60 protein-coding genes and 1 tRNA gene (1 of these 61 cut by a window edge) are annotated in these 53185 nt (G+C 28.9%); 45 read left to right on the top strand and 16 right to left on the bottom strand.

Translation table 11 applies throughout. The annotated features are described in order from the left end of the window. From CXF68_RS20430 to CXF68_RS20420, 3 genes are all read left to right on the top strand, one after another. The coding region (locus tag CXF68_RS20430) for a gliding motility-associated C-terminal domain-containing protein (protein ID WP_198553870.1) at positions 1-880 on the top strand (880 nt) is incomplete at its 5' end. 9 nt (positions 881-889) lie between these two features. Then, a complete protein-coding gene (locus CXF68_RS20425; protein ID WP_101047264.1) occupies positions 890-1804 on the top strand; it encodes a type IX secretion system membrane protein PorP/SprF in 915 nt (304 codons plus the stop codon). 19 nt (positions 1805-1823) lie between these two features. Further along, positions 1824-3761, top strand: a complete 1938-nt coding sequence (locus tag CXF68_RS20420; protein ID WP_101047262.1) for an OmpA family protein — start codon at positions 1824-1826, stop codon at positions 3759-3761. A gap of 663 nt (positions 3762-4424) precedes the next feature. Here CXF68_RS20420 and CXF68_RS20415 read toward each other — a convergent pair. Further along, on the bottom strand, positions 4425-4970 hold the full coding sequence (locus CXF68_RS20415; protein WP_101047260.1) for a cupin domain-containing protein: 546 nt from the start codon (positions 4968-4970) through the stop codon (positions 4425-4427). Between the two features lie 51 nt (positions 4971-5021). Next, positions 5022-7208 (bottom strand): ankyrin repeat domain-containing protein, encoded by a 2187-nt coding sequence (locus tag CXF68_RS20410; RefSeq protein ID WP_101047258.1) that lies wholly within the window; start codon positions 7206-7208, stop codon positions 5022-5024. A 289-nt stretch (positions 7209-7497) separates the two neighbouring features. On the opposite strand from CXF68_RS20410, the gene CXF68_RS20405 reads away from it, so the two are divergent. Next, complete coding sequence (locus tag CXF68_RS20405) at positions 7498-7839, top strand: hypothetical protein (RefSeq protein ID WP_101047256.1); 342 nt, start codon at positions 7498-7500, stop codon at positions 7837-7839. 381 nt (positions 7840-8220) lie between these two features. Here the strand turns inward: CXF68_RS20405 and CXF68_RS20400 are convergent, their stop codons facing one another. After that, on the bottom strand, positions 8221-8733 hold the full coding sequence (locus tag CXF68_RS20400) for a hypothetical protein (protein WP_101047254.1): 513 nt from the start codon (positions 8731-8733) through the stop codon (positions 8221-8223). Between the two features lie 125 nt (positions 8734-8858). Next, a complete protein-coding gene (locus CXF68_RS21250; protein WP_369800555.1) occupies positions 8859-9299 on the bottom strand; it encodes a GtrA family protein in 441 nt (146 codons plus the stop codon). A gap of 892 nt (positions 9300-10191) precedes the next feature. Between CXF68_RS21250 and CXF68_RS20390 the strand changes: the two genes are divergently transcribed. From CXF68_RS20390 to CXF68_RS20305, 18 genes are all read left to right on the top strand, one after another. Continuing rightward, positions 10192-10767 (top strand): hypothetical protein, encoded by a 576-nt coding sequence (locus CXF68_RS20390; RefSeq protein ID WP_101047250.1) that lies wholly within the window; start codon positions 10192-10194, stop codon positions 10765-10767. A 125-nt stretch (positions 10768-10892) separates the two neighbouring features. Continuing rightward, positions 10893-11426 carry a hypothetical protein gene (locus tag CXF68_RS20385; protein WP_101047248.1) on the top strand — a complete coding sequence of 178 codons (534 nt, stop codon included), beginning with the start codon at positions 10893-10895 and terminating at the stop codon, positions 11424-11426. 139 nt (positions 11427-11565) lie between these two features. Then, positions 11566-12534, top strand: a complete 969-nt coding sequence (locus CXF68_RS20380) for a hypothetical protein (RefSeq protein WP_157822029.1) — start codon at positions 11566-11568, stop codon at positions 12532-12534. A 348-nt stretch (positions 12535-12882) separates the two neighbouring features. Continuing rightward, a complete protein-coding gene (locus CXF68_RS20375; protein WP_101047244.1) occupies positions 12883-13425 on the top strand; it encodes a DUF6090 family protein in 543 nt (180 codons plus the stop codon). A 540-nt stretch (positions 13426-13965) separates the two neighbouring features. Continuing rightward, positions 13966-14862, top strand: a complete 897-nt coding sequence (locus CXF68_RS20370; protein WP_101047242.1) for a hypothetical protein — start codon at positions 13966-13968, stop codon at positions 14860-14862. 219 nt (positions 14863-15081) lie between these two features. Beyond that, complete coding sequence (locus tag CXF68_RS20365; protein ID WP_101047240.1) at positions 15082-15732, top strand: hypothetical protein; 651 nt, start codon at positions 15082-15084, stop codon at positions 15730-15732. 202 nt (positions 15733-15934) lie between these two features. Further along, positions 15935-16516, top strand: a complete 582-nt coding sequence (locus CXF68_RS20360; RefSeq protein WP_101047238.1) for a YgcG family protein — start codon at positions 15935-15937, stop codon at positions 16514-16516. A 314-nt stretch (positions 16517-16830) separates the two neighbouring features. Further along, on the top strand, positions 16831-17478 hold the full coding sequence (locus tag CXF68_RS20355; protein ID WP_101047236.1) for a response regulator transcription factor: 648 nt from the start codon (positions 16831-16833) through the stop codon (positions 17476-17478). 67 nt (positions 17479-17545) lie between these two features. Beyond that, on the top strand, positions 17546-17737 hold the full coding sequence (locus CXF68_RS20350) for a hypothetical protein (RefSeq protein WP_101047234.1): 192 nt from the start codon (positions 17546-17548) through the stop codon (positions 17735-17737). After that, entirely contained in the window at positions 17646-18407 is a 762-nt protein-coding gene (locus CXF68_RS20345) for a hypothetical protein (RefSeq protein ID WP_198553869.1), read from the top strand. Before CXF68_RS20350 ends, CXF68_RS20345 begins: the two co-directional genes overlap by 92 nt. 2 nt (positions 18408-18409) lie before the next feature. Then, positions 18410-18589, top strand: coding sequence for a hypothetical protein (locus tag CXF68_RS20340; RefSeq protein ID WP_101047230.1), 180 nt, complete (start codon positions 18410-18412; stop codon positions 18587-18589). Between the two features lie 142 nt (positions 18590-18731). Continuing rightward, entirely contained in the window at positions 18732-19370 is a 639-nt protein-coding gene (locus CXF68_RS20335) for a hypothetical protein (protein WP_101047228.1), read from the top strand. Between the two features lie 68 nt (positions 19371-19438). Beyond that, positions 19439-19930: a hypothetical protein gene (locus CXF68_RS20330; protein ID WP_101047226.1), complete on the top strand. Its 492-nt coding sequence runs from the start codon at positions 19439-19441 to the stop codon at positions 19928-19930. A gap of 205 nt (positions 19931-20135) precedes the next feature. Next, positions 20136-20750, top strand: a complete 615-nt coding sequence (locus CXF68_RS20325) for a hypothetical protein (protein ID WP_101047224.1) — start codon at positions 20136-20138, stop codon at positions 20748-20750. A gap of 247 nt (positions 20751-20997) precedes the next feature. Further along, the gene (locus CXF68_RS20320) at positions 20998-21237 is read left to right on the top strand and encodes a hypothetical protein (RefSeq protein WP_101047222.1); all 240 of its coding nucleotides are present in this window, start codon (positions 20998-21000) and stop codon (positions 21235-21237) included. After that, positions 21238-21999 carry a hypothetical protein gene (locus CXF68_RS20315; protein ID WP_101047219.1) on the top strand — a complete coding sequence of 254 codons (762 nt, stop codon included), beginning with the start codon at positions 21238-21240 and terminating at the stop codon, positions 21997-21999. It begins immediately after the preceding gene. A 222-nt stretch (positions 22000-22221) separates the two neighbouring features. Continuing rightward, positions 22222-22545 carry a hypothetical protein gene (locus CXF68_RS20310; protein ID WP_101047217.1) on the top strand — a complete coding sequence of 108 codons (324 nt, stop codon included), beginning with the start codon at positions 22222-22224 and terminating at the stop codon, positions 22543-22545. A 174-nt stretch (positions 22546-22719) separates the two neighbouring features. Further along, positions 22720-23004, top strand: coding sequence for a hypothetical protein (locus CXF68_RS20305; protein ID WP_101047215.1), 285 nt, complete (start codon positions 22720-22722; stop codon positions 23002-23004). Between the two features lie 233 nt (positions 23005-23237). Here the strand turns inward: CXF68_RS20305 and CXF68_RS20300 are convergent, their stop codons facing one another. Then, positions 23238-23612, bottom strand: a complete 375-nt coding sequence (locus CXF68_RS20300) for a hypothetical protein (RefSeq protein ID WP_101047213.1) — start codon at positions 23610-23612, stop codon at positions 23238-23240. Positions 23613-23707: 95 nt separating this feature from the next. On the opposite strand from CXF68_RS20300, the gene CXF68_RS20295 reads away from it, so the two are divergent. The 14 genes from CXF68_RS20295 (at position 23708) to CXF68_RS20760 (ending at position 33825) form a co-directional block, all read left to right on the top strand. Then, on the top strand, positions 23708-23938 hold the full coding sequence (locus tag CXF68_RS20295) for a hypothetical protein (RefSeq protein ID WP_101047211.1): 231 nt from the start codon (positions 23708-23710) through the stop codon (positions 23936-23938). 26 nt (positions 23939-23964) lie between these two features. Next, the gene (locus tag CXF68_RS20290; RefSeq protein WP_101047208.1) at positions 23965-26826 is read left to right on the top strand and encodes a hypothetical protein; all 2862 of its coding nucleotides are present in this window, start codon (positions 23965-23967) and stop codon (positions 26824-26826) included. After that, on the top strand, positions 26810-27025 hold the full coding sequence (locus CXF68_RS20285; protein ID WP_101047206.1) for a hypothetical protein: 216 nt from the start codon (positions 26810-26812) through the stop codon (positions 27023-27025). The genes CXF68_RS20290 and CXF68_RS20285 overlap by 17 nt, the downstream gene beginning before the upstream one ends. Continuing rightward, positions 27000-27182: a hypothetical protein gene (locus CXF68_RS20770; RefSeq protein WP_157822027.1), complete on the top strand. Its 183-nt coding sequence runs from the start codon at positions 27000-27002 to the stop codon at positions 27180-27182. The genes CXF68_RS20285 and CXF68_RS20770 overlap by 26 nt, the downstream gene beginning before the upstream one ends. 165 nt (positions 27183-27347) lie before the next feature. Continuing rightward, positions 27348-27500, top strand: coding sequence for a hypothetical protein (locus CXF68_RS20765; RefSeq protein WP_157822026.1), 153 nt, complete (start codon positions 27348-27350; stop codon positions 27498-27500). A gap of 2 nt (positions 27501-27502) precedes the next feature. Further along, positions 27503-27721: a hypothetical protein gene (locus CXF68_RS20280; RefSeq protein WP_101047204.1), complete on the top strand. Its 219-nt coding sequence runs from the start codon at positions 27503-27505 to the stop codon at positions 27719-27721. Positions 27722-27750: 29 nt separating this feature from the next. Beyond that, positions 27751-28146, top strand: coding sequence for a hypothetical protein (locus CXF68_RS20275; protein ID WP_101046445.1), 396 nt, complete (start codon positions 27751-27753; stop codon positions 28144-28146). 190 nt (positions 28147-28336) lie between these two features. Beyond that, positions 28337-28993 carry a hypothetical protein gene (locus CXF68_RS20270; protein WP_198553867.1) on the top strand — a complete coding sequence of 219 codons (657 nt, stop codon included), beginning with the start codon at positions 28337-28339 and terminating at the stop codon, positions 28991-28993. Positions 28994-29216: 223 nt separating this feature from the next. After that, entirely contained in the window at positions 29217-29699 is a 483-nt protein-coding gene (locus tag CXF68_RS20265; RefSeq protein WP_101047202.1) for a hypothetical protein, read from the top strand. Between the two features lie 245 nt (positions 29700-29944). Further along, entirely contained in the window at positions 29945-30589 is a 645-nt protein-coding gene (locus tag CXF68_RS20260; protein ID WP_101047200.1) for a DUF2306 domain-containing protein, read from the top strand. Between the two features lie 187 nt (positions 30590-30776). Next, the gene (locus CXF68_RS20255; protein ID WP_101047197.1) at positions 30777-31595 is read left to right on the top strand and encodes a hypothetical protein; all 819 of its coding nucleotides are present in this window, start codon (positions 30777-30779) and stop codon (positions 31593-31595) included. A gap of 215 nt (positions 31596-31810) precedes the next feature. Further along, positions 31811-32857: a hypothetical protein gene (locus CXF68_RS20250; RefSeq protein WP_101047195.1), complete on the top strand. Its 1047-nt coding sequence runs from the start codon at positions 31811-31813 to the stop codon at positions 32855-32857. A gap of 360 nt (positions 32858-33217) precedes the next feature. Continuing rightward, on the top strand, positions 33218-33505 hold the full coding sequence (locus tag CXF68_RS20245; protein ID WP_101047192.1) for a hypothetical protein: 288 nt from the start codon (positions 33218-33220) through the stop codon (positions 33503-33505). Positions 33506-33678: 173 nt separating this feature from the next. Next, positions 33679-33825 (top strand): hypothetical protein, encoded by a 147-nt coding sequence (locus CXF68_RS20760; RefSeq protein ID WP_157822025.1) that lies wholly within the window; start codon positions 33679-33681, stop codon positions 33823-33825. A gap of 7 nt (positions 33826-33832) precedes the next feature. On the opposite strand, the gene CXF68_RS20240 is transcribed toward CXF68_RS20760, so the two are convergent. Further along, positions 33833-34036, bottom strand: a complete 204-nt coding sequence (locus tag CXF68_RS20240; protein WP_101047190.1) for a hypothetical protein — start codon at positions 34034-34036, stop codon at positions 33833-33835. Positions 34037-34510: 474 nt separating this feature from the next. On the opposite strand from CXF68_RS20240, the gene CXF68_RS20235 reads away from it, so the two are divergent. From CXF68_RS20235 to CXF68_RS20225, 3 genes are all read left to right on the top strand, one after another. Next, positions 34511-34888 (top strand): VOC family protein, encoded by a 378-nt coding sequence (locus CXF68_RS20235; protein ID WP_101047187.1) that lies wholly within the window; start codon positions 34511-34513, stop codon positions 34886-34888. Positions 34889-35633: 745 nt separating this feature from the next. Then, entirely contained in the window at positions 35634-35843 is a 210-nt protein-coding gene (locus CXF68_RS20230; RefSeq protein WP_157822024.1) for a hypothetical protein, read from the top strand. 51 nt (positions 35844-35894) lie between these two features. Then, positions 35895-36413: a hypothetical protein gene (locus CXF68_RS20225; RefSeq protein ID WP_101047183.1), complete on the top strand. Its 519-nt coding sequence runs from the start codon at positions 35895-35897 to the stop codon at positions 36411-36413. Positions 36414-36763: 350 nt separating this feature from the next. Here the strand turns inward: CXF68_RS20225 and CXF68_RS20220 are convergent, their stop codons facing one another. Then, positions 36764-37075, bottom strand: a complete 312-nt coding sequence (locus tag CXF68_RS20220) for a hypothetical protein (protein ID WP_101047181.1) — start codon at positions 37073-37075, stop codon at positions 36764-36766. A gap of 668 nt (positions 37076-37743) precedes the next feature. On the opposite strand from CXF68_RS20220, the gene CXF68_RS20215 reads away from it, so the two are divergent. Further along, on the top strand, positions 37744-38538 hold the full coding sequence (locus CXF68_RS20215; protein WP_101047179.1) for a cation transporter: 795 nt from the start codon (positions 37744-37746) through the stop codon (positions 38536-38538). Between the two features lie 342 nt (positions 38539-38880). Here the strand turns inward: CXF68_RS20215 and CXF68_RS20210 are convergent, their stop codons facing one another. The 5 genes from CXF68_RS20210 to CXF68_RS20190 all read right to left on the bottom strand — a co-directional run bounded on the left by CXF68_RS20210 (position 38881) and on the right by CXF68_RS20190 (position 42151). Beyond that, the gene (locus tag CXF68_RS20210; protein WP_157822023.1) at positions 38881-40113 is read right to left on the bottom strand and encodes a site-specific integrase; all 1233 of its coding nucleotides are present in this window, start codon (positions 40111-40113) and stop codon (positions 38881-38883) included. A gap of 59 nt (positions 40114-40172) precedes the next feature. Further along, a tRNA-Arg gene (locus tag CXF68_RS20205) sits at positions 40173-40246 on the bottom strand. 77 nt (positions 40247-40323) lie between these two features. Beyond that, positions 40324-40551 carry a putative signal transducing protein gene (locus CXF68_RS20200; RefSeq protein ID WP_101047175.1) on the bottom strand — a complete coding sequence of 76 codons (228 nt, stop codon included), beginning with the start codon at positions 40549-40551 and terminating at the stop codon, positions 40324-40326. 12 nt (positions 40552-40563) lie between these two features. After that, positions 40564-40716 (bottom strand): hypothetical protein, encoded by a 153-nt coding sequence (locus CXF68_RS20195; protein ID WP_028887580.1) that lies wholly within the window; start codon positions 40714-40716, stop codon positions 40564-40566. Between the two features lie 97 nt (positions 40717-40813). After that, positions 40814-42151, bottom strand: a complete 1338-nt coding sequence (locus CXF68_RS20190) for an SPFH domain-containing protein (RefSeq protein ID WP_101047171.1) — start codon at positions 42149-42151, stop codon at positions 40814-40816. A gap of 518 nt (positions 42152-42669) precedes the next feature. Between CXF68_RS20190 and CXF68_RS20185 the strand changes: the two genes are divergently transcribed. Further along, entirely contained in the window at positions 42670-43611 is a 942-nt protein-coding gene (locus tag CXF68_RS20185; RefSeq protein ID WP_101047169.1) for a calcium/sodium antiporter, read from the top strand. Between the two features lie 84 nt (positions 43612-43695). Here CXF68_RS20185 and CXF68_RS20180 read toward each other — a convergent pair whose 3' ends face one another. Continuing rightward, entirely contained in the window at positions 43696-44718 is a 1023-nt protein-coding gene (locus tag CXF68_RS20180) for a glutamine synthetase beta-grasp domain-containing protein (protein WP_101047167.1), read from the bottom strand. Between the two features lie 189 nt (positions 44719-44907). Here CXF68_RS20180 and CXF68_RS20175 point away from each other — a divergent pair, with 189 nt between their 5' ends. The 4 genes from CXF68_RS20175 to CXF68_RS20160 all read left to right on the top strand — a co-directional run bounded on the left by CXF68_RS20175 (position 44908) and on the right by CXF68_RS20160 (position 49733). Beyond that, complete coding sequence (locus CXF68_RS20175; RefSeq protein WP_101047165.1) at positions 44908-47091, top strand: glutamine synthetase III; 2184 nt, start codon at positions 44908-44910, stop codon at positions 47089-47091. A gap of 37 nt (positions 47092-47128) precedes the next feature. Then, a complete protein-coding gene (locus tag CXF68_RS20170) occupies positions 47129-47623 on the top strand; it encodes a GNAT family N-acetyltransferase (protein WP_101047163.1) in 495 nt (164 codons plus the stop codon). A gap of 61 nt (positions 47624-47684) precedes the next feature. Then, on the top strand, positions 47685-48863 hold the full coding sequence (locus CXF68_RS20165; RefSeq protein ID WP_101047161.1) for an AIR synthase related protein: 1179 nt from the start codon (positions 47685-47687) through the stop codon (positions 48861-48863). Between the two features lie 273 nt (positions 48864-49136). After that, positions 49137-49733 carry a class I SAM-dependent methyltransferase gene (locus CXF68_RS20160; RefSeq protein ID WP_101047159.1) on the top strand — a complete coding sequence of 199 codons (597 nt, stop codon included), beginning with the start codon at positions 49137-49139 and terminating at the stop codon, positions 49731-49733. A gap of 46 nt (positions 49734-49779) precedes the next feature. On the opposite strand, the gene CXF68_RS20155 is transcribed toward CXF68_RS20160, so the two are convergent. The 3 genes in view from CXF68_RS20155 to CXF68_RS20145 are tightly spaced (at most 19 nt apart) and all read right to left on the bottom strand, a layout consistent with a single transcriptional unit that may run on beyond the window. Continuing rightward, positions 49780-51129 carry an MATE family efflux transporter gene (locus CXF68_RS20155; protein WP_101047157.1) on the bottom strand — a complete coding sequence of 450 codons (1350 nt, stop codon included), beginning with the start codon at positions 51127-51129 and terminating at the stop codon, positions 49780-49782. 19 nt (positions 51130-51148) lie between these two features. Then, positions 51149-52591, bottom strand: a complete 1443-nt coding sequence (locus CXF68_RS20150) for a DUF3526 domain-containing protein (RefSeq protein WP_101047155.1) — start codon at positions 52589-52591, stop codon at positions 51149-51151. Beyond that, positions 52588-53185: the final stretch of a DUF3526 domain-containing protein gene (locus CXF68_RS20145; protein ID WP_101047153.1), read on the bottom strand. 833 nt of this gene lie beyond the right edge of the window; only the last 598 of its 1431 coding nucleotides appear in the window; the start codon falls outside the window, past its right edge; it ends in the stop codon at positions 52588-52590. The genes CXF68_RS20150 and CXF68_RS20145 overlap by 4 nt, the downstream gene beginning before the upstream one ends.

The raw sequence follows: 53185 nt of genomic DNA, 5'->3' as shown, positions 1-53185 counted from the left end.
TAATCCAGATTTACCAGGAGGTTTAGATACTGATGGCGATGGATCGATTGATGACAATACAGATAGTGATGGCGATGGAATTGCGGATTCAGTAGATGGCTTAGATGGTTTTGGGGATTCAGAGCAAATAGATACTGATGGAGATGGAATCCCAGATATTTATGATTTAGATGATGATAACGATGGTATATTAGATACAGATGAAGGAGATGGTGGAGTTGATACCGATGAAGATGGTATACCTGATAGTTTAGATTCTGATAGTGATAATGATGGAGTGCCAGATGTGATAGAAGGAAATGATGAAAATGGAGATGGTATTCCTGATAGTTCTCCATCTGGATTAGATACTGACAATGATGGATTAGATGATGCCTTTGATTCTGATAATGGAGGAACTTCTGTAAGTATTCCTGATACAGATGAAGACGGTATTCCAGACTTTCAAGATACTGACGATGATAATGACGGTATTGATACTATAAATGAAGGACCAGGTGATGGTGATCCAACAACAAATGATGCATTAGATACTAACGATAATGGTATTCCAGATTATTTAGATATAGATCAAAATTTATGTGGCACTCCTTATAATATTATGACACCAGATGATGACGGAGAGAATGATACGTTCTTTATTTCATGCATTGACAGGCCAGAATACAGCAAGAATACTGTAGAAGTGTTTAATAGATGGGGTAATACAGTTTATAAAGCTTCAGGATACAATAACGAAAGTGTTGCTTTTAGAGGACTTTCAAATGGTAGAGCAACAATTAGTGTTGATGAAAAACTGCCACCAGGAACATATTATTATGTTATAGATTTAGGAGATGGTTCAAAGCCAAAGGTAGGTTGGTTATATATTAATAGATAAGAAAGAGATATGAAAATTAGATATACAATAGTATTAATTCTATGTATTATTAGCGGAATTAATGCGCAGCAAGACCCACAGTATACACAATATATGTTTAATACAATGAGTGTAAACCCTGCTTATGCAGGATCAAATGGACATAGTATTATAAATTTATTAGGAAGAACCCAATGGGTTGGAGTAGATGGAGCACCAAATACCCAAACATTAAGTTACGACACTCCGTTAGGTTATAGCGGAGTCGGGTTAGGAGTAAATTTAACCAATGATAGAATTGGACCTGCAAGTGAAATATTTTTAGATATTAATGGATCATATACAATACGTACTAGTGATGAAGGTAATTTAGCCTTTGGTTTAAAATTAGGAGGTCGTCATTTGAATGTAGATTGGAGTAAAGGACGTGTTCGTAATAGGGAGGATAAAAAGTTGGAAGGTAACATAAATAAATTTTTACCAACGATAGGAGCAGGGATGTATTATTATACTAATAAATGGTATTTAGGTGCTGCTATACCTAATTTAATTAGTACTGATCATTATGAGGATTCTAATAATGGAGGAGATGTAGCTCAAGAACGTTTACATTTATTTTTAATAGGAGGTTATGTTTTTGATTTAAATGAAAGTATAAAGTTTAAGCCAGCCGTTTTAGTCAAGGTTGTAAATGGAGCGCCTTTATCTATAGATGTTTCTGCAAATTTTTTGTTTAATGAGAAGTTTACAGCAGGTCTTGCTTGGAGGTGGGATGATTCTATTAGTGCTTTACTAGGTTTTCAAGCAACTAAAAACTTAAACATAGGCTTCGCTTATGATCTAACTACATCTAATTATAGTAATTATAATTCAGGAACTTATGAGTTGATGCTTCGTTATGAGATGTTTAAAGAACAAACAATGAAGTCACCAAGATTTTTTTAACGAAAAAACAAGAATAAAGATGAGAAAAAACATATACATACTACTCTTGCTAATAACCACTATTAGTTTTGGGCAACGAAAATATGCTGCAGATAGATATTTCAAAGAATTTGCTTATAAAAAAGCAGCAGAACTTTATCAGTCAATTCATAAAAAAGGGGATGACTCTTATTTGGTTTTAAGTAGATTAGCCGATGCTCATTATTTTAATTTTGAATTTGTAAAAGCAGCAGGGAATTATGAAAAATTAATGAACTTATATGAAGGAATTGCTTCTCCAAAACATTTGTTTAGATATGCACAAGTTTTAAAAACTAACGGTAAGATTATTGAATCAGACAAATGGTTATTAAAATTGAGTGGTAAAAACGGTAGTGACAGTAGGGCAAAAGCTTTAGAGAAAAATAAAAATTATTTTTCAGAATATTCAAGTAGAGAAAAAACATATATTAATATTCATAATTTATCTAGTAACACATCTTATTCAGATTTTGGTGGATTTATTTATGATAATAACTTGTATTTTGCTTCAACAAACCCTAAAACAAAAAAAGATAACAAATTATATAAATGGAATAAGCAGCCATATCTAAACATATACAAAGCACAACAAAAAAACATTAAGACTAAAAAGATATTAGATGTTGAGGAGTCAACAATTGTAAGTGATTTAAGTTCAAAATATCATGAATCTAATATTGTAATTGCTAAAAATGGAAAGAAAGCTTATTTTACAAGAGATAATTTTGATGGAAAGAAGCTAAAAGGAGATGAAAATGAAGTAGCGCATCTTAAAGTTTATAGTGCGGATAGGATAGGAGATTTTTGGGGAAATGTTAAAGAGTTATCTTTTAATAGTAATGCCTTTTCTTGTGGTCACCCAGCTTTAAGTACAGATGAAAAAAGTTTATATTTTGTATCTGATATGCCAAATGGTTTTGGTGGAACGGATATTTATAAAGTAGCTATTTTAGATAATGACACGTTTAGTAGACCAGAGAATCTTGGAGAAAAAATTAATACAGAAGGAAGAGAAATGTTTCCTTTTGTAGGTAATGACAATGTATTGTATTTTGCTTCAGATGGTCATTTAGGATTAGGAGCTTTAGATATATTTGAATCTAAGCTTAAAAATGGAAATTATTCAGATCCTGTAAATTTAGGAAGTCCTGTAAACGGAGCTTTTGATGATTTTGCTTTTGTTATAGATAATAACCATGAATACGGATTCTTTTCATCTAATAGAAAGGGTGGTGTAGGAGATGATGATATTTATAGTTTTAATATTTACAACTGTAAAGAAGATATTAAAGGTGTTATAACAGATTCTAATACAGGTGAACCGATTAAGAATGCTATTGTGCAATTAATGAATGAAGAAGGAGAGCCTATTTCTGAGCAAAAAACAGGAAGATCAGGTACGTATTTGTTTGAAAAAATGGATTGTGAGAAAAATTTTATTGTAATAGCTTCAAAAGAGAATTATAGGAATAAGAAAAAGGATACACAGACACTTGATGTAAATAAAAAGGCTGTAACTGAGGATTTGAATTTAGAATCTTTAATAGTCGCAGATCAAATAATAATAAACCCTATTTATTTCAATTTCAACTTATCTAGTATTAGAGAAGATGCTGAGTATGAATTAGAGCATGTTGTATCTGTAATGAAGAGTAACTCTAATATGATTATTAAAATAGAGTCACATACAGATAGTAGAGGAACCAAAGATTATAATAAACGTTTATCAACTAATAGAGCAATATCAACGAGAGATTATATTATTTCTAGAGGTATTTCATCAGATAGGATAGAAAGTGCTTTAGGTTTTGGAGAGAGTCAACTCTTAAATAATTGTGATGATGCTAGTAAATGTTCAGAAGAAGAACATCAAAAAAATAGACGTTCTTATTTTTATATTGTAAACGATACTGTTAATATAAAAGCAAGTAATTAGATAGTAGTTTTTCAAATGAAAAGACTCAAGATATTTTTTATTTTGAGTCTTTTTTTTGTTTAATTATTAAGAAGGTTAATGTGTTTTTTTATTACCTGTTCGAATCGAGAACTATTAGCTTGTTAAAATAGGTTTTGATTGCGTCTAACCAAACATTTCCTAGGTATTTCAATTAAAATATAAGTAACTATTTACTAATCTCTTTATTTATTTTGCTTAACCCTTGTTTCATTTTTGTTTCAAGGTCGGTATTTTGGATGCTTTATAAGACCAATTTTAAAGTGTTTAATCGCATTGTTATAATCTTTATGTTTTAAATAAAACTGCCCGAAACGGTTTTGTTAATAAGCTGAAGTATAGCTATTTGGTAAGTACACCTGTATTTCTTTATTTTGATTCAAAATTTTTGAAGAAATAGAGTAGTTCGTTTTAATAGTGATTGGAGTTCCTTTTTTTTTGAGAAAAAATTGAATATGCCATTAAAAAAACAACATATAAAAAATACTATTTTCATTTTTACTTTAAGTCCTAAAGTATAAATTAACAGGCTGATTTTTAGTTAACGTAATTTTTTTGCTATTGTATTCTTTTTGGAATTAAAAACTAATTGATTTCTATAGTTTAGAGTTAATGAATATCTTGTAAGAAGACTTGTGTTAATAATTATTTTTTTACAAATGAGACTCCATATTTATTAGCAATGGAATCAATTTTGTGCTTAGTAAGTCTATTTGCTTCAGATTCTTTTGATATTTCACTGAAAAAGTTTTCAAAACCACCAGGAGTAATTGTATTCATTGTAAGACCTACAATACTGTCGGTATTTACAAAACGATGTGGTATACCTCTAGGTAATTTAATAAAATCACCTTGTTTGGCTTTAATTTTTTTATTACCAAAATGAAATACATAATTACCTTTTAAAATATAAAAAAGTTCATCTTCATGTTTATGAACATGAAGTGGTGGGCCTTGATTTGGAGGTGTTTCAGAAATAATTACGGAGTACTTATTGTTTGTTTGCGTACTTAAAATTTTCCCAACAATTTTTACACCCAAAACATTCCATTTTTTACCTTCATCAGATTTTACATGTAATAAGTTTTTTGAGGTTTCGTTGTTTTTTTGTGAATTTTCTTTGCAACCATAACTAAATATACTTAAGGTTATTAGTATTAATATTTTTAAATTTCGGAGGACGATTTGCATAATTGTATTTAGTGTTTTTGTATTATTTTATTGTTTTTGTTTTAAATAAATTTAACCTACTTTATAAATAAGAATAGGATCTTCATCATGTGCTCTACCAAAAATTAGTAGAGAGGTTGTGTTTTTAAGTATACTAAATTTTTTAGCTTCTTCAAGTTTATTAAAAATAGCATGAAGTTGCATGAAAGCATGGTTTCTATAATAGTTTTGTATTTCCTTACTTTGGTTAGGAAATTTGTTCGTTAAATTGTCTATGCCATCAAAATAGTAGTTGAGGCTCAGCGTTTTTTCTTCCAGAGTATTTACAGGTTGGGTTAAGTTATATGTTTTGTCTCCGTCATTAGATTTTGAGTATTTCTCATATCCATAAAACGTAGCTTCTCCGTCAAAAGGATCTGTGATATTTCCTTGATATTCTAAAACAATTACTTGTGGTGCAGTAAGATTATCAAACATGAATGAAAGAGCCCAATTAGCGATGTTTTTTTCCATTTCAGTATACAGTGTATCTGAGAGTTGTTTTGATGAAATGTTGTCAATTTCAGAAAGATGCATTAGTAATTCGGAATTTTCAACAGATATTTTTGATTTAGTTATAGCTTGTAATTCTTTTAGTTGCTTAAAAGTTGGATTGTCAAAATTGGTGAAGTAAGTATCAATTCCATTTTGTTTACTGGTGTATTCTGTACCTAGTTTTTCTTTTAATAATTCTTGAATTTCAGGGTTTTCAGCGATGCCTAATACACTCTTTATTTTATGAACTTTTTCTAGATCATATATAGTGAGTAGATATTCAATGATTTTTTTTTGTTCACTTCTAAGACCATAATGAAAAGCCGTTTTACCTTCTGTATCGGTAGCGTATAAATCTATTTTGTATTTTAAAAAGGCTTCAAATAATTGTTTGTTTCCCCAAAGAATAGAATCCATTAAATATGTTGATTGTTCAGAGCCGTTTAATTCAATAGGGTCAAAGCCTAATTTAGCAAGTAAGTGGATCATTTCGGCTGATTGTGCTTGTGAAAACACCTCTTTTTCGGTTTTTAAAAGAGTTGACCCTTTTTTTAAAAATAATTCAACGAGCTCTTTAAAATTGTTTTGAATGCCTGAATAAAAAGGTTCGGAATTATTTACGTCAGCTCCTTTAGATATTAAGTATTCTGCTGTCGAAAGTCCTGGTATGGGATTGTTACTTTCTTTTTTGTACTTACAGCGATATGCTTCTGAACAACTTTTTAATGCAGGAGGGGTATTTATATTGGTACCTTTTTCTACTAACAATTTAACGATATTTATATGATCTTTTTCTATTGCGTTACAAAGTGCATCTTCATAACCATTTACCGCACCATTAGTAATTAAAAAATTTAGATCTTCAATATCTCCACCTAAAGCAGCTTCTTCAATTAAATAACCATATTGAAACTTTCTGTTTACATCTACACCCCAATTAAATAGAAGAGTCATCATGTTTCTCCTATTTGTATCGTTTGATATGTTTTGAGCTAATACAATGGCTGGTTTAGATGTCCAGTCTTTAGGATTGTAATAATTTACATCAGCTCCTTCTGATAAAATATTTTCGACAATTTTCTGATTAAAAGGTTCTTTTCCGTATTTTAATTTTTCGACAAAAGAAATTAGTTCTTTTGTTTTACTTAGTTCTTCAAGAGATAAATTGTCTGATTTTAAATACTCTTGAGTCGGAACTGTTTTAACGCAAGCGAGTTTCTTTTCTATTAGAAATGAATTTAGCTTATCGCTTATAATAATGAGTTTTGGGTTTTCGGCTATTCTAAATATATGTAGGTTATTGGTTTTATAGGTATCAATTTTAAATCGCTCTGGACCTGCTATTGGAGGATTTTTTATATTATATTCTTTTATGCGCTGTAGTGGACCTAAAATATTAAGCATGTAATGATCATAGTCTATAATTTCATTATTCTCTTCAATCAAATCTACACGTTGACACTGTATATTATCGATTCCAAATTCATTTAAATAGTTAATAAAATCTTTGTGAAAGAAAGGGAATTTACTAAGAGGTATGTCTCCCCAATGATCACCATTGGTACATTTTCTAGTGATTTGGATATTTTTATCTTTTGTTATAGCTATTTGTTTACCTGATATCCAATCATTCAGTATAATGTGTTCAGGAATATTGCTTAGAGTAAGTAAATCTTTAACGGTGTTATCTGCATATAATACCCAGTACTTATTTGTGTTTTCCATTTTTACTTAGAATGATTTTTTATCGAATTAAAAATAGTGAATAAATTTAAGAGGAGGGGGTAAATGTAAAATTTTTGAATTCTACTTTGAATCTATATTATTCTTAGTGGTTTGTATAGTTTGAGATAAAGGCACTATTATGAGTAAGCTACTGTTTGTTAATATAATTTTTTACATTTCATAGACATATTAAATATTGGACTGGCTATGTATTAGAAGAAATATTAAATATCTTATTATGAAAAATATTTTATACCATTTGTAGTATTGCTAATGATCATTGTAGCTAGTGGATATAATAAAAAAATCAAATTTTCAAAAAAGAGGAAATACCCTTTTACTTGAAAACAAACAAAACCAAATAATTAACTTATTTGTAATATATGAGGATTGTAGTGTGTTTTTTAGTGGTATTGTTAATAATTTGAAAGTAGTTGCATCTTTAAGAGAAAATTTAGGGAACCCTTTAGGAAATGTGAATATTTCATTTAAAATAGACCCTAATACATTAAATGTATTTGCGGGAGAGGAGTTAACAGGAAAAATTAAAACACCAGGTTTATTTATAGGAACTGATGATGAAAAAAATACATTAAGGTCAATTAATTTTATACAATTGGTATTAAATTAATGGTAAACTATCAATAAAGGGAATTGAAAAATAAGTTACGTTTTTTGCAATAGGAAATAAAAAGAGTCAATGTCAAGTCCACATGTTTTACAGGGGCAAATGAATTTGCTAGACTGAGAAATTGATTATGATAAAATTATTAATAGTATCCCTAGAAAATGGATGTATATTAATATGAAAATAGATTTGTCTTATATTTAATTTTTTAGAGATAAGTAAATAGTTACTTATGTTTTAATTGAAATACCTTTAAAGTATTTGGTAGAGGGCAGTCGAAACCTATTTTTAGCAAGTTAATACTTTTTGAAACTTCGTTTGCTACTTTCAATAAAATAGTCATTTGATTTCAGTAATACTAGAATAGACAGTAAAATTATATTATTAATCACTGATTTTTTTGAACTTCAACCACATTTTATCTGTGTGTAATAATTTGAAATAGTTATCGTTTATTCTTATAATTTTAAATTCAACTTTATTCTGTTTTTTATTAATAACAATTATATTTTCTTTCAAATTATTATCTAATTTGAAAAAAGTCATTTTATTTAAGTTTTTATCAAAAATGGAATTGTGTGATACTTCCATAATTTTGTCATCATTAATTTTACAAAAATTATTGAATTTTTCAGTTATTTCTTCTTGATTATTTTTATTACTACTTAAATTTTTTGAAAGATATTTCTCAAAGTGTTCACAATCTATTTCTATACCATCAACAAAAAGGTGTACTAATTTCCAATTTCCTTGTATTGATTTTAGTAAGTTATAATTTTTTACAAAGCCTTGCTCTTGTTTATTATCAATTTCTTGACAGAAAGTATTAAGTATGATTATGTTGAAAAAAGTAAAAATAATTATTTTTTTAAATTCCATTTTTTTGATTTTTTTCATTGTATATTTTTTTCTTTTATAAATGCTAAATTTTATATTTAGCGGACTTTATTGATGTACAGAGAGTTTTCGGTTTAGCGCAAGTGCTCTATGCTTTTTATAGAGTGTTGTAATACGTTTTCCTGTCATTTGATAATTATTTTATTCGTTTGTGATTCAATCTTAAAGCTAAATTTGTTTTGCATTATATAACTAAATAAGACAGTTGTGATAATTGTTAAAAGTTGAGATGGTGTTGGATAAAAAAGGAATATATCGACAAGCAACTTCATTGAAAGGTAGCTAATTAACAAGGCTATTATTCCAGTAGTTAAATATCTTAAAAACTGCGTTTTCATTGATGATTTTGATTCAGGAAATACTATAAACCTGTTTAATAAGAATCCGATAAAAAAAGTTACAGGAAATACAAAAAACAAAGAAGCAATGTGTGGACTCAAAACGAGAATAAATAAATCTAAATTTTCTTTATCGAAAATGAAATGAAAACAGATAAAATATAAAGTAGTATCTAAAACTAAATTGCTTCCGCCACAAACTGCATATCTATATGTTTTGAGAGGAATGATTCTTTTGAAAATAAAATAGCAAGAATCTATTATTTTGAGCAGTTTTTTTTCATAATTTACTTCCTCGAATCGTGTCTTTTAAATCTATTACAGCAAATATATATAGTTAATGGTGAAAATAATTATACTTTTTAGACAAAGTAGGTAAGATTTTCTTTCGTATAGCCTGTAAGGGGTTTTACTTATTTATTAAAATAGAGTATTTGTAAAGCTTGTAATTAAACTCTTTTGTTACTCGTGTAGGTTTATTTTGTATGTGAAACTTACCTCTTATATTCTTTGGGTAGTTTGTAGGACGTGTGATTTGTTTTTTTCGCTATAAAAAGGAGATTTTTATAATGAAAAAAAACCACATAAATTAATATGTGGTTTTTAATTGTGACCTCGGCTGGATTATTTCACTACTCATAACTTGTTGTTTTTTAGGTATTTGCGTTTGGTGTAGGGACGTGGTTGGGACGTTTGTGAAAAATAGCTTCTTTAATGCTACTTACCCTATTCTTACTTTTATTATCTACTCTATTATATATAATTTTTGTACTCTTTGTACTCAATAAGTAATAAGAGTAATACAAGTACTATAAATAAAGAGAAAACCACGAGTACAAAAACGAGTACAAAAAAGAGTACACTTTTTTTGAGTACTATTTTGATTTTACATATTAGCAATATATATGTATGTTACAAATATAGCTTATAAAAATGTATTTGTAAAACAGTAGTTATTAGCACTACTAAAAAGCAAAAAAGTTCATTGACATAATTGTGGTAAGTAAAAAAAGATGTAATTTTAAGCACCTTTAGTACGCATATACCTCCATTTGGTTTGTATATAAGTACTAAAGGTGCTTATATAAACAAGTTACCAGCAATTAGAGTAAGACAATAAATGAACAGACACCAATATAAAAGCTTGATAATTGAAGTACTTGATGAACCGACTTACACATTTGGTTCGGCAGACAATAATTTCATATACTCAAAGCATAACTTTGGTGAAGGAGCAACAGAATATCCGACATCGAAACATGGGATAAAAATTTATCGAGACGACCAAATTATTAACAGCTGTATTGTTATCGGTTCGGGCGGTGCGACAGGTATTCATCAAAATTCATCGCTTGTCGACAATGACCAATTATTAATTTGTTGTTGCGACACAATATTCAGCTATACACTACCAGATCTTGAATTAAAATGGAAAACTCAAGCTGACCAGGCGACTTGCTTTCAAATTTTCAAGCAGCAGGACGATTATATTATACATGGTGAGCTTCAAGTAACAAAACTTGACAAAGACGGAAATAAAAAATGGGAATTTGGTGGTGCCGACATTTTTGTATCAATAGACAATGAAGAGGAATTCAAAATTGATAGTGAAGGGATTTTATTAACGGACTTTGCTAAGACAAAATATAAGATAGATTTTGACGGAAAACTGATTTGGGACACCTTAAAAAAATAAAAAAGCAGGTAACAAAACCTATACGCAATGCCCTTCGGGACACTGCGCATAGCCAAAACGTTGTGTGTAATTTACAAATAATACTCTGCTTCGGATTTGAGAATACACTTTAAAATAAAAAAATTATGGCTATCTATTTCGATATAATAATAAGTCTTGAGGATTTTTTTGCTAAGTTAATTGATTTGAAAATTAACGAAAATATTGAAATCTATGTTGAATATTTTAATTCCGAAAAGAAGACTTATTATAAAAAAATTGACGTTAAAAACTATAACCCTACGGATTTTAACCATACCGATTATAAAGGATTTTTTATGATTTCTAAAAATATTAAACTTACAGATTTAAAAAGTCCGTATGATGACTTAATATTCCCATATGCGATTGAATTTAAAGGAGGAAGAGAAACAGAGTCAGAAATAGAGAAAATAAAATGTCGACAAATTTCTAAAACCCCAAATAAAGCTATAGATAAGGAATATCAGAAATTGCAACGTCATTTAAAAAAAATGCCAAATATTGAAAAAGGAGTAAATTGGGGAAAACATTTTTATAAAAACATTTATTATGATACAAGATTGAATAAAACCATTTGGGGAGATTTCAACAGAAAAGAAAATCCAATTGAAATAAAAACTACACACAACACCGTATAAAAATAATTGCGGTTTAGTGCTTAATCAAAGGTAGTTGTGTGTTTGTAACGTCTGATTTTCCTTCGGAAAATCCTCGCATACAAACCCGCAACTATTCTTATACAACAACGTTATCTTCAATTACAAACCTTGAACATAAATGAAAAAAATAATACTAGGAATAATAGTCAGTTTGATTTTCTCTTGCAAATCAAAAGGAATGAGTCAAAATAAAGTTACACATATAACTCCCTCAAGTATAATTGATAGCTTATTTATATCAATAAAAGATAATAATTATGAAAAGTTTAGTAGACAGTTTTTTTCTGTTGAAAACAGTATAAAAAGCAGAGGCAAATTATTTCAGTCATTTACTAAAGGTTACCAAGATACTTTAAAAACTGAATATAAAGAACATATAAAAAAGACAATATCTGAAAGCTACAAATCCTTAAAAGACACAATAAATAAGTATAAATTAGATTTAAAAGATCAACTTTTTAATGAATTTCGCTTTTTCACGGTCAATGATAAGAATGATTCAATTTATTTTATAAAATCAGATAGAAATATTTTCACCTTTTTAAAAGACTCAACAATAATCGACATTTATGTAGATGACCTTTATTATTTCAATAATAAGTGGAAGTCTGAATATAAAATACGCTTAACAACGGCAAAATTAAATAAAGAACATTATAACCTTAAACATAAACCCTTTTTAATCAATACAACCCCTGAAGATTTTCTTGATTATTCTAAAAGAATATTCTTTTTAATAAAACATAAAAAAATAGCAGAACTCGAAAAAGAATTCCCAACTCCAAATCAATTAAAAAGTTTTAGAAACTTTTCAGAGAGTAGTTTTAAAATAGCACTTGAGAGTTTAAATGATAGTAAAAAAAGATTAAAAAAAGAATTTTGGAAATACAATGAAATAATTGATTTCATACCAGAAAAAACTTACATTTCTTGGTTTAAGAGGAAACATCAATTAGAACCTAAACTATTTATAATATTAAAGGTTAAAACTGACGAGGGAATTAAAAAGCTAATAATGAGATGTATCGTAACAAAACGAAAAATATTTTTAATTGATATTGAGACGGAATTAACTTTAATGAAGTAAAGAAGATAACAATGGCTATAATTAATACGGGTTTTGGTGCATAACACAAAGTTTTGTACTTTAAACTAAGTTCGCCAAATCTTTTTGATTTTGCTTTAGAACAAAAAAGATAAAACAAAATAAAAAATTTTGGCTAAGTGCCAGTACGAAAGTTCAGTTATCTGAATTTCCGTACTAACCATAGGGTTTCACTCTATGAAACGACATCAATTATATTGTATCTAGCCTAAACTCTAAATCCCTAATATTTATAACCCTTTATTTATATAAATTGATTACTTTCAATCTAAAGAACAAACATACGAGCCTAGACGTTGGCAACAAACTCAAAAAATACATATAGATTGAATGAGAAAATATATCAAAGCATTCTTTAAAGAAATAGTTCCAATAATAATTGGTATTCTAATAGCTCTTTACATAAACAATTGGAATGAAAATAAAAAAGACGAAAAGTATATTAATCAAATACTTTCTTCAATGGATAAGGAATTGAAAGAAAGCAATGACGATATCAAAAAAAAAATACCTCAACAACAAACACTTATCGATACATTAAATTTTTACAAAAAGAATGATTCAATTTCTCTTTTCGATGTAATGATGAAAGTCAATGGAATTCAGATACCTAAAATTAGAATTAGTTCTTGGAAAGCTATTTCTAACTCAAAAATTGAATTGCTTGAGTACGATAGAGTTTCCGCATTGGCAAATATTGAAGAGCAGAAAGAGCTATTGTTATCAAAAACTCAATATTTAATGAATTTCCTTTACCCAAATATAAAAGATACCAGCATCGACAAAAAAGAACTTATTATGTTAATGATGCAGGATATTATAGTTTCGGAAAGAGATTTACAAAAGGAAATCGAGGGAATTATTCAAAATTAATTGAATGCTTATTTAAAAAATAATTATTGAATTTCATAAATCAAGTAAAAGCAGAACGCAAAAGTCAGTTGCCAACAAAACCTATAAACAATAAGAGCTTTGGGCTTAATCGCAGGGTTTGCGTATTTTTATGAAGTCCGAAAAATCTTTGAGATTTTGCTTTAAACAAAAAAAATAAAAAAAGATTTTGCTATGTGCATGGCGGAAAGCAAATGCTAGTTTTCTCCCGTACTGTTCATAGCTAAACCGTTAGAAATAGCAAAAAGAATATTACTTACCACAGAACAACACTCACAAGGTGTTGTTTTTTTATGTCTAAAATTTAAGTAACAAATATTAAAATAACAGTAGTTATTAGCACTACAAAAAAGCAAAAAAGTTCATTGACATAATTGTGGTAAGTAAAAAAAGATGTAATTTTAAGCACCTTTAGTACGCATATACCTCCATTTGGTTTGTCTATAAGTACTAAAGGTGCTTATATAAACAAGTTGTGCGTAATTTAAGAGAACTCGAAATAAAACGAAGGTTATAATCAAAATGAATAGTATTCACGAATTTGAAACAATTGAGGAATTAAAAGAGTTTTTAGAATCGGATTCTTCTGACGAATTAAGAACCAACTTACTGAAAGAGTTTGACGGGCTTGTGAATTACAAAAACATCAAGGAGTGGAATAAACTTGTTCGTATTTGCGAATCTTTGTCAATAATTGGTTGGGGAAAAAGAGAAGCTTTTGAAGCGACTGCTGATAAATGGATTAATGGTTCATATTACACAGAAATAAGGAATAAGCTCTTTGAGCAAAAATTAGAATGGAGCAAAGGTTGGAGTAAACAAAAGAATACGTTTGTAATTTATGAAAATGAATCAGATAAAACGAATTATGAAATTTCAATATTTGCCTCACAGAGAAACAAATTACCTAAAAGTCCGATACGTTGGTCAAGGTCTGGGAATTATCAAAAATCTTTACAGCCATTAATTGATAGTTTAGAAGTATTAAGAAACAAAGTTATTAGAGAAACAAGACCAGAGCTTTATGGAAATTCTTTTTCATATATCGGGTTGAATCTTTATTTCAGCAATCACGACAGTGGAGATTTAACGGTGCGGAGTGAATATTTTCATAAAGAAGAAGATATACCAACCAATTTAAAAGGTAAAAAAAATGAAGGCGATATGCCTGCTTATTATATTCGCCCAAAATTTAAAATTGGTAGATTATCAACAAAAAAGGACGAATTAAAACTTGTAGTTACTCGTCATTTTACAAGGGAATTTGGTGAGTTTGATTTGATTAAGCAAAAGGAAATTTTAAAAATTGATTTTATTGAAATTATCGATACACTTTCTGATAAATTAAAGAAAAAAAAAGTTGATTACAATACAGAACTTTTAAAACTAGATACAATTAAAATATTTTCGAAATGGTAAAAAAACTACGCACAACAATGTATAAAAATAATAAGGGTTAAGTGGCAAACCCAAAGTTGGTACATATAAACAAAGCTCGCCAAATTTACAATTTGACGGTTAAAAGAAAAATAATGGTAAAATTGTAAATTTGGCTAAGTGCTAAACCGAAAAGTAAGTGCATTTTTAACCCCTTACTATTCTTATACAAACCGTTAGCCACAAGTTGAATAAACTGCAATGAAAGAAACATTCATCGGACATAAATTTAAACTACTGAATTCTGAAGAAACAGGAATTACTCTTGAACTGAATAGTTGGAGTTCTAAAAATATGGTGGAAAAATATTCCGTGAGTTTTGATAAGGAGAACTTAATTGAACGAATAACTAAAGACAAAATTTCTTTTGGAGAAAAAGTCTCAAAAACTGATTTTTTCAAACGGTTAATAAGAGATATACAATCCTCAGGAGAAAAAACAAGAGAATTTGCATCTGCAATTCTTTGTGACTTTCTTGAATTTGATATCGCAGACTTTGACTTAAACGTGTTAAAAATCGGAATTGAAAAAGTAATTGAGCAAATAATAGTCGAAAAGAACATAAATGCAGAACATAAACTTGTAGAAGGATTATTCGAATTTGTTTGGTATAAAAGAATATCAAAGAAAGCTGAAATTGAGTTATTAGAAAGATTAACTGAAATTGACAAATACTATGTCTGGAGTTATTTAGGAGATGAAATAAAGGAGGATCTTGAAAGCTATAATTCTGAAAAATTAAGTCAATACTATTCCAATAATATAGAAAAATGGAAAGAGAAAGACATTCAAATGTATGGAAAGGAGAAGATGGAAAAATATTACGCTAAATTAAATAAAACCAGTGGCTAACAATGGCTATAATTAATACGGGTTTTGGTGCTTAATCCAAAGTCACTGTATTTTTATAAAGTCCGCCAAATCTTTTGATTTGGGTTTAAAATGAAAAGATAAAACAAAATAAAAAGTTTTGGCTAAGTGCTTAATCCGAAAATTAATTACTTTTAATTCCCGTACTAACCATAGCCTAACCATTGTACACAATACAAAAAAAATGAAGAAAGCATTAATAATTATAGGTTCAATCGGAATTTTATTAATTTTTATTTTATATGCTTTTCCGAAAATAATTGGAATTCCAATTGCTTATTATAATTCAAACCAAGCTTTGAATGAAAACGGAAAACCTGCAACTGAATTGACAGTTGGAATTGACTCAATAACGAATTTTCCGAAACCAATTGGATATGTTAATGATTTTGAAAATATTTTCACAAATGACGAAAGAATTAAATTAGACAAAACAATTGGAGCTTATCAAATTGAATCCACAAATGAAATTGCTATAGTTACAATCTCGTCAATTGAACCTTATGAAAATATAAAGAAATACGCGACTGAATTATCAAACGAATGGGGAATTGGAAAAGCCGAAAAAAATAATGGACTCTTAATACTATTTAGTCAATCGTTAGGAAAAATTCAAATTTCAACAGGAACAGGGACTGAAAAAATATTAACTGATGAAATTTGCAAAAAAGTAATTGATCAAATTATAATTCCTGAATTCAAAAAAGGAGACTTTCATAGCGGAATTAAAAAAGGATTAGAAGAACTAATTATTAAATGGAAATAAAGTACTGTGTACAACACGGTATAAACTTTATTGCTGGTTTTGGCTCACTTTGGAAATTCCTTCGGAATTTCGCCGTTCGTGTTTTATTTAGTGAATTCACTACTTAAACCACGCAACAAAGCTTATACATCAACGTTAGCAAAAAGAATATTACTTACCACAGAACAACACTCACAAGGTGTTGTTTTTTTATGTCTAAAATTTAAGTAACAAATATTAAAATAACAGTAGTATTTGTTAAATTATTATAGCTCTTACTACGAATTAGGGAAACGTCCACCGTGTTTTTTAATTAAACAATATACATTTGTAACATGAAAAGAATAAAGGTGCATGTTGCCGATAATCATAGTTTAATATTCGATGGTATTAAATCTTTGCTTAAAAATAGCAACATAGATATTGTAGGCTATTCTAAAAACGGTTTAGAACTTATAGAATGGTGTAAGCTTAATAATTGCGATGTTATTGTTTTAGACCTCTCTATGGATGTTATGAATGGCATTGAAGTTTTAAAATATTTTAAGCAAAACGCAATTTCGAAAAAAATTGTTGTGTTTTCATCATACTTAGATATTCTATTTATAGAAGAAACTATAAAAATGGGCGCAAAATCATACTTATTAAAAGATGATAATCCCGAAAACTTAGTAAAAGCAATTAATAATGCGAATCTTGGTAAAACATTTTATTCAACCAAAGTAAAAAAATACTTAGTAGAAGAACATGTTACCTCTAAAGGAGTAAAAGGAAATTTAAAAATATTAAAAGAGCTTTTATCAGATAAAGAATTAAAAATTGTAAAATTATTAGTTAACGACCATAATACGGTGCAAATAGGTGAAGAAATGAATATAACACCCAGTACAGTTAGGTCGGTAACATCTAAACTAAGAGAACGTTTTAAAACAACAACAACTGTAGGTTTAGCTTTGCGTTTTGCATTTTTACATGACGATTAAGGAACTTAATTAAGCAAACTATGTAATGCTTATTTTTGTAGATTTAACACAATTTAAATCTATAATTATGAAAAATATTTTAAAAGCATTTGCATTAGTTGCTGTTTTATTTCTTACATCTTGTACTGATAATGAAATAGTACCAACAGCTAAAGAACAAAAACTAAATGAAAAAGAATTATTCGGAACAAGAAAAGACCTGTCAAGCAACCCAAACAACAATGGTGGGGAAGACCCAGACGATTCAGAAGTTAACTAAAAACATAATAACATATCTCGTTGCAATACTCTTTGTAACTTCTTTTTTCTCATTTGAGTTTTTAAAAAACTTTAGTGATAGCTACTATACTGCCCAAACTGAATATAAAAACGAAATTAAAAAGGTTAAAACTGAACTAGAAAAAGTTAAAGAATTAACCAAAAATACTCCTGAATATGCAGCTTATAAATTAGCCGATTCAAAAAAAAATATTGCCAAGAAAGAATATTTTAGAATTAAAAAATCAGAAAGTTTCTTTGGCTTTAAATCTTTTCAATTATTTGTTGGCGAATTTGCTCCTTGGCTGACTATACTTATTTACGTTATTTATATGTTGGTTAAAGATTTTTACTCGCATGAAAAAAAATCAGGAACTATTATACTTCATTTTGCAGTTCTTACTGGGCCCCTATTTTATCTTTATTGGATTCTTCAGCCTTTTCAAGACTTAAGTAAATTCTCTTACTACCTCATTACAGCATTATCATCATTGCTAATAGTCTTTTCGGTTTACTTATTCTCTAGATATAAGAAAACTAAAATACAAAAACTAGAAGCGCAAAAAGCGCAATTACAAACGCAAAAAAAAGAAATTGCAAAATTTGCCTATCTAAATATACCTGAAGATAAGAATGATGAAATGGTTGATGTACTAGATAAAAATTTATAAGAATGAATAATAAGCTAGAAGAAGTAAAAAAAGAAATTGCAAGAATTAAAAACAACAACAATTTAAGTAAAACAACCAAATATTTTCATTTTGTAGCTCTCAACAATAAATTAGATAAACTGCTAGACAACCAAATAAATACTAAAGAAGTTTTTAGAGATTCTATTTTTCATCTTAATTAATATTTTACACCTTGTAAAAAGTTAATGTGCAGTTACGCTTAAAGTTAATTAAAAATTATTTAGATTTGGTAAAAAAATGTAATGGATATATATGTACCAGTACATATATATATATACCCTGTTGTTGGCAAAAAATTGAACAATGAAAATAATTATAACTTTATTAATGGTATCTTTTTATAGTCTTCTATCATTTGGACAGAAAAAAGAACTTTACGTAAATGATAATTTTGACCATATATCGAAAGCAGAATTTAACAAAAAATACTCAGAGTCTCTTTATTATAATCTAAGAATTAAATCGGACTCTTCTTACTTAAATGTAAAAGTATCTAGAAGCAAAAAAGGGAGAATCGAATTAAAAATTCTTTTTTCTATAAAAAACATATTTTATAACAATAAAAGTGAAGAGTTTAGCGAAAAAAACTTATTCCTTATAAACTATTATCCAGGAAAAGATAATTGTAGCACTAATGGATATAAATTAAATTTCAAAACAAAACACAACCAATATCGTAACAAATTTGAAAAGGTAGAAAATTTAAAACAACTTTTCATTTATAAGACAAACCGTGGATTAAGAGGTTTTGGAAATGAAATGGATTGGCAGCCTGATATTAATAATTTAATTGAAAGCACGTTTTTCCCTATTCATTACCCTTGTGGAGGTTTTGTAGTAATTGACAATAAAGGAAATTACATATCTGGAAGAGGAGAGTATTGCTATTGGGAAGGCTTATTAAATGGAATAAAAACTTTTGCCAACAATGGCTATAAGTAATTGCAAGTTAAGCACTAAACCACGCAACTACTCATAGCCGAGACATTAGGCTTAATTAAAATTATACATTGAAGAATAAGCAGATAAAGAAAAAAGAAGTTTTACGGGATTACTTACTAAAGAAACTCGAGAACTATCGTAATAAAAAAGAAATTCACTTTTTTGATAAATCAGCTTATGATTTAAGTAACTATGTATATACAATTCCTGAGAACGATATAGAGGCTTTCCTAATTAAACTTGACAAGTATAAAAAAATACTTGTCACAACTCAGAGTTTTTATATAATTGATAAATCTACTATCACAAAAATTCATATCAATGAAATTGAAGACTATGATTATATTCCTTTTGACAATTTAGAGACTATACAAAATGCACCTTTATTAAAGAGAGTTTTCAATAAATATCAATTATTAATGCACATTGGTGATATTAGAATCAGAAAAAAAGATGGATCATTTTTAGATTTATATATATCTAAGCGAAAGTTCCTCTATTGTCTAACTGGTGCTATAATAAAACTTAAATCTATAAATTTTCATTATGTCGGAGTTTAAAACCAAGCCTAACAAAAGCTATAATTAATACGGGTTTAGGTACTTAATCTAAAGTTTAGTGTATATTTATAAAGTCCGCCAAATCTTTTGATTTGGCTTTAAAAATGAAAAAATAAAACAAAATACAAAAGTTTTGACTAAGTGCTTAATCGGAAACTCAGTTATATTTATTCCCGCACTAGCCGGACGTTAGCCACAATAAAAAATGACAGATAATAATAAACAAGAAAAAGAATTCTCAATGCAATATTGGGAATATTACTGTGCTTTAGAATCTGACTTTAAGCAAATATCACGTTTTATTGATTTCTCTGACGAAAACCTAAAAACTTATTCGATTGAATTGACCAGAATATTGTTATCAGCCTGTTCTGAGCTGGATGTAATTTTTAAAGATATTTGTTTTTTAATAGACCCTTCGTTAAAACCTAAAAATATTAATGATTACAGAGAGATAATTCGTGATAATCTGACAGATGTAATTAATGAAAAAGTAAGTGTTGGTTTTCACTTCTTCAATGTTCAGCCACTTAAAATTTGGGAAGGTGACGAAACTCCTAAATGGTGGAAGATGCACAATAAGGTAAAGCATGAAAGAAACACTTATTTTAAAGAAGCAAATTTAGAAAATGCTCGCAATGCGATTTGTGCATTGTTTATATGTGTGAATTACTATTATTTGAAAAAGTTTCAGCCTGAAATGGAAGAAATAAAGAAGAAAAAAATCTCATTTAAAGATGTTACAGCAATTCTTAAATCTGAAACTCAATTTATAAAATTTACAGCAGATTATTATATTCAGACGCTTAGAATAAATTAACTGTAGTCATCCTATCTATATAAAGCGATAAAAATTTCATTGTCCTAAATGTGGTAAGTATGGCTAACCGAATATTATAATTGGTATCCACTAAGTTAGAAAGCGAGTAATAAGAGTAGCTGTTAAAATTTAAAGTGTTTCATCGCTTTAAGTTAATTAAAAATTATTTAGATTTGGTAAAAAATACAATGGAAATATATGTATCAGTACATATATCCCGTTGTTGTAAGTAATTAAACCAAATAATATGAAAGAATTAGAAATTAAAAAATTATTAAATCAAATAGCTAAAGAAAAAGGAATTGAACTTTTGTTAACTGATGCTGAAAATCAAAAATTAGCTGATAAGCTATCAAACCTAAGTCTTGCGGATAGAGAGTCAGTCAAAGAGATAATTGATTCAGTAAGTACTTACATTAAAGAATCGGTTGACTTTACGGATACTAATTATATAATAGACCAAATCGTTGCTGCAATTAATAAGTAAATGGCTGATTATTCTACTAAGGAAATATTGAATTCAAAAAAAGAATTAGATGATTCTTTAGTAACTTTTTTGAAAGAATATTCTAATGAAAACAAAACTGATTCAGATGTTCAAAGTTTGGTGTCTGACTTATTAACAAAACATATCTCGATAATAAATTCGATAAATGAATCGGTTGGTAAAGCTCATCAAAAAAATGACTTTTTCAGAAATGAAGACATAAAAAATGATTACTTGGCTACAGTCGAAAATTTCATTGAAACTTCATTAAAAATACACGACATATTAAAAAATATTATTAATAAACATAATTTGACTGACTTTACTACAAGTAAAAACAGTTACATTACGATACAGAAAATGGTAAACACATTTTCAATAAAAACAAATAAAGAAAAAATTAAAAATGAATTCACCAAAAGGAATATTCCTATAAATGGATTTAATCAAAAATTTAAAAAGGTGAAAGGAAAATATTTAAGACTACAGTTATTTATCGGAATACCTTTCTTATTGTTAATTATAGCGTTGATATTCTTAGGAGAAATTTATTTAGGTAAACCTTTTAACGGAATTCAATTAATTATATTAAAAGCTTTAATTGCTTTATCTATTTCAGCAGTTGGCTCTTCATTAATAGAAGGGAATGTAGAAACTGATTGGACTTTACAAAAAGGATTAAAAATTAGATCTGTAGGTTGGGTTGCTGTATTTCTATTAATATATTTTTTAAATCCAGCAAATCCAGGAGACGTATATTAAAAATTACTTACAATAACACGGTGTATAAAACATAGCCAATAATTGCTAAGTCGAAAGGTCTGTACATATTTACAAAGTCTGCCAAATCTTTTGATTTGGCTTTAGAGCAAAAAAGATAAAACAAAATAAAAAGTTTTGGCTAAGTGCTTAATCGGGAATTTATTACTTTTAATTTCCTTACTAACCATAGCCGAGACATTAATATTAATAAAATATCCTAAAATGAATAACCTTGCTAAAACTTTAAATATTAAAATGAATGCTTACTTAAATGAAAACTTACCTGATTTCTATAGAACAGGAGACAGTTTTTATGAACTTAATAAAACTAAAGAATTTGATGATATTTTAAAGGTTAACCTAATTAATGAATTTAATATTATCAAAAAAAAATTATTAGATGATTTTAGTGAAGAAATTTATTTAAAAAATCATTTAGAATTAAAAGAAGAGGTAATAAATAATTTAAGAACTTTAATAAATAAAAAAATTAATGAATTAATTGAGAGTGTAAATCGCAATTGGAAAATTATTATTAAGTTATAATTTAAATAAAAATTGATTAAGAAAAAAAACATTAAATATAGTTAGGCTAAATAGTGAAAGTATGATGAATCAAATTATTTAATGTTATGAGGTATATTTTATTATAAATAATACATTTACTCAAACTATTTGGAAGTAGATTGGCAACTATTACAAATAATTCTCTAAAAAAAAATGAAACGTAGAAAGAAAAATAAACAAATCCTTATTAAAAGAATATATTTTGATAGTGATACTTTTGACTACATTTATAAAGATGAAAAAGAAGCTTTACAAGTTATAAATAATACAAAAGATAGAACAGATAATTTTAAAGTAGAAAAAGCTGAATGGTATATTTCTATTGAATATAAGACGATTTTTTTTTTTAACAGTAAACATTTTGAAAAAATTATTTACATGATAATTGGATCAATTATTACATTAACTATCGGTTACCTTTTTAGAAAGTGGTTCTAAAATAAATTTTTAGTTTTGTTTAAGGGGCCAATTGCTTTTCTATTTAATTTGGATAAACAAAATATAGCTTTAAAAAAGGTTTTTATTTTTCCTAACATAATCGTTAAACCAAAGCCCAAAAAGCCAGAAAACAATCAAGAAAGGTATGTAGTACCATTTAAACATGAGTAAATATAATAAATAATAATAGTTATTTATAAGTGTTGATTTTTTTTGCAAAAAACTCAAATCACCTACCCCTTTTCTTTCGGAGCTAACAATCGCATTTCTTTTTCTAACTCTAGTTTAGTAATTATAATATCAATAATATTATTTAACCTATCTATTTCTCTATCCTGGTTGTTTATTCTTACTTCTAAAATAGACTTCTCTTGAGTAATATGCTTTTTTTTACTTAACAACGCTTCTCCTTCTCCAGTTAACAACCAATAAGATGATATTTCAGGGTATTTAGCGATTATATTCGCTAAAACATCTGAACTCAGTGCTTTTTCTTTGGCTTTTCCTTTGAAATTGGCGTAAGAAACTCCTAAGTCATTAAAGAATTTCTCTTTACTAATGCCTTTTAAATCAGTTATTTGTAGTACTCTTTCTTTTATATTGGTCAAAATAATCACCTATTATTTGTTTATTAGTGAAAATAGTCACTATACTTGTATTGTAAATCACTCTAACAGATTTGTAACACAAAAATATATCTCAAATGTCTGAAACAAATATAACGCACAAATACATATTAAAAAAAGAGGTGCTATGTAAACTTAATAATAGCAGCAATGCTATTGCTATAATATCTGTTAACACGGGTATTAAATATAGCACTTTAAAAAGACAAGTAAAAGAAAACCACGAGTACCTAACCTTATTGTCGGTTCTCGAAAGTATTTCTGAACTTTTAAATAAGCCTGTAACCGACTTGGTAACTAAAGCTTAATTTCTTTTTAAACTCTCTTTTTTATTATGAACTTTAAATACAATACATCTGATCTTTACAACGCAACAAGCGGTGGTTTAGATATTTTACACAAACACTTTCCCGATTGTGTTGGTTGCGAAACTTCAGGTAGTAATAAGTTCAAATTTCGTGCCAACGAGAAGTCTGCAAGTGCTTCATTATTTAAAAAAGATGATAAATGGTTAGTGGTAGATTTTGGTGATAAAACCTACGATGCTGTAAGTGCTGTTATTTATAAAACAGGCTTACCTTTTTTAGAAGTTTTAAAAAAATTATATGCAGAATTTAATGTTAACGGTGTTTCAGTTTCATACGCTGCTAATATTGATTTTAAACACAATAAAGATAATTTAGCAAACACATATTTTAATATAACTACAAAGAAATATGATAGTTTAGAATCGATAGGTCGTTTTGTTAATCCGATAATTGCTAAAGAATTTAATTTTTACGAAGTAGCATCTTACCAAAAAATAACAAAGAAAGATGGTAAGTTAATGACTACTTCAAGTAATGATAACTATCCGATTTTCGCCTATTCTAACGATTTAAAAAAATGGGCAAAAACTTACAAGCCTGCAGAATTTAAACATAAGAACAAAGAAGGTAAAACGGTTAATTTTAAACACGGTTATTTAGGTAAAAAAGACAACGAATATATACACGGTTTAGATAGAATTTTAAAGCAAGTTGATGAAAAGGAAATTATATCGCTGTATGATGATTTAACGAGGACCTATAATAGTACTTCTAAAAAAGATATTTTAAGCGAAATAAAAGAATTACAAGTAAAGAATATTATTATTTGTAGTGGTGGTTCAGATGGTTTAAACCTTGCTTCAATTTCAGATGATTACTACCCTATTTGGTTAAATAGTGAAGGGCAACAATTAACCTACGAGCAATACAGTAGATTAAGTAAACTTTGTATTAATTTTTACAACCTCCCAGATTTAGATAATGCGGGTAAAAAATATGCTTTTGCGTTAGCCAACAAATATTGGAATTTAAAAACAATATGGTTGCCAGCTTCTAAAATGGGGCAAAACGGCAAAGATTTTAGAGATTGGTTAAAGTATTATACAAACGCAAACAGAAACGCAATAAAACGCAGCTTCGAAAATTTACTACGTATTGCGTTAAAATGTAATTTTATTGATTATAATGATAAAAGTATTCTAAAAATTAACTTAGCAAATCTTCATTATTTTTTAAATACAAATAATTTTTACACCTATAAACAAGATTTAAATATTCAAGATAAAAACAATGAGGATACGTCTTTTGTTGTAAGAATTGAAGATTATAAAGTTTCTGTTCCCGAAACTACCGAAATACGAAAGTTTTGCATTGAGTATTTAAAAGACAAAGGAGCGTGTTTAGATAAGATCAACTTAATAAAGAAATCAAGAGCATTTTCGGTAAACGAGTTAAAAAATATAGATGGTGTTTCGATTAATTTTAAGAATTGCAGTGCAGATAATCAACTATTCTATTTTAATAACGGAATTGTTAACATAACAAAAGATGCTGTTTCTTTTAGCGCTCAAAACACCTCTAATAGGTATGTGTGGTCGCATAAAGTGGTTAATAAAAACTTTGTAGTACAAAAAAACTACTTTAACTATTATAAAGATAGTTCTGGTCGTAATCGAGTAAAAATAGAAGATACTTCGTGCGATTTTATGGCGTATTTAATTAATGGTAGTCGTGTGCATTGGCGGAAAGAACTTGAAGAGCCTTTTGATACCGTTCAGGAGCAAGAAAAATACAGAAAAGACCATTTATTTACACTTAATGGTAAAAATCTAACAGAAGAAGAACAAATAACGCAGGAACAGCATTTTTTTAATAAATGTTTCGCCTTCGGATATTTAATACACCGATACAAACGAGAAGATTTTGCAAAGTTTGTTTACATAATGGATGATGCAATTAAAGGTAGTGATGATGAAGCAAATGGAGGTACAGGAAAAAGTTTAGGAATTCGTGGTTTAAAAGAGCTTCTAAATATTTTTACAGTTGATGGTAAGGATGATGATATTTCGTCAAACAAACACTTGTTAGGTGGTTTGCAAAAGGAACATGATGTAATAAATATTGAGGATGGAAAAAAAGGCGGTGCTTTCGATTTCTTTTACAATAAAATTACAGGAGAAACAAATATAAATCCAAAAGGTAAGCAAGGATATTCTTTATCATTCGCCGATTCTCCAAAGTTTGTAGGAACTTTTAATTACGGTTTAAATAAAAATAGAGGTTCCGATTTACGAAGATTATTTTTTGTTTCATTTAGCGATTATTACCATGCGCATACTGATAATTTTAACAACGAACGTAAAGTTTCTGATGATTTCGGGTACTCTTTTTTTCAAGATTGGAGCGACGAACAATACAATAAATTTTATAATTTTTTAATGCAATGTTGTCAACTGTATTTAGCCAATGTTCGCAATGAATTTATTGCGCCAATGGATAACATTAAGCTTAATAATTTAAAAGCACAAATAGGTGATAATTGTATGGAGTGGGCAACAGAATACTTTTCTGACGATAGTAGATTCAATACAAATCTTTTAAGAAGCGAGCTTTATTTAAACTATGAGTCTACCGTTGGTAAAAAATCGGCAATAGGAGTTGGTAAATTTAAAAAGGCGGTTGAAATGTATTGTAAAATGGAAGATTACATTTTTAACCCTAAACGATTAAGAGATTCACAAGGTAGGATAATGATTAACGAAGTTGATCTGACTAGTCAAAAACGTGTTAAGAAGGAGCATTTTTATATTGAAAGAAAGGAAACGCAACAAGAACAGCAAGAAAACGCAATAACTCAAAACATAGATACAGATGATCTTGAATTTTAGAGCAATGCGGTGGTGTTGGGATAATGGTGTGAAATTCTCCCCTTTTCCTGTGGTTTCAAATGGTTCTGTTTTAAAAATTATTCAAAGTAAAAACGGAAACGAAACATTAGGTACCGAGCAATACACTCCTGATAATATTTATAAGAAAATAAACGAATTATACACTGCTATTTATGAGAGAAACAACCAAGATGTGTAAAGAGAATACACAAACAAAATTAAATAAATATAAGGCGAATTTAACCGCTTTAGAAAACTCTAAAAGTTATGATAGCCACAAAAAAGAGAGAGAAACCCTTATTTCATTTTATCAAAAACAAATTAAAATACTTGAAGAGTCGATTAATGGAGTGTAAACATAAAAGGAAGTCAATAATTGTAATAGATGGTTTTGCCGAATGGGAAGTTACCTCTTTGATTTGCAATGATTGCAGAAACAAACTATAAGAAACAAAATCAAATAACTAAAAAATAAAATAGGGTTATTATGATACGTTTTAACACTAAAAACTAAGCTACAAATGAATATAGAAAAAGTTACACCTGGACAAAAATTCTGTTTTAAAAACCTTTTAGAATTAGAGATTTTTTCGATAGAAATGGGAAACCCTAAAAAAGAAGAATTCAAAATATCAATAGACTCTGGTAGAAATATAATAGCAATCAAACACTAGATATGGAAATAGATAATTTAATTAAAAAGTTTGATCTAGAAATTGAACAACTTGGAAATGATAAATCAAAACTTGATGAAAAAAAAGATGCACAATATTGGCTTTTGCTTGGTAAATCAGAAGCATTAGGAAATAGTATCGTAGATATTATTGAAGAGTATGCGAAAGAAAATAAACTGTCACAGTTTCAGAAAAAAAATCTAAAAATTTACAAACTGTAGCTATTCCGCTACGCAATAAAACGCAAAAAATGAATTATACCCCGAATGAAAAAAAATTAGGATTGAACAATAATTCAAATCTTAAAGTAATGTTTAACGAAGAACTTTCTCTCTTACCAATATATCAGGAAAGTTTAATTTCTATGATACAATCTTCGTTAGTTATGGAAGAAAATGATTCTTATTTTAAAAATGCCCATGCTATAAATTGTTTAGATATTTTAAAGGGGTTGATGATTGGTAGAAATGAATATGTTCAGTTAAGTAAGCAACAAAAGCATGAAGACAGGCAGCGTAAAAAAAATCTAAAAAGAAAAATAAAAGAAATGGAAGAGGAAATAAAAGAACAAAAAAAGATAATTGCAGAATCATTAAAGACTGTTGAAAATAATGTAACTGAATTTGTAACTGAACTAGTAGCATAACTTTAAGTGATTAAATACATAAATAAATAGTAGGTTTTTAGGTCCTAAAAACTGAAAAGTTCATTGACATAATTGTGGTAAGTAAAAAAAGATGTAATTTTAAGCACCTTTAGTACGCATATACCTCCATTTGGTTTGTATATAAGTACTAAAGGTACTTATATAAACAAGTTGTGATGCATATAAAAAAATGAGAATAGACGTTAAAATATCGCTTCTGATTATACTGATTTTGACAATAATCGGATGTCAAAACTCTGAAAAAAAAGAAAAACAACTTATTCAGAAAGAATATGGAAAATGGAGAAAAGATAACGATAGTTTAAGTGTAGAATTGAATCTTAAGGGATTTAAAAACTGGAATGACTTACTCGAACGAACTGAAAAAATTGCTTGTAATGATAGCGTTCCAAAAATTACTTTACAAACCGACAAAGGATTAAAGACTATTTATTTTCAAAACCCATGTTGGAAAAATTTTGGTTGTATTTTAATTAAACAAAAGAATGTTATTGAAATTCATAACGATACAATTAATAAATTTGATAAAAACTTCTATCCTTTAGATAGTTTGAAAAGTGTATTAAAAAGAGATCTAGAAAACAATGGCAAAAATCCAAGTTTGTGTGATAGTCCTGAAAAATTGTTGATTTACGTTTCTTATGACAATTTTGAAACTAAAAAACTGCTCAAAACCTTAAACAAACTGACTCAAGCATACGAACAAATCACTAACAAAACAGATATAAATATTTGGCTAAATGAAATGATAAGACTTGAATATTCAAAAATCCCACCAATGCCATATATACCAGAAGAAATTGAACTTATTGAAGATGAAATTTAAATTAATAAAAATACGCATCACAACACCGTATATAATTTATTGCTAGTTCTAGCCTACTTACGAAAGTCCTTGCAGACTTTCTATTAGGTTTTTATTTGCTAAATTAGGTGCTTAAAATACGCAACAAACCATATACAACAACGTTGTACACAATTTGAGAAAACTAACAATTATATCGATTTTAATTCTACTATTTAGCTGTAAACAAAAAGCTAAAAAAGTAATGCCTGAATTTACAGAGCAAGATGCGTATGAAATAATTAACACTCACTTTATCGAACAACTGAAAAAATATGAAGGAGACTCAATAATATTTTGGAATAATCGACAGTTGAAAAAACCCGAATTTGAACATACTTTTATAAGACCTGATAAGGTTTTGAATTTCTGTGAACACCCAGATTTTTACCCGATTTTCATTTCTAAATATTGGAAAAAGAATAAAATAAAAGACATAATCCTAATAGAATGGAATGAATACAATACTTTCTTTAAAAAAAATGACTCTATAGATTTAGAAGCTTTATGGGACACAAGATTTAACGGAAAGTTTGTTCATAATGTTTCCTTCCCTATTTATAATACTAAAACGAAAATTGCAGTTATTAGAGATTATAATTATCGACCATTTCTAACCTGCGGAACTGGATTAGATAACTTGTATCACTATGAAAAAACAGAAAATGGATGGGTCATTTTAAAATAAAAAACTGTGTACAACACCGTATAAAAATAATGCGTAGTTTAGTCCTTAATCAATAATTAGTGCAATTTTGCTAAGTCTGATTTTCCTACGGAAAATTAGCCTTGCACAAAACCGCACTATCTTTATACAAAAACGTTGGCAACTATTTGACCAATTCATCGTGTAAAAACAACAATTCGGAAATTAAAATTGTAATAATAATATTTATTAACTGAATTTTGAATCGTTAAACTGAACTCAAAAAAATGGAAAAAACGATTCAAATTTTAATTTATATTCACGCGGTTTTTGGAGGGATTTCTCTATTAACGGGTTTCATTTCAATGCTTGCAAAAAAAGGAAAAACAATCCATAAAAAATCTGGACTGCTTTTTTTCTATACAATGATGCTATCTGGAATAATTGCTATGGTAGTTGCTGTTTTGCCAAAACACGTAAGTCCTTTTTTATTCGCTGTAGGAATTTTTAGCTTATATTTTGTTTTGACTGGAAAAAGAGCTCTTAATTTCAAAATAGAAAAACCGAATTTGAGAATTGACAAATGGATTTCGAAAATTATGATTTTAACTGGAATTTTAATGATTCTATTACCTATTGTATTGACAAAAAGTATAAACATTATTCTTGTTGCCTTTGCTATTATTGGAATAATATTTTCTGTTAGAGATTTAATATTATTTGAAAAACCTGAACGATTGAGAAAAGGATGGTTGAAATTACATTTAGGAAAAATGATAGGTGGATATATTTCAGCGGCTACGGCATTCGTAGTAGTAAATGAATTTTTTCCTAGTTTTTACGGTTGGTTTATTCCTGGAATTATTGGTGGATTTATAATAACGTATTGGATGAGAAAAATGAATAAAAAAACAGTTGCCAACAAAATATAAAAATAATAAGGGTTAAGTACCAAACCCAAAGTTGGTACAGATTAACAAAGTCCGCCAAATTTACAATTTGAAGGTTAAAAGAAAAATAACGGTAAAATTGTAAATTTGGCTAAGAGCTAAACCGAATAGTAAGTGCATTTTAATCCCTTACTATTCTTATACAAACCGTTGGCAACAATTAAAAAAAATGAATAAAACAATACTAATATTACTGACTTTAATAACATTCCTATCTTGTAAAAAAGAAAAGATAACTGAAATAATTCTTATTGGAACTCTACATAAACCAGAACCCAACTTTAATTCAGAAATTCTCTTTGATATACTAGAGGACATAAAGCCAGATTTAATACTACTAGAAGGAGATTCCTCATTTTTCACCACTGATTTTAAGTTAAAAAAAGCCTTAAAAAGTAATGAAACTATGGCGTCTACAAAATATTCTGAAAAATACCCTATGACCAAATTAAGACCCTATGGTTTTGAAGGTAGAATTCAACACAGAATAAATATTGGTTCACGTCCTACTGATGGATTAACCACAAAACTTCTAGACAGTTTAAATAAAGTCAATTTATTATCTGCTTCAGAAGCTAATATTTTTAATAAATGGCAAGCTCTTATAGAACCACTAAAAGTACAAGCTTTTAAATCCCCTGAAAATTTTAATAATCCTACAACTGATAGTATTTGTGCAGAAAGACAATATTATCAGTATAAGATGTTGACAAAAATAACAAATACGAGAGATGAGTTTGCAAACCGTTTTCATACTAAACCAAATGGGCAAAAAATCAGTTATCGTGATGGATATCAATTAGCTAATGAATTTTGGGATTTAAGAAATCAAACTATGGCTAAAAACATCATGAGAATGGCTGAATTAAACAAAGGAAAAAGAATTGTCGTCACTAATGGGTTTATGCACCGTTATTATCTCATAAAAGAATTAAAAAAGTTGACCAAAGGCAAAAATATTATTTTAAAAGAATTTTACGAAAAATAAAAAAATGTTGCAAACAAAAGCTATAATTAATACGGGTTTTGTTGCTTAACCCAAAGTTTATAGGCATTTAACAAAGTCCGCCAAATCTTTTGATTTGGCTTTAGAACAAAAAATATAAAACAAAATAAAAAGTTTTGGCTAAGTGCTTAATCGAAAGTTCACTACTTTTAATTCCCTCACTAACCATAGCGAGACGTTGGCAATAATAAAAAATAATGAGAAAAATAATATTTATAATTTTAATTTCAACATTTATAATTTCTTGTAAAAATGAAACAAAGTCACAAAAGGAGTTAAATAATGAGAATGTTGAACTAGATTGGTTAGAAAAATGGTTTTCGGCTTGGGAACTAATGTCAAAAGAAGTTTTAGAGCTTCCTAAAACAACACCGCCAGAAATGTTTTTTTATGATGAAAAATACGTTTATACTACATCTAGTATTTCGGCTCCTATTGGTAAATCATTTAATGGCCCTAAATTATTTGGAGAAAAACTACCTTGGAAAAGACAATTACATAATGACACTCTTACTATTCCGAATGGACAACGTATACCAATCCAGTTAATGACATTTGCTGCTCCATCAGAGCAAAAAAATGTTGACGCTTTTTTTGTAATGGCAGCACCTATCTTTTGGAAGAGTACGGGAATTGAAAGTAATCAAGTAAGTCTTGATAAATTATTAACGGGTGTTTTTCTTCACGAATTTTCTCATACTCGACAAATGAATGGAATAGGTTCAAAAATAACCGAATTTGATGAAAAACATACTTTTAAGTATGAAGTAAGTGATGACATTATACAAGATTATTTCATAAACGATAGCCTTTATATAAAAAAATATAACAAAGAAGTTAATTTATTCTATTCTGCTTATAACTCCAATACAAAAGAAGAGTTATATAGTTTAACAAAACAAGGAATAGATTTATTAAAAGAAAGACAGAAGAAATATTTAATGCCTGAAAATAAAATATTGGTAGAAATGGATAATGTTTTTTTAAGTATGGAGGGAATTGGACAATATCTGATTGTTTCTTGGCTTACACATCCTCAAGGCGGTAATTATCCGATAGATATTGCTATAGAAGCAGCAAGAAGAGATAGTAAATGGTGGTCACAAGATGAAGGGTTAGCATTATTTCTAGTATTTAGTAAAATGAAAAATCCAAATTGGAAAATAATGTTTAGTAATAATCCAATTGATATTGTAACATTAATAGAAAAAGAAATTACTATTGCCAACACCGTGCATAATTAATTGCTTAATAAGTTTTTCCTTCGGAAAAACCTCGTGGACTTCTAAGGCTTGTGATTTTCAATTATTTATTCGCTAAATTCACGCAAACAAATCATGCACAAACACGTTAAAAAATATATTACTTACCACATATCAACACCTAACCAGTGTTGATTTTTTTATGCCAAAATTTAAGTAAACGAATATTAAAATAAGTGTAGTAAAAGAGAAAAGAAGCAGTCCCCCCGGATAACTTCTTTTCGATATAATTAACTCAAATTTAAACTATACAGTAAAGATAGTTTAAGAATAAAGTTAAGTCGTTTAATATTAGATAAATGGCATTAAACTATCGCTTAAAAGCGAAAAACAGTAGAAATTATGATAAAATCTGTAAAAGTAGAAGGAGTAGTCTATGAAAGAATTTCTTGCGAAGGAGATTTTGATGAATTTTTATTAGAAAATATTCATTCAAGTGATATCGAAGAGTATGCAGAGTATCATTTAGATATGATTAAAGAAGATGAAATGAAACCAACTTGTGTTACTGATTATTCTGAAGATGATCTTTTAGGAGCTTTAAAAGAAAGTGGATGGATTTTAATAAAACCTGAATCTTTGACTGAAGAGATAAGAATAAAAGAATTAATAGACTCAAACAATCTGTAATTAGATGGATAATAAAGAAAAAGCATTTGTACTTGGTTTTTTTATAGCAACAATAATTTGGGGTATTGGAACAATTGTCATTTTAACCTCAATTAATAATAAAATTGAATCAATAATACTGTAGTTATTCCGCTACGAACCAAAACGCAATAATTAACGCAAAAACGCAAACCATGAGAAAATATAAATTTAAAGCAACAGATGGTAATGGAGGAATCTTTGAAGGTGTAACTGAAAAAGAACACGGTTCTATGAAAGAAGCTTTAGATAACGAAATATATAAGAGAGTGCACTCGTGTCTTAGATGTAAAGCTATTTAATTGTGGGTTAAGAAGATAGTTTATTTATGGCTGTTAGTATTGAGGTAATAAGAACAATAATAGTACCATGTTCTTTAAATCTAGTTTTAAAGAGAACTTTAAAGCTAGATCCATATTCGTCTTTAATTAAAGCTGCTGAGATTAATGAGGATACTAAAGCAAATAAAGCCCCAAAGATTGGAGATATGAAAAACTCCCATTCAATATACATAGTCAAATTTTTAAAACAAATGTACAAAACAATTAGAATAAGATTAAACCTGTAGCTATTCCGCTACTCAATAAAACGCAATTAAGAAAATTTTTAAGAGCTTGGTTAGGTATTGAACAAAATACAACTGATATCGAATATGAAAATAAAAAAATCAATAATATACTGAAGAATTCCAATATTAATAAATCTTTAATTAGAGGTAGTCAGAAACAAATAACCTCAATACAAACAAATATTTCAAAGCATTAAATCTGTAGATTTTCAGAACCTAAAAACTGAAAAGTTCATTGACATAATTGTGGTAAGTAAAAAAAGTTGTAATTTTAAATTATAAAACACCTTTATTTTTCATATCCCTCTCAGTTGGTATGTATATACGGAATAAAGTATTTATATAAACAAGTTGACAGCAAGCTAAAAAAAGTGAACGGAACGGAAAGCGTGAATAATATTGATTTAAATTTTAAATAAATGAAAAATATAGACGAATTAAAATCACCAAAAATTGACTATGTTGGTGGAATCCAAATTGAGGCAAGAAATCCAAAATCTTTAGCTGATTGGTATTCAAATAAATTCGGATTAACTATCGAAATGGAATATGAAGGTGGATATTATGGAGGTTTTACAGGGGGAAGTGTAAGTTTACATATTGGAATTATTCCTGCAAAAGATAATAAAGGAAATAGTAATATTTCTATAACATTTCACGTAGATGATTTTAATGGTTATTTGGGAAATCTAAAATCAAATGGAATAATTCCACTACAAACTATGAAAGACAACGAAGGAAACTTTGCTTTCTTCAATGACCCAGAAAATAATAAAATAGGAATTTGGGGAACTTAACAATAGTTCGAATTGTGTTAACCCGAAAAGTTATCGCTTATTTTTAGCGCTACTTTTTATATATGAGATGTTAGCCAATAAAATATTACTTACCACATATCAACACCTAGCAAGTGTTGATTTTTTTATACCAAAATTTAAGTAAACGGATTATAAAATAACAGCAGTTAAAAGAATTAATTATAAGTCTTAATGGGAAAACTTATAATTAATTCAAATAATCAAGGGGAATTATATGATTCAAACTTTAAATAGTACAATAAAGATAGCTTATGAGGAGATTAAAATTTATGGAAATTAGGTTAATTGAATAAAAGTATAGATGAATGGTTATAATATAACGATAAACAAACAGTAGTAAAATAAAGAATAAAATATATTATCTATCAGTAGGTGTCATTGATGAAATGTTAGCGTATGTAAAAAACAACATATTACTTAACCTTTGATAAGCTATAAAATAAAAAACCCACATCATTGAGAGGTGGGAAATTGCTATGAAAAAGAAATGTCGAAATGAGACCCCGACATAACCAAATATAAAAATAAATACAGACGTAACCAATAAAAAAAATAAATACTGTTGCAACGAAATTCACTTTTTGTTGCAACAGTGTATAAATGCTTTTAACGGGTGTAAAACGTAGTGTTAGTAAGAGTTTGTGATAAGGTGAATTAGAGCAAGCAACAAAAAATAAACAGTGTTGCAACAATAATGCAACAAACCTAACTACAACAAATAATTATGGAGTCTCAAATAAACCACCCGCATTTAATGGGAACAAAAAAAGAATTAGCAAATCATTACTGGAAGCTATCTGGTCGCTTTTTTCGTGATACTATTAATAGAATAATTTCTGAATCTAGAAACATAACTTTAGAAGAAGCTAAACGACTAAAAACAATAACGCCAAGAGAATTTAAAAAGTTTGTAGCTGAAATTGATGGAATTTAGAAAGCGCATCCTAACACTCCTATTTTGTAAGTGTTCATATTTGCCTTGATATTGATTTTAAGAGTCAGATGCATAAAGAATTGTAAAAATGCTTTAAAACACCTAAAAGATGATAATAAATTATTGTTTAGAGCAAGTTCACAAGCACAAAAAGCCACCGATTATATTTTACAACGTGATGAAAATGGAGTTCCTAAGTATTTACATAACTTATTAAAAACTGCAACTAATAAAACACCAGGAACAACAAAAAAGAAAGCAACTATAAGAAAAGAAGTTGCAGCAATGAGCGCACCTGAAATTGAAGTTGATTTATCACCCATAAAAGAAGTAACACTTACTTTACCAACAAAAACCGCAACAGTTGTTGCAACATCTGTTGCAACGTTGCAACAGAATGAAATAAAAGAGATTACGACTACAAATCCAGTGAATGCAGTAGATTCAGCGGTTCAACAAACAAGAGCAACAACACTGTTGCAACAAAAAACAATACCGTTGCAACAAAAAATCAATTTTGTTGCAACAAAAGAACCACAAGTTGCCATAACCAAGGACGTTATGGAGTAGGTGAGTATGTTGTTTGGGAAGAAGGCCTAAGAAAAGTAAATCCTAAGAAATACAAAGAGTATTTTGGTGAAGAAGAAAAAGAAATCGTTATAGATTTATAAATACAACTACAATATTTACTTTTTATGATAAAAATCCCACTCAGTTTTTGAGTGGGATTTTTGTTGCAACAACTTTAAATTCTGTTGCAGTTTTGTTGCAATTTTGTTGTTGCCTGTTGCAACAGGGTGTTTAATTTTCTATAATAGTTTTTAAAAGTACTGTGTTTATTGGTGTTGTAGTGTTGTAGTGTTGTAAGCGTGCTGCAACAATAATTAGCTTTTGTTGCAACAAAACTGCAACAAACTAATTTATTTTATATTTTTAGCAATATGCTTATTTATAAAAGCGGTAAAAGTATTGGTGACCATAGAAATATAAAAAGCTGTTTTTTTATTAATTGTCTCTAAATGAATAGGGTTGTTTAAGTTGTTTTTTACGCTAAAATCTTTAATAATTTTAGCCCCTAGTTTTTGTTTAATCTCAAATTCAATGCAATCATTAATTATACCCTGGTTAATTGGTGTATCAACAAAAGGATGGTTAAGAACAGAGTCTTTAGCAGCTTCAAAAACCTCTCTACTTCTTTTTTTGCATATATAATCAAGCTCTGTAATATTCATGCAACAAAAGTACAAATTGAATTAACTAAAATTGATTACCATCTTTTGAATTTGTAAAAAAGAGCATTAGTAAACATTCAAACTGTAGGTATTTATAATATGAAATTCAAAACTTGCTCTAAGCTATTCTTTAAATAAAAAAAGTAAATGAATAAATAAACTACAACTTTTATGGAAGAATGTAATTTTCTGTTTTTTTTTACATCAAAGAATGAATTATATAAATATGAAAAAATTAAAAAAGGCACAAAGAAAATAAATAACTCTAATAAAAATCTACCAATAAACATTATAACAATTTGGAACAGTAAATATATAAAAACAACATAAAAACAGTAGAAATTATAACAAAAAAAACCCACTTCTTTGAGAGGTGGGGAATTGCTATGAAAAAGAACTTAAGACGTCTCTTAAGGGCTGCTAAATTAAATCGAATTAAACAGAATAGTGAATAATAAACCGTAGAAAAAGTAAGGTAAAACCGTAAAATATATATTAATCAAACTGTAGGTTTTCAGGTTCTAAAAACTGAAAAGTTCATTGACATAATTGTGGTAAGTAATATGAAATATGTTTTTGGATATTTCATATATTTATAAACACATTACTTTACACCTTTATATAGGGATGTAAAGAAACTTGTAATTAATGTAAAACAAGGAAATTGAATGAATAAAACAATATTTGAAATTACCAAAATGGATTGTCCATCAGAAGAAAATTTAATCCGAATGAAGTTGGATGGAATTTCTAGTATTGCGAATTTGGAGTTTGATATTCCAAATCGAAAATTGATTATTTTTCATAGAGGAGAAATTAACAAAATCGAAAAGGCGATTTTTGAATTGAAATTAGGAGGGAGAAATATATGTACTGAGCAAACCGACCAAACGGAATTTAAAGAGAATGTCAACCAAAAAAAGTTACTTTGGTCTATACTTATAATAAATTTCGCCTTTTTCTTTATCGAAATGACGACAGGGATTATCTCAAAATCAATGGGGCTTGTTGCTGACAGTTTAGATATGCTTGCTGATAGTTTTGTTTATGGAATTAGTTTATTTGCGGTGGGCGGAACTATAATAAAGAAAAAAAGAATTGCCAAACTTGCTGGGTATTTTCAAATAACACTTGCTATTATTGGTTTTTCGGAAGTTTTAAGAAGGTTTTTCGGAGTTGAAAAGCTTCCAGATTTTTCGACAATGATTATCGTTTCTATTTTGGCACTTATTGCAAATGGGTTTTGTCTTTACATTTTGCAAAAATCAAAAAGTAAAGAAGAGGCACATATGAAAGCTAGTATGATTTTTACTTCAAATGATATAATTATCAATTTAGGAGTAATTATAGCAGGAATTTTAGTGCATTATTTAAATTCAAATAAACCTGATTTAATTATTGGTATAATCGTTTTTGTGTTAGTAATTCAAGGAGCATTTCGTATACTGAAATTGAGCAAATAGATAAAAGTATTTGATATCATATTTTATATAAAAAAGACTTACCACATATCAACACCTAACAAGTGTTGTTTTTTTTTGTTTCTAAAAAAACAATAGGTTTTTTAGAGTACAATTCCGCTGTCGAACCGCATTTATTCTATTTAATATTTGATAGGAGGTGAGGCGCTTTTCTCCACTGAGAACAAAACCCCTAACCCCATTAGTATAAAATTTAACTACATAATTTGTATTATACTCACGCTTGTACTCTGTTTTTATTATTGATTATCAGTTGTTTATGTGTTTTTTTGGTTCGTGAGAACAAAGAGTACAGGAAAAATGAAAAACATATTCGTTAAGTGTTTAATTAATAATATCGTCCATGTTGTTGATTTCTTCATTAATGATACTATCCACAATATGTACGTATATCATTGTTTCTCTAATATTAGAATGTCCTAATACTTTTTGTAAATTTTGTATTCCTCCGCCTTTTATTAGATAATTTGTAGCAAAACTATGTCGAGCAACATGAAAAGTAACACGTTTTTTTATTCCGCAAGAAGAAACTATAGATTTTAATTCTCTATTAATATGCTCATTTGTGTAATCTCCGTTAAACTCATTGCTTTCATTAATAAATTTCTTAGCAGATTCATTTAATTTAATCTTTTGAAATTTGCCAGTCTTTTCTGATTTAAAAGCAATGAAATCTCCAATAAAATTATCGTTAGATAAGTTTCGAATATCAGATATTCTCAATCCTGTAAAACAAGAAAACAAAAAGCGATCTACTATGTTTTTTCGAGACTCCGATATAAACTTAGATTCTCTATATTCATATAAAGTTTTTATTTCTTCAGATGTTAGAAAAGTTCTATCTCCTTTAAATGATTTAATTGTAATATCATCAAACTTTAATTCTGTTCTAATTCCTTTTTTATTAGCAATGTGTAAAAACTTTTTAAAGTTTTTTAGTGTTGTTTGAATTGTTGTGTTTTTATTTTTTAGATTTTTCTTACAATAGATGATTAACTCGTTAATAAGGTCCTCATTTATATCTTGGAAAAGAATTTGATCTTTGAATTTTTTTATTTTGGTAATAGTAGAGAGTTGCTGCCTGTATGTTCCTTTAGCGAGTACTTCCTTTTGTTTTTCTAGTTCTTTTTCGCAAAACTTTATAAAATCTACCTTAGAAGATGGGTCGGTTAAATCTTCTATTAGTTTTTCAAACGTTAAATATATTCCAGCAAGTCTATAGCTAACAGCTATGCGGTTTATACCCGCTAATTTTTTACCTATAACTAAATTATAGTCTTTTGTTAAATCAGAACTTCCTTTTAAAATCTGTTTTTTCTCATTCCACATTTTAGGAGCTACAAAAATATTTAGTGGAAGTCTTTTTCTTTTCCCATCTAAAAATAACTGAATATACAGCGCACACGTTCCATCTGTGCGCACATAGTCTTTTTTTATGATGATTTTATGTGTCAACTTCCCACTCATTTTTGTTGGGTAGTTTTGTGGGTCGTATAGTTGATTTGTATGTACTTGCATTGCCGTAGTTTTTCTTTTACAAACTTTTGTAAATGACAAAAACTCAACGTTTTAGATTTTAATCTAAAAGCGTTGAGCTTTGTGTAATCATTAAATTGTGACCTCGGCTGGATTCAAACCAGCAACCTCTTGAGCCGTAATCAAGTGCGCTATTCAGTTGCGCCACGAGGCCGTTTTTGCGAGTGCAAATATAGAGACTATTTTTGGTTCTAGGAAATAAAAAAACATTTTTTTTGTTTTTATTTTCTATTACTCGTTTAATTCTTTTTTGAAATCTTCAATTATTTTTTTAGCATTCTCTAAATCAGAATTATAGATAAATAATTCACAAGAAGCGCCTGTAGATCCAAAACCAGCCAATCTGCCAGATTCTTTACTGTCTTTAATTAAAGTTGCTATTTTTGCTTCGTCAAGTAAAAAAGCAAGCCTATTTGTTAAAATTGTAGTTCCCGTATGTATTTTTATGTGTTCTTTCATAATTGTATGTTTTTAGTCTAATGAATTTATTGTGATAAAAGCACGCCAACCAATAATTGCTAATTGAAATTTGGATGCTTTTGAGATGTCTAACTCTTTTTGAGTAAAAGAGGGTAGTAGTGTTTTGTTTAGTTTTGCTAAAAGTTTGAAAAGTTGTTTTTTCATTATAGGTTTGATTGTATATCAAAAATACTGAAAAATAATTTGTTACTTAGAGTGAAGTGAAAAAGTATCACCTCACTCATTAGTAACTAAAATAATTTTACTTTTTACTTTCCATCATCTTTTTAGCAAGATCTGCGCCAATTAATGATTGTAATAAATTTCCGCCATTTCCATTCTTGCTTCCTTCAATATAGGTAGATGGTAAACGTAAGCTTTTTATTTGTTCAGCTACACCCACAGCTGTTTTGTATTCCCATTCAGCTTTTTCTTGTGGAGTTAAACCAGCACTCACTAATTTAGAGTTCTCGTAATACATTGCATCTGCTGCTACTTTTTTACTTTTCGCTTTGTATTGTTCTACTTCAAATTGTTTTTTCTCTTTTATTAAGTTGAACCCCGCTACTTTGGCTTCGGTTTCAGCTTCTATGGTTTGTTGAATTTGAATTTTTTCTAATCGAGCTCTTTCTTTTGCTTTTTCAGATTCTCCCTTTGCAACTTCCTTTTTAGCTCTATAGTATTCTCGTTCTGCTTGTTGTTTTTCTAATTGAGTTTGCGCAACCTCGTTTTTTTGTAAATCTAAACGCTCGTCAAAAGAAGCTTCCCAATCGATACCAGTTACTTGCGCCTGGTAAATTTTTAAACCATATTGTTTTAAAGAGTTAGAGTTGTCTCTAACAATAGTACCATTTCCACCTCTTTTTATTCTAAATTTTTTCTGCTTGCTAGATTTTCCAATCTTTATTTTTCGAATAGTAGTGGTATCACCTACTACTTCATTACTGTTTTCAGCCTCGTAATATTGTTCTACTTGATACATTCCGTTTTCTAATTGGTCTCTAAAATACCTGTCAAAATCAGACGCTTGTCCAGATATATAGTCTTGAGCATCCATTAATTTACAAGTGTTTTTTATAGCAGCATCTATATTAGGTAAAACTCTTCCGTAAATTAATTTAGATTCACTTCTGTTTCTGTCTGCCATATTTAAGAAAACTTCTTCATCATTAATATTTACACCTACAATTACAGAGGTGCTTATTTCAGCTTTAATAGCGTCACTAAATTCCCATTTTTGAGCCTTTCTATTGTAAATACCTCTATCGCTTTTCGGTAATTCACTTTCATCGTTAACTATAATATCTTTTATAGATGTTTCGTATGATAATGGAATGATACGTCCCCACCATTTAAGTTTTAAACCTTGAGTTGTAATCATTTTATCACCACCAGATACATATTGTACAGCGTAAGCGGTACCTGCATCAGCGTAAAAGAACATCCCCGTAATAATGCTTAAAAGCGCTCCAAGTATTGTAAATTGAATACTTCTTTTTAAACTAAACCAGTTTAAAATTTTGTTGTTTTTAAAAATTGAACTTAATACGATTGTAGTTAGTCCTATAATGATTAATAGTACTCCGATAAATGTTAGCATAGTAATTGTTTTTTTTAAAATGATTAATATAATAGTTGTGCAATAATTACTGCGGTTTTTGCCGCAAAAATAAGAAGTTTAAAGATGATGTTTATCATAGGTTTGAATGTTTTTAATTAGTAAATTATAGTTGATTCCGGAATTGTTTTATCAATATATAGGAAAGAGAATCATACTTCCAAAAATTAGAAAGCGAATTAATTTGTTTGTGTTTAAATTAATAGTGTAAAATGTGTTTTTTGTTTTATATTGAAACATTATTTGCTTCTTTTGAGTTTGTTTATGTAATGTATATTTGTTATTGTTGTTTGAGACTATAATTGTTTAAAGGTGTTTTTTATTTATTTTTTATAAACTAAAGGAAAATGTGTTTAATAATGAGGTGTTTTTTTGTTGTTTGATTTTTTTGTTGATGCTAGAAAGGAAAATTAATAGAACTCAAGCTGGCTGTGTTTTGAGTTTTTATTGAGTACTTATTTTCGTATCAAAATCTTATCTTCGCAAAAAAAAGATACTAAATGAATATTGTATATATAGTAGTAGGATTATTGTTATTGGTTCTTGGAGGTAACTGGTTGTTAAAAGCAGCAGTAGGCCTATCTTTAAGATTAAATATACCTAAAGTTGTAATTGGTATGACAGTGGTTTCTTTTGCTACCTCAGCGCCTGAATTAATAGTAAGTATTAAGTCGGCATTAAACGGAGCAACAGGTTTAGCAGTAGGTAATGTAGTTGGTTCTAACATTGCAAATTTAGGACTGGTATTGGGAATTACGGTACTTTTATCAACAATTGATGTAGAAAAAAGTTTTTATAAAACAGATTGGCCGGTAATGATGCTTGCCTCTGGTTTGTTGTATTTTTTTATAGCTTTTGATAATACGATTCAGCAATACGAAGGGATTATTTTATTTACAATGTTAGTTGTATTTTTAGTTTATTTACTAAAGTTTCAAAAAACAGCCGTTGTTGATGAAATGCCTGAAGATGATGAAGAGTTGGCTTTGTATAAAGTGGTATTGTTTTTAGTGATAGGAGGAGTTGCTTTGTGGGGAGGTTCAGAACTATTAATAAAAGGAGCTGTAGCTTTAGCAGAGAATTTAGGTGTAAGTGATGCTATTATTGGAGTTACAGTAGTTTCAGTAGGAACAAGTGTGCCGGAATTAGCAGCCTCTATAATAGCGGTAATGAAAAAAGAAAAAGCGATATCATTAGGAAACTTAATTGGGTCTAACGTGTTTAATATTTTAGCTGTTTTAGGAATTACAGCAATGATAACGCCGATAGAGTTAAAGGAAAATGCGTTAAGTTTAGTGAATAACGATATTTATTGGATGTTAGGAATATCATTTGCAGTATTACCACTTGTATTTTTTCCTAGAAAACTAAGATTAAATTGGAAAGACGGGATTGTGTTATTGGTAGCTTATGTTGTGTTTGTTTATTTAAAGCTATCATAGTAAATAAATAGAAAAAACAAAAAAGCCTTTAAATTAATTTAAAGGCTTTTTTGTTGTTGTTAGTGTGTGTTGTAATGGAAAATATTATAATTTATCGCAAACTGGTTTTACAGTTTGTATAATTCTTGAAGCGATTTTATAAGGGTCTCCGTTAGAAGCAGGTCTTCTGTCTTCTAAATATCCTTTCCAATCATTATCTACAGTTAAAATAGGAATACGAATAGAAGCACCTCTATCAGAAATACCGTAACTAAAATCTGTTATAGAGGCAGTTTCGTGTAAACCTGTTAAACGTTGGTCGTTATAAGCGCCATAAATATCAATATGTTCTTTGGTTACTGGTCTAAAAGCTTCACAAATTTGCATGTAAATCTCTTTAGAACCACAAGTTCTTAAAACAGTGTTAGAGAAGTTAGCGTGCATTCCAGAACCATTCCAATCTCCTTTTACAGGTTTTGGGTGGTATTCTATATAGTAACCATATTGTTCAGTTAAACGATCTAATAAGTATCTAGCAATCCAAATTTCATCACCAGCAATTTTGGCTCCTTTAGCAAATAATTGAAACTCCCATTGCCCTGAAGCAACTTCTTGGTTAATTCCTTCAAAATTTAATCCAGCATCAATACATAAATCAGCATGTTGCTCAACAAAATCTCTACCATGTGTATTTCTTCCACCTACAGAACAGTAATACATTCCTTGTGGTCCAGGGTATCCACCAACTGGGAACCCTAAAGGAAGTTGAGTTGCTCTGTCCATAATAAAGTATTCTTGTTCAAAACCGAACCAGAAATCATTATCATCATCATTAATTGTAGCACGAGCGTTAGATTCGTGTGGAGTTCCGTCAGAATTTAAAACCTCTGTCATTACTAAGTATCCGTTAACACGTGCTGGATCTTGATAAATTGCTACAGGTTTTAGAACGCAGTCAGAAGAACCTCCTGAAGCTTGTTTCGTAGAAGAACCGTCAAAAGACCAATTCTTTAACTCTTCAATCGTTCCTTGAAAATTTTCATGCTCTTCAACTTTTGTTTTACTCCTAAGGTTTTGTGTTGGTTTGTAACCGTCTAACCAAATGTACTCTAACTTAATTTTTGCCATGGTAATGAGAATTTATTTTTTAGAATTAAATTCAATGCAAAAATGAATATTTTATCTTTAATATTAAAATTTTAAGGGGGTAAACTTTTAAAATTAGCAATAATTTAATTTTACCCCTATTTTTTTAGGGGTATATTGTAAAATAGATTAAAATATGTATTTTTGATATCGAAACTTACACCATATATAATGTCTACTTTAAGATTTAGTGCTTTAAAAGAAACTTTACATAGAAAACCTGTTTTTATAGAAGAAAAGGGGAGACGCTCTGAATTGTTTGGAGAAAATGTTTTTAATACGCAAACAATGCGTCAGTATATGACAAAAGATGCGTACCAAAGTGTAATGGATGCTGTTGAGTTTGGTAGTAAGATAGATCGAAAAATTGCTGATCAGATTGCGGTAAGTATGAAAGATTGGGCTTTATCTAAAGGAGCAACACATTATACGCATTGGTTTCAGCCATTAACAGGTGCAACAGCAGAAAAGCATGATGCTTTTTTTGAAACTATTGAAGGTGGTGGTGCGATGGAACGTTTTGATGGTGGTCAGTTAGTGCAACAAGAACCAGACGCATCTAGTTTTCCGAATGGAGGTATTAGAAATACATTTGAAGCTCGTGGTTATACAGCATGGGATCCTACATCACCAGCATTTGTATATGGAACAACTTTGTGTATACCAACAGTTTTTGTTGCATACACAGGGGAAGCACTAGATAATAAAGCACCGTTATTAAGAGCCTTACAAGCGGTAGATACAGCTGCAACAGCAGTTTGTAAGTTTTTTGATAAAAATGTTTCAAAAGTAAACGCAACGTTAGGTTGGGAACAAGAATATTTTTTAATAGATACTGCTTTAATGTCAGCACGTCCTGATTTAATGATGACAGGAAGGACATTATTAGGGCATTCACCAGCAAAAGGACAACAATTAGATGATCATTATTTCGGTTCTATTCCAGACAGAGTAATGAGTTTTATGAGAGATTTAGAGCAAGAATGTATGTTGTTAGGCGTTCCTGTAAAAACACGTCATAATGAGGTGGCTCCAAATCAGTTTGAATTAGCACCAATTTTTGAAGAAGCAAATTTAGCCGTAGATCATAATTCGCTGTTAATGGATGTGATGGAAAAAGTATCACAACGCCATCAATTTAAAGTGTTATTTCACGAAAAACCATTTGCAGGAATTAATGGATCGGGAAAACATAATAATTGGTCTTTAGCAACAAATACAGGAGTTAATTTATTGAGCCCTGGGAAAACACCAATGAAAAATTTACAGTTCTTAGCCTTTTTTGTAAACACAATTAAGGCGGTTCATGATTATGAAGAATTAATTAGAGCTTCAATAGCAAGCGCAAGTAATGATCATCGTTTGGGTGCTAACGAAGCGCCTCCAGCAATAATATCAGTGTTTATTGGTTCGCAATTATCAGCGGTGTTAGATGAGTTAGAAAATGTAACAAAAGGTAAATTATCACCTAAAGAGAAAACTGATTTAAAGCTAAATATTGTAGGTAAAATACCTGAAATATTATTAGATAATACCGATAGAAATAGAACTTCACCTTTTGCTTTTACAGGTAATAAGTTTGAATTAAGAGCTGTAGGTTCTTGGTCTAACTGTGCAGGACCAATGACGGTTTTAAACACAATTATAGCAAAGCAATTAAAAGAATTTAAAGTTGAGGTAGATGAATTGGTTGAAGCAAAGAATCTTAAAAAAGACGAAGCTGTTTTTAATGTATTAAGAGAATACATTAAAGCATCAAAGAAAATTAGATTTGAAGGTGATGGTTATGGAGATGCATGGGAGAAAGAAGCAGTAAAAAGAGGGTTGAGCAATAATAAAACAACCCCTGAGGCCTTAAAAGCAAAAATTTCAAAAAAAGCAATTTCACTTTTTGAAGAAATGAATGTGATGAATAAAGTAGAAGTAGCCGCACGTCATGAAATTGAATTAGAAGAATATTCTAAGCGAATTCAAATAGAAAGTAGAGTTTTAGGAGATGTTGCAAGAAATCATGTAATTCCTACAGCGATTCAATATCAAAATACATTAATAGAAAATGTAAAAGGATTAAAAGAAATCTTTGGAAAAGGTTTTGAGCAATACGCAAAAGAACAAATTGATTTAATTCAGAAAATATCTGGTCATATATCAGGAATCAATTCTAAAATTGAAAAGATGACTGAAGAGCGCAAAAAAGCAAACAAGTTTGATGGGCAAAAAAATGCAGATGCTTACTGTGATAAAGTAAAGCCGTTTTTTGATGAAATTCGTTATCACTGCGATAAGTTAGAGTTAATGGTTGATGATAATTTATGGCCTTTAACAAAATATAGAGAGTTGCTGTTTACACGTTAAATTGTAAGATTAAAAATTTTCCGAACTCCACTTCTTAATCATTTTTATTAGGAAAATTAAAAAACTAAAAGAAGAACATTGGTGTGAAGTTGCAATTATTTATAAAGACGGTATAGATACAAAAAAGGCAACTTTTAGAGCTAGAGTTCCAAAATGGAATGATTGGAATGAAAACCATCATACGCATTCAAGATTTGTAGCAATAGATAACGATGAGATAATTGGGTGGTGCGCAATTGCACCTGTTTCTAAAAGAGAAGCCTATAAAGGTGTGGCAGAAGTAAGTGTATATGTTTCTTTGGATTCTTCAGACAAAGGAGTTGGAGGAGAATTAATAAAAAAACTTATAAAATCATCTGAAGAAAACGGGATTTGGACTTTATATGCTAGTTTATTTCCTGAAAATATAGGAAGTGTTAAGCTATATCCTAAAAATGAATTTAGATTAATTGGTGTTAGAGAAAAAATAGCAGAACAAGATTGTGTATGGAGAGATACTGTTTTGTATGAACGTAGAAGTAAAAAGCTTTAATAACTTTGAATATTTGCCGTTTTTAGAGTAATTTCGCGGCAACAAAACAACAACATAACACATGAGTAACGAAGTATCTAAGCGCTATGCACAACGCGGAGTTTCAGCATCTAAAGAAGATGTGCATAATGCAATTAAGAATATCGATAAAGGATTATTTCCGAAAGCTTTCTGTAAAATTGTTCCAGATTATTTAACAAACGATGAAGATTATTGTTTGATTATGCATGCTGATGGAGCAGGTACAAAATCATCGTTAGCATACATGTATTGGAAAGAAACAGGAGATATTTCTGTTTGGAAAGGTATTGCGCAAGATGCTTTAATAATGAATATCGACGATTTGTTATGTGTTGGTGCTACAGATAACATTATGTTATCTTCTACTATTGGACGTAATAAAAGTAAAATTCCAGGAGAAGTTTTATCTGCAATTATTAACGGAACTGAAGAGTTAATTGAAGATCTTAAAGGTTTTGGAGTAACGATTCATTCTACAGGAGGTGAAACTGCCGATGTTGGTGATTTAGTACGTACAATTATTGTAGATTCTACAGTAACAGCTCGTATGAAACGTACTGATGTTGTTGATAATGCAAATATAAAAGCAGGCGATGTAATTGTTGGTTTAGAATCTTTTGGACAAGCAAGTTATGAAACTGAATATAATGGCGGAATGGGCTCTAACGGATTAACTTCTGCAAGACACGATGTTTTTGATAATTATTTAGCGGCTAAATATCCTGAAAGTTATGATGCAGCAGTTCCTGCAGATTTAGTATATTCAGGAAAAGCAAAATTAACTGATGCTGTTGAAAATTCTCCAATTGATGCTGGTAAATTAGTATTGTCTCCAACAAGAACGTATGCACCAATTATTAAAGAAATTTTATCAAAATTTAATTCAGATACTGTTCACGGAATGATTCATTGTTCTGGTGGAGCACAAACTAAAATTTTACATTTTGTAGATGCACTACATATTGTAAAAGATAATATGTTTCCAATACCTCCTTTATTTAAATTGATACAAGAACAATCTAAAACAGATTGGAAAGAAATGTATCAAGTATTTAACTGTGGGCATAGAATGGAGCTTTATGTATCTCCAGAAATAGCTGAAAATATTATAGCTATTTCTAAATCATACAATGTAAATGCTCAAATTGTAGGTAGAGTAGAAGCTTCTGAAACTAAGAAATTAACTATAAATAGTGAATTTGGAACTTTTGAATATTAAATAAAAGTACCTAAATGGCTATTTTAATAGTGTTAAATTATTTAAACCTAAACAATATCTTTATTGTTTAGGTTTTTTTATTGATTAATTTTAAATGGAAATTTATGTGATTTATAGATGAAGTAATAGTCAATTAAAAGAAATAAGATGCGGTGAATATAGGTTGAATTGAAATTTTAAAAACGTATAAAAAAAGGTGTTAAAGAATCGATAAATTATTGCTGTAAAAGTAATTACTTCGTTATTTTTGTTAAGAACAAGAATGAAAAAAAGATGTGGAAAGTACATTACGATAAAGTAGGTAAAGAAAATCATCCTCCTGCTTATACACTGAGTCAGGCGTTAGTTTTAATGAAAAGTAAAGGTGATTTAAACGAATTTAAAGCTATTGATTTAGGCTGTGGTAATGGGGTGGATACTTTTGCGATGCTAAATGAAGGTTTAGAGGTATTGGCTATAGATAAAGAATCAGATTCTTTGTTGCATATACAAAAGAATATAAAGACTGAACACATACCCAAAATTACTTTTAAAAGTACTTCTTTTGAAAGTTTAAAAGAGTTGCCTAGTGTTGATCTGGTTAATGCAACCTTTTCTTTGCCTTTTTGCCATCCAGATAAATTTGAAAATCTTTGGGCTGTTATTCTTAAAAGTATTAATACTAAAGGTTATTTTTGTGGGCATTTTTTTGGAGTAAAGGACTCATGGAGTTCTAATAATGAAATGATCTTTCACGATGAAAAGGCTATAAAGAGTTTATTTGAAGGTTTTGAATTATTATATTTTAAGGAAACTACTAAAGAAGGAAAAACATTATCAGGGAAAGAAAAATTTTGGCATGTTTTTCATGTTGTAGCTCAAAAAAAATAATTATCTTAATGATTAAACTTTCTGTTTCTTATGACGTTATGTATAGTTATAGTTTTTGAAGAGTTCGTCGAGATATAATCCATAAAACTAAAGCATAAAGTGCACTTTCTAATAAAAGGCCATAATACACTCCTTGAATAGTGTAGTATTTGGTGAAAATTAATATAATTGGAACGAAAAGGAATAGCTGACGACCTACTGGCAATAAGGTAGCCAATTTAGCTTTACCTATACCTTGAAAAAGTACGATGCTACTAGATGATATTGGTATAAATAATAAAATGCACAAAATCATTTGCAGATTTAATATTTCTGTTTGACTAAGTTCTTTATTAGGTAGCATAATATTAATTATAACTTCAGGAAAAATAAGCATAGGAATTACCAGTACTATACCAAGCGTAATTCCTGCTAGCCTATAAATAGAGACACTTTTAATACACCTGTGTTTTTTTTTGGCACCATAATTAATTCCGATAATTGGTTGCATTGACTGATAAAGTCCTAAAATAGGAATCGCTAAAAAGGAAAACATTCTAAAAGCTGCATTAAAAAAAGCCATTGCCTCTAGGTTACCATATATTACTACTAATCTAAATAATATAAACTGTCTAAATATATTAGAGAGCTGCATTGAAAATGCTGAAAAGCCAATACTTAAGACACTCTTAAGAATTTTAGGTTCTAATTTTATACGAAACTTAGTGGTGCTAAATGTTGCCTTTCCTTGAATGAAATATAAAGATGTTAAGGCGCTATATAAAAACATTGTTAGAATACTGCTCCATGCAGCCCCAGCAACTCCCATGTCAAATACTCCAATAAATAAAGGAGTTAGTAGAAGGTTTAGGACTACAGAGATTAAAGTAAAACGCATGGCTTGGCCTATTTTACCTTCAGCGCGTATTAAACTATTGGCTGAAAGCCCGTAGATACTAAAAAATGCACCAAGAATATATACGGTATAATAATTTAAAGCATAGGTGAATAATTCTTCTGATATACCTAATAGTGAAACTATTTCATGAGAAAAAATTATGCCAGGGATTGTGATTATAGCAGCTCCAATTAAGGATAGTGCTATCATATTAGGGATTATTTTTTGTTGAATTTCAATATTATTTGCACCTATAGCTCTACTAAGAACCGATGCGGAGCCAGCAGCAACAAAAACAGTAACACTTGTAACTACTAGCATTAAAGGAAACAACATTGATACCCCTGTAAAGGCTTTGATTCCTATAAAATAACTAGTGTAAAATATATCAATGAGCCCATTAATAGATACAACCATCATCCCTAAAATAGCAGGGATAGATAGTTTTAACATTAGTTTCCATAAACTATCGTTAATAAAATCGTGTTTTTTTTTAGGCTTTCGCAATGTAAATTTCATAGAAATATATTTTAAGAAGCTATTTTTTAAGGGCCTTTAAGAAAATAGTTTTATTGAAAAGAACTAATGATAAACCAAAAAGGAAAAAAGAGATGATTATAATTTCTATTAAACCACCTTTAATATTTTGGATTTTGGATATGTAGTCTACTGTTAAATTGAATTTAGGAAGATTTTCGTAGTCTTTATTTTTTATTTGTTTGTTTAAAAACAATTTATCGAAATAAAAATGAGTAATCTCTTTGTGAAAATTAGTAATTGATTGATGAAAGGCTTGAAAAATTACAGCATCCGTTTCGGTAATTTCATTCAAAATACTTTGTGTATTTACAGCAGGATTAGCCCATTGAAATAATGAAATCCATTTTTGACGTAGTTCAATTTGGTTAAAATAATCAACGACTTCCTTTTTATGGTGGTTGTCGTTGAGTGCGGTAAAGGCAGCATAAGCTTTGGACATTGTGTTTACATCAATTAAAGCCTTAGCACCTTTTAAGTCATCTCGATGGTGTAAATATTCCTCAATAACAGCCTTAGCTTCGTCTAAATCTTCTTCGTTTTCGAGGCTTTTTCTTCGGGTAATATCAGCAAGCGACATATTATCTATTGGGTATGCAATGTTTGCATATACATTTAATATGGCTGGTAAAACAATTAGAAATAGAAGCCATAAACCAGCAGCAGAGATTGCTGTTAGAGAAGAGTTTTTTTTAAGACTAACTAAAAAGAACATTAAAGCAAACCAAAAACTGAAGTAGCATAAAATGGTAGCTATCCATAAAAAGATGGTTAAATTTTCTGTTTTAGGAGCTATAAAAAAACCAATAGAAGATAAAAGGATTCCTAAGCCTACAATTAAGAGGTAATAAAAAGAAATTCTAATCAATAATATTTTTCTTAATCCTACGGTTTGTAACCTTAATAGAGGAAGCATTCCGTTTTCTTTTTCTTCAGCGTATAATCCGTAAGTAAAGACTATTATAAGTAAGGGAAATAAATAAATAAGAACAAAAGAAAGGTCAAAATTTCCTATGTATAGTTTTAGAGGATTGGCTAATTCATTTTCAAACAATTGATAATATAGGCTCGCAGCTGTTAGTTTACGGTAATAAGGTTCTATATCTCTTTGGCCTAATGACATATGCGCTAAACTATGAGGATTTAAAACCGCATGATATTCATGTCTATACCATGCGTAAGCTGGGTCAGAAGCTATATTGAATAATTGTTTTTCTTTGACGGATGTACGTTTGTTACTGAAACTATTTATATAGTTCTTAAATTCATTTTTTTCAATAGTTTGAACATTTTCAATTGTTTTCTGTTGTTTCGTTATTGTAGAATACCCATAATATATCGCATAGATTCCTAAAAAAACAATGGAGATTAATAGAATCATTTGAAAGATATTTCTAATAATAGAAATACCTTCACGTTGCCATAATAGTAAAATTAACTTCATATCATTTTGCTTTTAAAAGAAGAGGGTATTAGAAGTAACATTGCCAAAAACCAAAAGGTTAATGAAGCTAGTTCTATCCTGTAATATTTTAATACTTTGGTTACAAAAAGTGTTTTATACTTGAAATCTGAGATTGTTTCCCATAAGTTTTTTCCAGCTTTGTACTCATAAAACTCTCCATGGCGTGAATTTTTTGCCATGTCATTATTCATTGTTCGTATTAAATGCCTGCGGTATGTTTTTGTTTTTCTTTGAAAATCATTGAAACTGTGCCAGTCGGTAGCAGTAAAAGCCATAGAAAGATTTCTAATAGCTATGTAGGGGGCAACAAAGCTCATTAAGCTTTCTGTTTTATTTTGAAGCTCAAATTTTTTATGTAGTTTTTTTTCATGAAAATCGTATACTTTATTAGCGTACTCTTCACCTTCTTGCATTTCTATTCCACTAAAATTTAAGGGGAGTTTATGAATGGAATCAACATTATATTTTTGTAAATAATTTTCTTTTAGTTTGACTAACCTTTTTTCTTTAGATTCATTTATTGCCATTCCATTTGCAATATCATGTTGTATACCTTCTTTGTATATTTTCATA

Origin of the sequence: Tenacibaculum sp. Bg11-29, assembly GCF_002836595.1 — a bacterium.
Taxonomy (GTDB): Bacteria; Bacteroidota; Bacteroidia; order Flavobacteriales; family Flavobacteriaceae; genus Polaribacter.
Note: the sequence above shows the minus strand (reverse complement) of the source record. Positions and strands in the feature narration are given on the sequence as shown.

Bases quoted from the DNA above. Each gene is read 5' to 3' on its own strand.
- CXF68_RS20425 (WP_101047264.1), top strand. From the start codon at position 890: ATGAAAATTAGATATACAATAGTATTAATTCTATGTATTATTAGCGGA.
- CXF68_RS20420 (WP_101047262.1), top strand. From the start codon at position 1,824: ATGAGAAAAAACATATACATACTACTCTTGCTAATAACCACTATTAGT.
- CXF68_RS20415 (WP_101047260.1), bottom strand. From the start codon at position 4,970: ATGCAAATCGTCCTCCGAAATTTAAAAATATTAATACTAATAACCTTA.
- CXF68_RS20410 (WP_101047258.1), bottom strand. From the start codon at position 7,208: ATGGAAAACACAAATAAGTACTGGGTATTATATGCAGATAACACCGTT.
- CXF68_RS20400 (WP_101047254.1), bottom strand. From the start codon at position 8,733: ATGAAAAAAATCAAAAAAATGGAATTTAAAAAAATAATTATTTTTACT.
- CXF68_RS20390 (WP_101047250.1), top strand. From the start codon at position 10,192: ATGAACAGACACCAATATAAAAGCTTGATAATTGAAGTACTTGATGAA.
- CXF68_RS20385 (WP_101047248.1), top strand. From the start codon at position 10,893: ATGGCTATCTATTTCGATATAATAATAAGTCTTGAGGATTTTTTTGCT.
- CXF68_RS20380 (WP_157822029.1), top strand. From the start codon at position 11,566: ATGAAAAAAATAATACTAGGAATAATAGTCAGTTTGATTTTCTCTTGC.
- CXF68_RS20375 (WP_101047244.1), top strand. From the start codon at position 12,883: ATGAGAAAATATATCAAAGCATTCTTTAAAGAAATAGTTCCAATAATA.
- CXF68_RS20370 (WP_101047242.1), top strand. From the start codon at position 13,966: ATGAATAGTATTCACGAATTTGAAACAATTGAGGAATTAAAAGAGTTT.
- CXF68_RS20365 (WP_101047240.1), top strand. From the start codon at position 15,082: ATGAAAGAAACATTCATCGGACATAAATTTAAACTACTGAATTCTGAA.
- CXF68_RS20360 (WP_101047238.1), top strand. From the start codon at position 15,935: ATGAAGAAAGCATTAATAATTATAGGTTCAATCGGAATTTTATTAATT.
- CXF68_RS20355 (WP_101047236.1), top strand. From the start codon at position 16,831: ATGAAAAGAATAAAGGTGCATGTTGCCGATAATCATAGTTTAATATTC.
- CXF68_RS20350 (WP_101047234.1), top strand. From the start codon at position 17,546: ATGAAAAATATTTTAAAAGCATTTGCATTAGTTGCTGTTTTATTTCTT.
- CXF68_RS20345 (WP_198553869.1), top strand. From the start codon at position 17,646: ATGAAAAAGAATTATTCGGAACAAGAAAAGACCTGTCAAGCAACCCAA.
- CXF68_RS20340 (WP_101047230.1), top strand. From the start codon at position 18,410: ATGAATAATAAGCTAGAAGAAGTAAAAAAAGAAATTGCAAGAATTAAA.
- CXF68_RS20335 (WP_101047228.1), top strand. From the start codon at position 18,732: ATGAAAATAATTATAACTTTATTAATGGTATCTTTTTATAGTCTTCTA.
- CXF68_RS20325 (WP_101047224.1), top strand. From the start codon at position 20,136: ATGACAGATAATAATAAACAAGAAAAAGAATTCTCAATGCAATATTGG.
- CXF68_RS20320 (WP_101047222.1), top strand. From the start codon at position 20,998: ATGAAAGAATTAGAAATTAAAAAATTATTAAATCAAATAGCTAAAGAA.
- CXF68_RS20315 (WP_101047219.1), top strand. From the start codon at position 21,238: ATGGCTGATTATTCTACTAAGGAAATATTGAATTCAAAAAAAGAATTA.
- CXF68_RS20310 (WP_101047217.1), top strand. From the start codon at position 22,222: ATGAATAACCTTGCTAAAACTTTAAATATTAAAATGAATGCTTACTTA.
- CXF68_RS20305 (WP_101047215.1), top strand. From the start codon at position 22,720: ATGAAACGTAGAAAGAAAAATAAACAAATCCTTATTAAAAGAATATAT.
- CXF68_RS20295 (WP_101047211.1), top strand. From the start codon at position 23,708: ATGTCTGAAACAAATATAACGCACAAATACATATTAAAAAAAGAGGTG.
- CXF68_RS20290 (WP_101047208.1), top strand. From the start codon at position 23,965: ATGAACTTTAAATACAATACATCTGATCTTTACAACGCAACAAGCGGT.
- CXF68_RS20285 (WP_101047206.1), top strand. From the start codon at position 26,810: ATGATCTTGAATTTTAGAGCAATGCGGTGGTGTTGGGATAATGGTGTG.
- CXF68_RS20770 (WP_157822027.1), top strand. From the start codon at position 27,000: ATGAGAGAAACAACCAAGATGTGTAAAGAGAATACACAAACAAAATTA.
- CXF68_RS20765 (WP_157822026.1), top strand. From the start codon at position 27,348: ATGAATATAGAAAAAGTTACACCTGGACAAAAATTCTGTTTTAAAAAC.
- CXF68_RS20280 (WP_101047204.1), top strand. From the start codon at position 27,503: ATGGAAATAGATAATTTAATTAAAAAGTTTGATCTAGAAATTGAACAA.
- CXF68_RS20275 (WP_101046445.1), top strand. From the start codon at position 27,751: ATGAATTATACCCCGAATGAAAAAAAATTAGGATTGAACAATAATTCA.
- CXF68_RS20270 (WP_198553867.1), top strand. From the start codon at position 28,337: ATGAGAATAGACGTTAAAATATCGCTTCTGATTATACTGATTTTGACA.
- CXF68_RS20265 (WP_101047202.1), top strand. From the start codon at position 29,217: ATGCCTGAATTTACAGAGCAAGATGCGTATGAAATAATTAACACTCAC.
- CXF68_RS20260 (WP_101047200.1), top strand. From the start codon at position 29,945: ATGGAAAAAACGATTCAAATTTTAATTTATATTCACGCGGTTTTTGGA.
- CXF68_RS20255 (WP_101047197.1), top strand. From the start codon at position 30,777: ATGAATAAAACAATACTAATATTACTGACTTTAATAACATTCCTATCT.
- CXF68_RS20250 (WP_101047195.1), top strand. From the start codon at position 31,811: ATGAGAAAAATAATATTTATAATTTTAATTTCAACATTTATAATTTCT.
- CXF68_RS20245 (WP_101047192.1), top strand. From the start codon at position 33,218: ATGATAAAATCTGTAAAAGTAGAAGGAGTAGTCTATGAAAGAATTTCT.
- CXF68_RS20760 (WP_157822025.1), top strand. From the start codon at position 33,679: ATGAGAAAATATAAATTTAAAGCAACAGATGGTAATGGAGGAATCTTT.
- CXF68_RS20240 (WP_101047190.1), bottom strand. From the start codon at position 34,036: ATGTATATTGAATGGGAGTTTTTCATATCTCCAATCTTTGGGGCTTTA.
- CXF68_RS20235 (WP_101047187.1), top strand. From the start codon at position 34,511: ATGAAAAATATAGACGAATTAAAATCACCAAAAATTGACTATGTTGGT.
- CXF68_RS20230 (WP_157822024.1), top strand. From the start codon at position 35,634: ATGGAGTCTCAAATAAACCACCCGCATTTAATGGGAACAAAAAAAGAA.
- CXF68_RS20220 (WP_101047181.1), bottom strand. From the start codon at position 37,075: ATGAATATTACAGAGCTTGATTATATATGCAAAAAAAGAAGTAGAGAG.
- CXF68_RS20215 (WP_101047179.1), top strand. From the start codon at position 37,744: ATGAATAAAACAATATTTGAAATTACCAAAATGGATTGTCCATCAGAA.
- CXF68_RS20200 (WP_101047175.1), bottom strand. From the start codon at position 40,551: ATGAAAGAACACATAAAAATACATACGGGAACTACAATTTTAACAAAT.
- CXF68_RS20195 (WP_028887580.1), bottom strand. From the start codon at position 40,716: ATGAAAAAACAACTTTTCAAACTTTTAGCAAAACTAAACAAAACACTA.
- CXF68_RS20190 (WP_101047171.1), bottom strand. From the start codon at position 42,151: ATGCTAACATTTATCGGAGTACTATTAATCATTATAGGACTAACTACA.
- CXF68_RS20185 (WP_101047169.1), top strand. From the start codon at position 42,670: ATGAATATTGTATATATAGTAGTAGGATTATTGTTATTGGTTCTTGGA.
- CXF68_RS20180 (WP_101047167.1), bottom strand. From the start codon at position 44,718: ATGGCAAAAATTAAGTTAGAGTACATTTGGTTAGACGGTTACAAACCA.
- CXF68_RS20175 (WP_101047165.1), top strand. From the start codon at position 44,908: ATGTCTACTTTAAGATTTAGTGCTTTAAAAGAAACTTTACATAGAAAA.
- CXF68_RS20165 (WP_101047161.1), top strand. From the start codon at position 47,685: ATGAGTAACGAAGTATCTAAGCGCTATGCACAACGCGGAGTTTCAGCA.
- CXF68_RS20160 (WP_101047159.1), top strand. From the start codon at position 49,137: ATGTGGAAAGTACATTACGATAAAGTAGGTAAAGAAAATCATCCTCCT.
- CXF68_RS20155 (WP_101047157.1), bottom strand. From the start codon at position 51,129: ATGAAATTTACATTGCGAAAGCCTAAAAAAAAACACGATTTTATTAAC.
- CXF68_RS20150 (WP_101047155.1), bottom strand. From the start codon at position 52,591: ATGAAGTTAATTTTACTATTATGGCAACGTGAAGGTATTTCTATTATT.